At 66.6% G+C, this 55,858-nt stretch carries 52 protein-coding genes and 1 other RNA gene (1 of these 53 cut by a window edge); 24 read left to right on the forward strand and 29 right to left on the reverse strand.

Annotated elements, in window-relative coordinates; genetic code table 11:
• Positions 1–208: 208 nt before the first annotated feature.
• Positions 209–982, reverse strand: a complete 774-nt coding sequence (locus GV832_RS09540) for a PAS domain-containing protein (protein ID WP_168774629.1) — start codon at positions 980–982, stop codon at positions 209–211.
• Positions 983–1,179: 197 nt separating this feature from the next.
• Here GV832_RS09540 and GV832_RS09545 point away from each other — a divergent pair, with 197 nt between their 5' ends.
• From GV832_RS09545 to GV832_RS09555, 3 genes are read left to right on the forward strand one after another with little or no spacing between them, the layout of a single operon-like run.
• Positions 1,180–2,079, forward strand: coding sequence for a YicC/YloC family endoribonuclease (locus GV832_RS09545; RefSeq protein WP_168774630.1), 900 nt, complete (start codon positions 1,180–1,182; stop codon positions 2,077–2,079).
• Positions 2,080–2,081: 2 nt separating this feature from the next.
• Complete coding sequence (gene gmk / locus GV832_RS09550; protein ID WP_168774631.1) at positions 2,082–2,714, forward strand: guanylate kinase; 633 nt, start codon at positions 2,082–2,084, stop codon at positions 2,712–2,714.
• Positions 2,711–3,295: a gamma carbonic anhydrase family protein gene (locus tag GV832_RS09555; RefSeq protein WP_168774632.1), complete on the forward strand. Its 585-nt coding sequence runs from the start codon at positions 2,711–2,713 to the stop codon at positions 3,293–3,295. The genes gmk and GV832_RS09555 overlap by 4 nt, the downstream gene beginning before the upstream one ends.
• A 613-nt stretch (positions 3,296–3,908) precedes the next feature.
• On the opposite strand, the gene GV832_RS09560 is transcribed toward GV832_RS09555, so the two are convergent.
• The 5 genes from GV832_RS09560 to gap (GV832_RS09580) form a co-directional block, all read right to left on the reverse strand.
• Complete coding sequence (locus GV832_RS09560; protein ID WP_168774633.1) at positions 3,909–4,070, reverse strand: hypothetical protein; 162 nt, start codon at positions 4,068–4,070, stop codon at positions 3,909–3,911.
• 54 nt (positions 4,071–4,124) lie between these two features.
• Complete coding sequence (locus GV832_RS09565; RefSeq protein WP_168774634.1) at positions 4,125–4,286, reverse strand: DUF1127 domain-containing protein; 162 nt, start codon at positions 4,284–4,286, stop codon at positions 4,125–4,127.
• A 46-nt stretch (positions 4,287–4,332) separates the two neighbouring features.
• Positions 4,333–4,494 (reverse strand): hypothetical protein, encoded by a 162-nt coding sequence (locus GV832_RS09570; RefSeq protein ID WP_168774635.1) that lies wholly within the window; start codon positions 4,492–4,494, stop codon positions 4,333–4,335.
• Between the two features lie 245 nt (positions 4,495–4,739).
• Positions 4,740–5,741 (reverse strand): type I glyceraldehyde-3-phosphate dehydrogenase, encoded by a 1,002-nt coding sequence (gene gap / locus GV832_RS09575; protein WP_168774636.1) that lies wholly within the window; start codon positions 5,739–5,741, stop codon positions 4,740–4,742.
• Positions 5,742–5,990: 249 nt separating this feature from the next.
• Positions 5,991–6,989 carry a type I glyceraldehyde-3-phosphate dehydrogenase gene (gene gap / locus GV832_RS09580; RefSeq protein ID WP_168774637.1) on the reverse strand — a complete coding sequence of 333 codons (999 nt, stop codon included), beginning with the start codon at positions 6,987–6,989 and terminating at the stop codon, positions 5,991–5,993.
• Positions 6,990–7,163: 174 nt separating this feature from the next.
• Between gap (GV832_RS09580) and GV832_RS09585 the strand changes: the two genes are divergently transcribed.
• Positions 7,164–8,126: a DUF808 domain-containing protein gene (locus GV832_RS09585; RefSeq protein ID WP_168774808.1), complete on the forward strand. Its 963-nt coding sequence runs from the start codon at positions 7,164–7,166 to the stop codon at positions 8,124–8,126.
• A gap of 182 nt (positions 8,127–8,308) precedes the next feature.
• Here the strand turns inward: GV832_RS09585 and tkt are convergent, their stop codons facing one another.
• Complete coding sequence (gene tkt, locus GV832_RS09590) at positions 8,309–10,327, reverse strand: transketolase (protein ID WP_168774638.1); 2,019 nt, start codon at positions 10,325–10,327, stop codon at positions 8,309–8,311.
• A gap of 204 nt (positions 10,328–10,531) precedes the next feature.
• Here tkt and GV832_RS09595 point away from each other — a divergent pair, with 204 nt between their 5' ends.
• The 4 genes from GV832_RS09595 to GV832_RS09610 are packed head-to-tail and all read left to right on the forward strand — an operon-like array spanning position 10,532 to position 12,125.
• The gene (locus tag GV832_RS09595; RefSeq protein ID WP_168774639.1) at positions 10,532–11,029 is read left to right on the forward strand and encodes a hypothetical protein; all 498 of its coding nucleotides are present in this window, start codon (positions 10,532–10,534) and stop codon (positions 11,027–11,029) included.
• Positions 11,022–11,369 (forward strand): cell division protein ZapA, encoded by a 348-nt coding sequence (locus GV832_RS09600; RefSeq protein WP_168774640.1) that lies wholly within the window; start codon positions 11,022–11,024, stop codon positions 11,367–11,369. The genes GV832_RS09595 and GV832_RS09600 overlap by 8 nt, the downstream gene beginning before the upstream one ends.
• The gene (locus GV832_RS09605) at positions 11,366–11,719 is read left to right on the forward strand and encodes a hypothetical protein (protein ID WP_168774641.1); all 354 of its coding nucleotides are present in this window, start codon (positions 11,366–11,368) and stop codon (positions 11,717–11,719) included. Before GV832_RS09600 ends, GV832_RS09605 begins: the two co-directional genes overlap by 4 nt.
• Positions 11,720–11,726: 7 nt before the next feature.
• Complete coding sequence (locus GV832_RS09610; protein WP_168774642.1) at positions 11,727–12,125, forward strand: hypothetical protein; 399 nt, start codon at positions 11,727–11,729, stop codon at positions 12,123–12,125.
• 773 nt (positions 12,126–12,898) lie between these two features.
• Here the strand turns inward: GV832_RS09610 and grxD are convergent.
• From grxD to GV832_RS09640, 6 genes are all read right to left on the reverse strand, one after another.
• Entirely contained in the window at positions 12,899–13,261 is a 363-nt protein-coding gene (grxD, locus tag GV832_RS09615; protein ID WP_168774643.1) for a Grx4 family monothiol glutaredoxin, read from the reverse strand.
• Entirely contained in the window at positions 13,248–13,550 is a 303-nt protein-coding gene (locus GV832_RS09620) for a hypothetical protein (protein ID WP_168774644.1), read from the reverse strand. The genes grxD and GV832_RS09620 overlap by 14 nt, the downstream gene beginning before the upstream one ends.
• Positions 13,550–13,783: a BolA/IbaG family iron-sulfur metabolism protein gene (locus GV832_RS09625; protein WP_168774645.1), complete on the reverse strand. Its 234-nt coding sequence runs from the start codon at positions 13,781–13,783 to the stop codon at positions 13,550–13,552. The genes GV832_RS09620 and GV832_RS09625 overlap by 1 nt, the downstream gene beginning before the upstream one ends.
• 22 nt (positions 13,784–13,805) lie before the next feature.
• Positions 13,806–14,324, reverse strand: coding sequence for a GNAT family N-acetyltransferase (locus GV832_RS09630; protein ID WP_168774646.1), 519 nt, complete (start codon positions 14,322–14,324; stop codon positions 13,806–13,808).
• Positions 14,321–16,480, reverse strand: a complete 2,160-nt coding sequence (gene purL, locus GV832_RS09635) for a phosphoribosylformylglycinamidine synthase subunit PurL (protein WP_168774647.1) — start codon at positions 16,478–16,480, stop codon at positions 14,321–14,323. Before purL ends, GV832_RS09630 begins: the two co-directional genes overlap by 4 nt.
• Before the next feature lie 94 nt (positions 16,481–16,574).
• A complete protein-coding gene (locus tag GV832_RS09640) occupies positions 16,575–17,669 on the reverse strand; it encodes a calcium-binding protein (protein WP_168774648.1) in 1,095 nt (364 codons plus the stop codon).
• A gap of 800 nt (positions 17,670–18,469) precedes the next feature.
• Here GV832_RS09640 and urtA point away from each other — a divergent pair.
• The 6 genes from urtA (at position 18,470) to GV832_RS09670 (ending at position 28,038) form a co-directional block, all read left to right on the forward strand.
• Positions 18,470–19,765, forward strand: coding sequence for an urea ABC transporter substrate-binding protein (gene urtA, locus GV832_RS09645; RefSeq protein WP_168774649.1), 1,296 nt, complete (start codon positions 18,470–18,472; stop codon positions 19,763–19,765).
• A 66-nt stretch (positions 19,766–19,831) separates the two neighbouring features.
• Positions 19,832–21,760 carry an urea ABC transporter permease subunit UrtB gene (gene urtB / locus GV832_RS09650; RefSeq protein ID WP_168774650.1) on the forward strand — a complete coding sequence of 643 codons (1,929 nt, stop codon included), beginning with the start codon at positions 19,832–19,834 and terminating at the stop codon, positions 21,758–21,760.
• 1 nt (position 21,761) lies between these two features.
• Positions 21,762–23,126, forward strand: a complete 1,365-nt coding sequence (gene urtC, locus GV832_RS09655) for an urea ABC transporter permease subunit UrtC (RefSeq protein WP_168774651.1) — start codon at positions 21,762–21,764, stop codon at positions 23,124–23,126.
• Positions 23,123–23,866, forward strand: coding sequence for an urea ABC transporter ATP-binding protein UrtD (gene urtD / locus GV832_RS09660; RefSeq protein WP_168774652.1), 744 nt, complete (start codon positions 23,123–23,125; stop codon positions 23,864–23,866). The genes urtC and urtD overlap by 4 nt, the downstream gene beginning before the upstream one ends.
• Positions 23,863–24,561 carry an urea ABC transporter ATP-binding subunit UrtE gene (gene urtE, locus GV832_RS09665; protein WP_168774653.1) on the forward strand — a complete coding sequence of 233 codons (699 nt, stop codon included), beginning with the start codon at positions 23,863–23,865 and terminating at the stop codon, positions 24,559–24,561. The genes urtD and urtE overlap by 4 nt, the downstream gene beginning before the upstream one ends.
• Positions 24,562–24,678: 117 nt before the next feature.
• Positions 24,679–28,038, forward strand: coding sequence for a Hint domain-containing protein (locus tag GV832_RS09670; protein ID WP_168774654.1), 3,360 nt, complete (start codon positions 24,679–24,681; stop codon positions 28,036–28,038).
• 165 nt (positions 28,039–28,203) lie between these two features.
• Here GV832_RS09670 and GV832_RS09675 read toward each other — a convergent pair whose 3' ends face one another.
• Positions 28,204–29,178, reverse strand: a complete 975-nt coding sequence (locus tag GV832_RS09675) for a Hint domain-containing protein (protein WP_168774655.1) — start codon at positions 29,176–29,178, stop codon at positions 28,204–28,206.
• A gap of 109 nt (positions 29,179–29,287) precedes the next feature.
• On the opposite strand from GV832_RS09675, the gene GV832_RS09680 reads away from it, so the two are divergent.
• A complete protein-coding gene (locus GV832_RS09680; protein WP_168774656.1) occupies positions 29,288–30,064 on the forward strand; it encodes an SDR family oxidoreductase in 777 nt (258 codons plus the stop codon).
• Positions 30,065–30,281: 217 nt separating this feature from the next.
• On the opposite strand, the gene GV832_RS09685 is transcribed toward GV832_RS09680, so the two are convergent.
• From GV832_RS09685 to GV832_RS09695, 3 genes are all read right to left on the reverse strand, one after another.
• Positions 30,282–31,625, reverse strand: coding sequence for a cytochrome P450 (locus GV832_RS09685; protein ID WP_168774657.1), 1,344 nt, complete (start codon positions 31,623–31,625; stop codon positions 30,282–30,284).
• Positions 31,622–32,905 (reverse strand): hypothetical protein, encoded by a 1,284-nt coding sequence (locus GV832_RS09690; RefSeq protein WP_168774658.1) that lies wholly within the window; start codon positions 32,903–32,905, stop codon positions 31,622–31,624. The genes GV832_RS09685 and GV832_RS09690 overlap by 4 nt, the downstream gene beginning before the upstream one ends.
• A 104-nt stretch (positions 32,906–33,009) precedes the next feature.
• A complete protein-coding gene (locus GV832_RS09695) occupies positions 33,010–33,750 on the reverse strand; it encodes a cytochrome c biogenesis CcdA family protein (RefSeq protein ID WP_168774659.1) in 741 nt (246 codons plus the stop codon).
• Between the two features lie 675 nt (positions 33,751–34,425).
• On the opposite strand from GV832_RS09695, the gene GV832_RS09700 reads away from it, so the two are divergent.
• The gene (locus GV832_RS09700) at positions 34,426–34,656 is read left to right on the forward strand and encodes a sulfurtransferase TusA family protein (protein WP_168774660.1); all 231 of its coding nucleotides are present in this window, start codon (positions 34,426–34,428) and stop codon (positions 34,654–34,656) included.
• Between the two features lie 187 nt (positions 34,657–34,843).
• On the opposite strand, the gene GV832_RS09705 is transcribed toward GV832_RS09700, so the two are convergent.
• The 8 genes from GV832_RS09705 to GV832_RS09740 all read right to left on the reverse strand — a co-directional run bounded on the left by GV832_RS09705 (position 34,844) and on the right by GV832_RS09740 (position 43,186).
• A complete protein-coding gene (locus GV832_RS09705) occupies positions 34,844–37,606 on the reverse strand; it encodes an Rne/Rng family ribonuclease (RefSeq protein ID WP_168774661.1) in 2,763 nt (920 codons plus the stop codon).
• A 491-nt stretch (positions 37,607–38,097) separates the two neighbouring features.
• Positions 38,098–38,361, reverse strand: a complete 264-nt coding sequence (locus tag GV832_RS09710) for a ribbon-helix-helix domain-containing protein (RefSeq protein WP_168774662.1) — start codon at positions 38,359–38,361, stop codon at positions 38,098–38,100.
• Positions 38,362–38,466: 105 nt separating this feature from the next.
• Positions 38,467–38,649: a DUF4169 family protein gene (locus GV832_RS09715; RefSeq protein WP_168774663.1), complete on the reverse strand. Its 183-nt coding sequence runs from the start codon at positions 38,647–38,649 to the stop codon at positions 38,467–38,469.
• Positions 38,646–40,037, reverse strand: a complete 1,392-nt coding sequence (gene fumC, locus GV832_RS09720) for a class II fumarate hydratase (protein ID WP_168774664.1) — start codon at positions 40,035–40,037, stop codon at positions 38,646–38,648. The genes GV832_RS09715 and fumC overlap by 4 nt, the downstream gene beginning before the upstream one ends.
• A gap of 270 nt (positions 40,038–40,307) precedes the next feature.
• On the reverse strand, positions 40,308–40,856 hold the full coding sequence (locus GV832_RS09725) for a class I SAM-dependent methyltransferase (RefSeq protein WP_168774665.1): 549 nt from the start codon (positions 40,854–40,856) through the stop codon (positions 40,308–40,310).
• A 1-nt stretch (position 40,857) separates the two neighbouring features.
• Positions 40,858–41,310: an SspB family protein gene (locus GV832_RS09730; RefSeq protein WP_168774666.1), complete on the reverse strand. Its 453-nt coding sequence runs from the start codon at positions 41,308–41,310 to the stop codon at positions 40,858–40,860.
• A gap of 223 nt (positions 41,311–41,533) precedes the next feature.
• Positions 41,534–41,891: a transfer-messenger RNA gene (gene ssrA / locus GV832_RS09735) on the reverse strand.
• Positions 41,892–42,130: 239 nt separating this feature from the next.
• Positions 42,131–43,186 carry an ABC transporter substrate-binding protein gene (locus tag GV832_RS09740; RefSeq protein WP_168774667.1) on the reverse strand — a complete coding sequence of 352 codons (1,056 nt, stop codon included), beginning with the start codon at positions 43,184–43,186 and terminating at the stop codon, positions 42,131–42,133.
• 443 nt (positions 43,187–43,629) lie between these two features.
• Here GV832_RS09740 and GV832_RS09745 point away from each other — a divergent pair, with 443 nt between their 5' ends.
• The 5 genes from GV832_RS09745 (at position 43,630) to GV832_RS09765 (ending at position 49,336) form a co-directional block, all read left to right on the forward strand.
• Positions 43,630–44,847 carry an aminotransferase class V-fold PLP-dependent enzyme gene (locus GV832_RS09745; RefSeq protein WP_168774809.1) on the forward strand — a complete coding sequence of 406 codons (1,218 nt, stop codon included), beginning with the start codon at positions 43,630–43,632 and terminating at the stop codon, positions 44,845–44,847.
• A gap of 322 nt (positions 44,848–45,169) precedes the next feature.
• Entirely contained in the window at positions 45,170–46,579 is a 1,410-nt protein-coding gene (locus GV832_RS09750) for a cryptochrome/photolyase family protein (RefSeq protein WP_168774810.1), read from the forward strand.
• 66 nt (positions 46,580–46,645) lie between these two features.
• Positions 46,646–47,857, forward strand: a complete 1,212-nt coding sequence (locus GV832_RS09755) for an SAM-dependent methyltransferase (protein ID WP_168774668.1) — start codon at positions 46,646–46,648, stop codon at positions 47,855–47,857.
• Entirely contained in the window at positions 47,857–48,300 is a 444-nt protein-coding gene (locus GV832_RS09760) for a TrgA family protein (RefSeq protein WP_168774669.1), read from the forward strand. The genes GV832_RS09755 and GV832_RS09760 overlap by 1 nt, the downstream gene beginning before the upstream one ends.
• Position 48,301: 1 nt before the next feature.
• On the forward strand, positions 48,302–49,336 hold the full coding sequence (locus GV832_RS09765; protein WP_227754339.1) for an NUDIX domain-containing protein: 1,035 nt from the start codon (positions 48,302–48,304) through the stop codon (positions 49,334–49,336).
• Between the two features lie 267 nt (positions 49,337–49,603).
• Here the strand turns inward: GV832_RS09765 and GV832_RS09770 are convergent, their stop codons facing one another.
• The 4 genes from GV832_RS09770 to GV832_RS09785 form a co-directional block, all read right to left on the reverse strand.
• Entirely contained in the window at positions 49,604–50,773 is a 1,170-nt protein-coding gene (locus GV832_RS09770; RefSeq protein ID WP_168774671.1) for a Gfo/Idh/MocA family protein, read from the reverse strand.
• A 151-nt stretch (positions 50,774–50,924) separates the two neighbouring features.
• A complete protein-coding gene (locus GV832_RS09775; protein WP_168774672.1) occupies positions 50,925–51,980 on the reverse strand; it encodes a sugar phosphate isomerase/epimerase family protein in 1,056 nt (351 codons plus the stop codon).
• A gap of 10 nt (positions 51,981–51,990) precedes the next feature.
• Positions 51,991–53,037 (reverse strand): LacI family transcriptional regulator, encoded by a 1,047-nt coding sequence (locus GV832_RS09780; protein WP_168774673.1) that lies wholly within the window; start codon positions 53,035–53,037, stop codon positions 51,991–51,993.
• Between the two features lie 69 nt (positions 53,038–53,106).
• Positions 53,107–53,268 carry a hypothetical protein gene (locus GV832_RS09785; RefSeq protein WP_168774674.1) on the reverse strand — a complete coding sequence of 54 codons (162 nt, stop codon included), beginning with the start codon at positions 53,266–53,268 and terminating at the stop codon, positions 53,107–53,109.
• 115 nt (positions 53,269–53,383) lie between these two features.
• Here GV832_RS09785 and GV832_RS09790 point away from each other — a divergent pair, with 115 nt between their 5' ends.
• From GV832_RS09790 to GV832_RS09800, 3 genes are all read left to right on the forward strand, one after another.
• Positions 53,384–54,610, forward strand: a complete 1,227-nt coding sequence (locus tag GV832_RS09790; RefSeq protein WP_168774675.1) for an ABC transporter substrate-binding protein — start codon at positions 53,384–53,386, stop codon at positions 54,608–54,610.
• Positions 54,611–54,685: 75 nt separating this feature from the next.
• Positions 54,686–55,579: a carbohydrate ABC transporter permease gene (locus GV832_RS09795; RefSeq protein WP_168774676.1), complete on the forward strand. Its 894-nt coding sequence runs from the start codon at positions 54,686–54,688 to the stop codon at positions 55,577–55,579.
• Positions 55,572–55,858, forward strand: partial view of a carbohydrate ABC transporter permease gene (locus tag GV832_RS09800; RefSeq protein WP_354001944.1) — the 5' end (the start) only. Its footprint extends 604 nt past the window's final position; only the first 287 of its 891 coding nucleotides appear in the window; it begins with the start codon at positions 55,572–55,574; the stop codon falls past the right edge of the window. Before GV832_RS09795 ends, GV832_RS09800 begins: the two co-directional genes overlap by 8 nt.

Raw genomic sequence — 55,858 nt, forward strand, 5'->3', positions numbered from 1 at the left:
CCCCCCTCCCCCCCGCTCTCGCCCGAAGGTCATGCCAGCTTGCTGGCTTGGCCTGATGGGCGAAAGGTTCCCGCTTCAGGGTCCAAGAGAAAAGCCACGGGGCTTTGCCCCGTGGCTTTTCTCTTGGAGGAGGCGCGGCGCTTTGCGCCGCTCCTGGGGTTCCGCCAGCCGGAAAGATCCCCGCGACGGCGCTCCTTGGCAGAGGCTTTCAGTCCCGCGAATGCACGAGGCGCAGATAGGGCTTGCCCTTCTCGGCGCGCGGAGGACGGCTCGATGGCGCGCCCACGAAGCTCGCTTGCGGCGGGGCCGCAAAGCCCGGCTGCATCTGGGGCTGCGCGGTCCTCGGCTGCATCGGCGGCAAGTCCGGCAGGCGGCGGTCCAGCGCTTCGTCCGCGCCGACCCTCGGCCCCTCGCGGCGGTCGCCCTGGCCCCGGCGCTCGATCACCTCGCTCATCAGCCCCGAAATCGCGAACCGGCGCGGCGCCCGGCCCACGACGCCATCCAGCGCCAGGCAGCCCAGGGCCAGCTCGGTCTTGCCCGAAGCCGAGGTCAGGGGCAGGATCAGCATCCGGCCCTCCAGCGGAGGCCGCCCGATCGACCGTTCGGCCTCGAGCCACAGTTCCAGCGTGGCAGGCCCCGCAAAGACTCCCTCCAGCGCATCCGACAGCCGGTTGCGGCCCTGGGGTTCATAGAGCGCCGACAAGGGCATGCCGCGCACATCCATCCCCATCACGTCATGCACCATCATCCCGGCAATCCGGAACCGCGCGATGCCCGGCGCGATGCGCTCCAGGAGAAAGGTGTTCTCCAGGGCCCCCGCGATCCCGCGCGGATCGATCCGGTCCCGCGCCGGCAGCGAGCCGCCGACCCGCAGGCCCTCCCAATAAGCCCGAACCTCCGCCAGCATGGCAAAGCGAGGCCCGCCAGGTCCGCCCGAGTTGGTGCCGGTTTTTCCACTCTTGCCCAGAAACGACAATGCCATGTATCACCGCCACGATCTCCCGTGGCTCCCTGACGGTCCAGGACCTTGGCGCTGCGGCCAGATCGAGGAGAGGTTAATCCCGCGGCAACATCTGTTACCGATGCCTTAACATACACGCTTCATGCGAGATTTGGCGTACAATCTCGACAAATGGTAAACTTCTGCAGCCTCTGGTTGCAAGCCCGAAGGAGGCTCCGATGACCGTTTCGATGACTGGTTTTGCCACGGCCAAGGGCCAGGGCGCGGGCCATTCCTGGTCTTGGGAGATGCGGGGGGTGAACGGCAAGGGGCTCGATCTGCGGTTGCGGGTGCCGGAGTGGATCGACGGGCTGGAGCTGGCCTTGCGGGCCGAGCTGACCAAGGCCCTCGGCCGGGGCAATGTCTCCCTGACGCTGAAGGTCTCGCGCGATGGCATGGGCGAGGGGGTGGAGGGGCTGCGGCTGAACCCTGCCGCGCTTTCGGCTGCGCTGGAGGCGCTGCGCCAGGTCGAGGATGCCGCCATGCAGGTCGGCGTGACCCTGGGCCAGGCCACGGCGGCCGATGTGCTGACCTTGCGGGGCGTGCTCGATTCCAGTGCGGCCGAGATCGACACGGGCGCCTTGCGTGCGGCGATCCTGGCCGATCTGCCGGGGCTTCTGGCCGCCTTCCAGGCCATGCGCGCCTCCGAAGGCGCTGCGCTGAATGCCATCCTGGGCGCTGCGCTGGACCGCATCGCGGCTCTCGTTGAAGAGGCCGCCCAGGCCATGGCCCTGCGTGCCGACCAGGCGGGGAGCCGCCTGCGCGAGGCGGTGGCGCGGCTCCTCCAGGCCTCCGAGGGGCTGGACGAGACGCGGATTGCGCAAGAGCTTGCCCTGCTCACCGTCAAGAACGACATCACCGAGGAAATCGACCGCCTGAAGGCCCATGTCGCGGCCGCCCGCGCGCTTCTGGCCGATCCGGGCCAGGTCGGCCGCAAGTTCGACTTCCTGGTGCAAGAGTTCCTGCGCGAGGCCAATACGCTCTGCTCCAAGGCGCAGTCCATCGAGCTGACCCGCATCGGGCTTGACCTCAAGACCGTGATCGACCAAATGCGCGAGCAATCACAGAACGTGGAGTGACCATGCCAAGACGGGGCCTTCTCCTGATCCTTTCCTCGCCCTCGGGGGCGGGGAAGTCGACCCTGTCACGCAAGCTGATGGCCTGGGACCCGAGCTTGCGCTTTTCGGTCTCGGCCACGACAAGGGCGCCGCGCCCGGGCGAAGAGGAGGGGCGGGAGTATTACTTCAAGACCCGCGCTGAATTCGAGGACCTGGTGGCGCGGGACCAGATGCTGGAACATGCCGAGGTTTTCGGCAATCTTTACGGCAGCCCGAGGGGCCCGGTCGAGGCCGCCATGGCCGAGGGCCGCGACACGCTCTTCGACGTCGATTGGCAGGGCGGCCAGCAGATCACCCATGCGATGGGCCGCGACGTGGTCTCGGTCTTCATCCTGCCGCCCTCGATCGCCGACCTGGAGGCGCGCCTGAACGGGCGGGGCCAGGACAGTGCGGAGGTGATCCAGGGGCGCATGGAAAAGGCGCAGTCCGAGATCAGCCATTGGAGCGAGTACAATTATGTGATCGTGAATGATGATCTTGACAGGGCCTTTGACGGTTTGGTCACCATTCTGCGTGCAGAACGTCTGAAACGGGATCGACAGCCGGACCTGGCCGATTTCGTACGAGGCTTGAACCGGGAGTTTGCGGCGCGATGATCTATGACCTGGATGGCGTGGCTCCGGAACTGGGGCTGGGGGCCTGGGTGGCGCCCGGGGCTCATGTCCTGGGCAAGATCCTTTTGGAGGATGAGGTTTCGGTCTGGTTCGGCGCGGTTCTGCGCGGCGACAACGAGATGATCTGGGTGGGGCAGGGCTCCAATATCCAGGAGAATGCGGTCCTGCACACCGATTGGGGCTTTCCCCTTCTGATCGGGCCGAATTGCACGATTGGCCATCGGGCGATGCTGCATGGCTGCTCGGTCGGCGAAGGGAGCCTGATCGGCATGGGGGCCACGGTGTTGAACGGGGCCAAGATCGGCAAGAACTGCCTGATCGGCGCCTGCGCCCTGGTGACCGAGGGGAAAGAGATCCCCGATGGCTCGCTGGTCATGGGCAGCCCCGGTCGCGTGGTGCGGGCCCTGAGCGAGGAAGAGATCGCGCGCCTGTTGAAATCGGCGGAAAACTACCGCGACAATGCCAAGCGCTTCCTGGTGGGCCTGAAAGAGATCAAGCCCGAGATGCAGAAGAAACCCTCCCGCCCGCGCGCCAAGGTGACCAAGATCAAGCTGGCGGGCTGAGGGGGGAGAGGGGGGCCGCCGACTGCGCTTGGCCCCGCCGACTGCACCGTCGCTTCGGCCCGCGGCAGCCTTGTCCTGCCGGCTGCGTGTCGCTTTTGGGCGGCCCACGTGGCTCTGCCGACTGAAAGGTCGCCTTGTATCCGGCTGCCTGGCTCTGCCGACTGGGAGCCCTATTCGCCTGACCTCGCGGCTCTGCCGAATGCGAGGTCGCGTTCGATTTAAGCGTCCTGCCCTGCCGACTGTGGGGCGCAGCCCGCTTGGCCGGTCGCCGCTGCCGACTGAGAGGTCCCTTGGCTTCCGGCCGCGAATTCCCGCCGACTGCGAGAGGCGCTCCTGCCGGCCCCTCTGCCTTGCCCCTCTGCCGGGCTCCCTTTCGACCTGGCCGGATGCGCCCTGCCGACTGCACCTTTTCGCTCACCATGCACCCATGGCCCCGCCGACTGCCAGGACAGCGCGGCGTCGCGCGATCCTGTCCGCCCAAGCAGGTCCTGCAGTCGGCGGAGCGCCGTGTCCGGCGCGCAGGCTGCGGGGGCAGTCGGCAGGGCCCTCTTCCCCCCCATCCCATGCAAAAGGCCCCCGGAGGGGGCCTTTGTCGTGGTTCGAGCCGGTCAGCTCAGCCGTAGATCATCTGGCGGGCGATCTGGTCGGCATCGCTGGCATTGATCCCGATGTCCAGCTGGTCGCGCCAGCTGAGGCCCGCGATCTCGTCGCGGATGCGGCGGTATTCGGCGCGGCGGTGGGCTTCCTGTTCGACACGGGCAAGGAACTTCTTCATCTTCATCTCCATTTCATCGGGGCAGCGCGCGGTCGCGCCGCCGGGTGCGGGGTCTCAGCCCCAGACGGCCTGACGCGCGATCTTGGCGGCGTCTTCGGGATAGATCCCCAGGTCCAGCGCCTCGGCGCGGGAGAGGTTGGCGATCTCGTTGCGGGTGCGGACATAAAGCGCGCGCTTGGCGGCATAGTCACGATAGGCGGCAAACAGGGTCTTCATCACATCACTCCTTGCAAGCTGGAACCTGTCCAGCGCGGGGCCATCCTCAGCCCCAGACAGCCTCGCGGGCGATACGGTCGGCATCCTCGGGGAAGAGGCCAAGGTCGATGGCGACAGAGCGCGGCAGCATGGCGATCTCGTCGCGGGTCTTGCGGTAGAGGGCGAATTTCACGGCCTCGGCGCGGTAGCGGGCGATCAGGTGCTTCATGGTGTCGGTCCTTGTCCAGCGGGGCTTTCCATCCCCGTGACCCGAATATGGACCTTTCCGGCACCCAAACAACCGCCATTGCTGCGGTGCGGCGTTGCGCTGAGTGCATAGCTAACGCAAAATTAACCTAGCTCCTGCCCAAATTCAGACCAAAGCCCCCAAGGATCGGGTCAAAACCCGGGCAAAATGCGAAAAGGCGCCCGAAGGCGCCTTTTCATTAAAATTCAACGGGTTCGACTCGGGGCTCAGATCAGCTTGCCCATGGCCACGGCCGTGTCCGACATGCGGTTCGAGAAGCCCCATTCGTTGTCATACCAGGAGAGGACCGAGACAAAGGTCCCGTCCATCACCTTGGTCTGATCCATGTGGAAGACCGAGGAATGGCTGTCATGGTTGAAGTCCATCGAGACATTCTTGTCGTTGGTATAGCCGAGGATCCCCTTCAGCGGGCCATCGGCGGCCGCCTTGATGGCCGCGTTGATCTCTTCGACGGTCGTCGCGCGCTTGGCGATGAACTTCAGATCGACGACCGAGACATTCGGCGTCGGCACGCGCATCGCGAAACCGTCGAGCTTGCCCTTCAGCTCGGGCAGGACCAGGCCCACGGCCTTGGCGGCCCCGGTCGAGGTCGGGATCATGTTCAGGGCCGCCGCGCGGGCGCGGTAGAGGTCCTTGTGCATCGTGTCCAAGGTCGGCTGGTCGCCGGTGTAAGAGTGGATGGTCGTCATCATCCCCTTCTCGATCCCGATGACGTCGTTCAGCACCTTGGCGAAGGGCGAGAGGCAGTTCGTCGTGCAAGAAGCGTTCGAGACGACGATGTCATCCTTGGTCAGCGTGTGGTGGTTCACGCCGTAGACGATGGTCTTGTCCGCGCCATCGCCGGGGGCCGAGATCAGCACGCGCTTGGAGCCGTTCTCCAGGTGCGCCTGGACCTTTTCCTTGCTGGTGAAGATGCCGGTGCATTCCATGACGATATCGACATCGCCCCAGGGCAGCTCGGCCGGGTTCTTGATCGCGGTGACGCGGATCGGGCCACGGCCCACGTCGATCCAGTCGGCTCCCGTGGTGACAACCCCGGGGAAGCGGCCATGGACGCTGTCGAAGCGCATCAGGTGGGCATTGGTTTCCACCGGGCCCAGATCGTTGATCGCGATGACCTCGATATCGGTGCGGCCCGATTCGATGATGGCGCGCAGGACGTTGCGACCGATGCGGCCGAACCCGTTGATGGCGACTTTGACGGACATGGTGCCTCCTTGGGACATGGCGCGACTCAGGGCGCCGGAAAGATAGCGCTAACATCGCCAGTTTGCGCCGGATTTCAACTGCAAATGGTCGTTTGCACCTAATGACGCCAGAAAGTCATATAGAGCGCAAGGTCCATCACCTTGCGTGCCAGAAAAAGAAAGGCTGCGCCCTGATTGAGCGCAGCGTCCAGGAGGAAAAGGCCAAGGATGATCCCGGCGATGATCAGATGTCCGCGTATGGCCGCCTCCCTAGTGGAGGAGCCGCCCCATCACGCCGGCCACATCGGCCATACGGCAGGAAAAGCCCCATTCGTTGTCATACCAGGCCAGGACCCGGACCATGCGGCCCACGACCTTGGTCTGGTCAGGGGCGAAGATAGACGAATAGGGCGTGTGGTTGAAGTCGATAGAGACCTTGGGCTCGGGGTCATAGGACATGACCATGCCCATGTAACCCTGCGCCGCCTCGCGCACGATCTCGTTGACCTCCGCCACGGTCACCGATTTCCCCGCCCGGAAGGTCAGATCGACCGCCGAGACATTGGGCGTGGGCACCCGGATCGAGGAGCCGTCGAGCCGCCCCGCGAGCTCCGGCAGGACCTCGCCGATGGCCTTGCCCGCGCCGGTGGAGGTCGGGATCATCGCCATGGCCGCCGCCCGCGCCCGGTAGAGGTCCTTGTGGCGGCGGTCGAGCGTCGGCTGATCGCCGGTGTAAGAGTGGATCGTGGTCATGATCCCCTCTTCAATCCCAATCGTGTCGTTCAGCACTTTGGCCAGAGGCGCCAGGCAATTCGTCGTGCAGGAGGCGTTGGAGACGACGTGGTGAGCATCGGTCAAGGCGCGGTGATTGACCCCGTAAACCACCGTCATATCCGCCCGTTTGGCCGGCGCCGAGACCAGGACCCGCTTCGCGCCGCGACCCAGGTGGACCGCCGCCTTCTCGCGCTCGTTGAACTTGCCGGTGCATTCGAGGACCACGTCGCAGCCCTCCCAATCCAGCTCTTCGGGGTTATAGGTCGACATGACCCGCATCGGACCTCGGCCCAGGTCCAGCGTATTGCCCTCCGTGCGGATCACGCCCGGGAAGCGGCCATGGATGGAATCATAGCGCAGAAGATGGGCATTGGTCTCGATCGGCCCCGTGGCGTTGATCGCCACGACCTGGACGTCGTTCCTGCCCGACTCCGCGATATGGGCCAGGGTGCAACGTCCAATGCGGCCGAAGCCGTTGATTCCGATGGTGATCATGGGGCTCTCCTGCTTTGCGCCTGACTTGCCGCATAGCGGCGAAGTCCCGCGATGAAAAGATGGAATCACAAGGAAATTCAATTTGTTAGCGGTAACTGTGCATGTTTTCGCTAACAGCGAGGCAGTTGATTTCTGCGGTGCAGCCTTTATCAAGACGAAAACGAAAGGGACATGATGAGCGGGCTTCTGGCACTTCTGGACGATGTGGCGGCGATTGCCAAAGTGGCGGCGGCCTCGGTGGACGATATCGCGGGGGCGGCGGCCAAGGCCGGGGCCAAGGCGGCGGGCGTCGTGATCGACGATGCGGCGGTGACGCCGAAATATGTCCATGGTTTCGAGGCCAAGCGGGAACTGCCGATCATCGGCCGCATCGCCATGGGATCGCTGAAGAACAAGCTTCTGTTCCTTCTGCCCGGGCTTCTCGCGCTGAACGCCTTCGCGCCCTGGGCCATCACGCCGCTTCTGATGCTGGGTGGCGCCTATCTCTGCTTCGAGGGCGCCGAGAAGGTCTTCCACGCCCTCGCCCCCCATGCCGAGGCCCATGTCGAGGCGGATTTCGACACCGCCGACCCCGCCCATCTGGAGGAGGAAAAGGTCGCCGGCGCGATCAAGACCGACTTCATCCTCTCGGCCGAGATCATGACGATTGCGCTGGCCGCGATCCCGGAAAGCAACTTCTGGACCGAGGCCGTGACGCTCGCCGTCGTGGGCACGCTGATCACCGTGGCGGTCTATGGCGCCGTGGCCCTGATCGTGAAGATGGATGACATCGGCCTGCACCTGGCCGCCACCGCCCGCACCGGCCTTGGCCGGGCCTTCGGGCGCGGGCTGGTCGCGGGGATGCCGGGGCTCATGGCCTTCCTCTCCACCGTGGGGACGGCGGCGATGCTCTGGGTTGGCGGCTCCATCGTGCTGCATGGGCTGGAGGTCACCCATCTCTGGGCCGCGCCCTATGAGGTGATCCACCATTGGGCCGAGGCCGCCGCCCATGTCCTGCCGCTTGGCGGCTTCACCGCCTGGGCCGTCACCGCCTTCTGCGACGGCGTGATCGGCCTCGCGCTCGGCCTCGCGCTGATCCCCCTCGCCACCCGGGTCATCGCCCCGATCTACGCCCGGCTCTCGCCCAAGAAGGCCTGATCCCAAACGAAAAGGGGCGCCCCAAAAGCGCCCCTCGTTTCATCTGTTCAGAAATATCCACGGGGTTTCCAAAGGGGAGCGTGCTCCCCTTTGGGCAGGGGGGTGCGGGGGGGCGGCAGCCCCCCCGCCTCCTCCTTGGGGTTTCACCGGCATTCCATGCCGGTGAAACCCCAAGGACCCGCTCAGATCAGCGACTTGGCCAGGGCCACGGTGTCTTCCGCCGTGATCCCGAACTCTTTATACAGCCGGTCGATCGGGGCCGAGGCGCCGAAGCTCTTCATGCCGACGAAGCCCGCCTTGGCCTCGCGCCCGCCCTGGCCCAGGAGCCAGCGGTCCCAGCCCTGGCGCACGCCCGCCTCGATGGCGATGCGCACCGAACCGGGCGGCAGGATGCGCTTGCGGTAGGCCTCGTCCTGGGCCGCGAAAAGCTCCATCGAAGGCATGGAGACGACGCGGGTGCCGATCCCTTCGGCCTCCAGCGTGGCCTTGGCCTTCATGGCGATCTCGACCTCGGACCCCGTGGCCATCAGGATGACCTGGCGCTTCCCCTCGGCCTCGGCCAGGACATAGGCCCCCTTGGCCACCTTGTTGACCGCCCCGGCATCCGTCCGCAGCGTCGGCAGGTTCTGACGGCTCAGCGCCAGGACCGAAGGCGTGGACTTCTGGCTCAGCGCAATCTGCCAGGCCTCTGCCGTCTCGACCAGGTCGCAGGGGCGGAAGACCAGGGTGTTGGGCGTCGACCGCGAAATCGCCAGGTGCTCCACCGGCTGGTGGGTCGGGCCGTCTTCGCCCAGACCGATGGAATCATGGGTCATCACATAGACGACCGGGACCCCCATCAGAGCCGACAGACGCATCGAGGGCCGGGCATAGTCGGTGAAGCACATGAAGGTGCCGCCATAGGGCCGCACGCCGCCATGCAAGGCCATGCCGTTCATCGCCGCCGCCATCCCATGCTCGCGGATGCCGTAATAGACATAACGGCCCTTGCGATCCTCGGGCGAGAAGACCCCCAGGTCCGGCGTCTTGGTGTTGTTCGACCCGGTCAGGTCGGCCGAGCCGCCGATGGTCTCGAAGACCACCGGGTTGACGGCGGTCAGGACCTTTTCGCTGGCCGAGCGGGTGGCGATCTTGGCCTTGGCTTCGACGGCCGCCTTCTTCACGCCCAGGATGGCACGCGCCAGGGCCCGTTCATCCACCGCACCCGAGAAGAGACGCGCGACCAGTTTCTGCCGGGCAGCAGGCATGGCGGCGAGATTGGCCTCCCAGGCAGCACGGGCCTCGGCGCCACGGACCCCGAAGGCCTCCCACTGCGCCTTGATGGCCGCCGGGATCTCGAAGGGGCCGCCGGTCCAGCCATAGGCGGCCTTGGTGTCGGCGATCAGCTTCGCATCGGTCAGCGCCCCGTGACCCTTGGACGTGTCCTGCGCCGAAGAGCCCAGGGCGATATGCGTCTTGCAGGCGATCAGCTGCGGCTTGTCGCTCTTCTTCGCGGCCGTGATGGCGCGGTCGATATCCTCGGGGTCATGGCCGTCGCATTCGAAGACCGCCCAGCCCGAAGCCAGGAAGCGCATCTTCTGGTCGGTGACATCGGCAATCGAGACCTTGCCGTCGATGGTGATGCCGTTGTCATCCCAGAAGACCGTCAGGTTCGAGAGCTGCTGCTTGCCTGCCAGGGCAATCGCCTCCTGGCTGACGCCCTCCATCAGGCAGCCATCCCCCGCGATGACCCAGGTGCGGTGGTTCATCACCTTGGCACCCAGGCGGGCGCGCAGGTTCGCCTCGGCAATGGCAAAGCCCACCGAATTGGCGATGCCCTGGCCCAGCGGCCCGGTCGTCGTCTCGATCCCGCCGGCATGGCCGAACTCGGGGTGACCCGCCGTCCGCATGCCCCATTGCCGGAAGCCCTTGATCTGGTCCAGCGTGATATCCTCGTAGCCGGTCAGGTAGAGCAGGCTGTAGATCAGCATCGACCCATGGCCGGCCGAGAGGATGAACCGGTCGCGGTCGGGCCAGTTCGGCGCCTTGGGGTCGAAGCGCAGGTGCTTTTCGAAGAGGACCGTGGCCACGTCGGCCATGCCCATCGGCATGCCGGAATGGCCCGAATTGGCGGCGGCCACGGCATCCAGCGTCAGGGTGCGGATGGCAGCGGCGCGCATCCAGTGGTCGGGATGACGGGTGCGGAGGGTCTGAATGTCCACGTCCTGATCCTTTATTGGTGAGGTTCGCCGAGGTGCATAGCAGCCCTGTCCCAAGTTGCAAGAAGGCGGCGGCCTATCCTGCCGCTTCACTGCCCCAAATTGCGCAAACCGGGACGGAATTCCCGCTTGACGCCGCCCCGCCCCCTCCGCACTCTGGCCGAAAGGCGCATGGAGTTTGGCCATGCGCCCGGAAGTGAGGCGAAAATGAGCGATTGGTCACAGGTGGAACAGCGCATCCGCGCGGCTTTGGGGCGGATCGATGCCGGGATCGACCGTTTGCCCATCGGTGGCCCCTCTGCCGCCCAGGTCGAAGAGATCGCCCATCTGCAAGCGCTTCTGGATGCCGAACGCAAGGCACGCACCGAGGCCGAGGCCCAGCTGGCCGATTTCCACGAGGCGGTCGAGACGGCCAATGCCGAACGCGCCGAAGCCTCGGGCGACGAGCGGCTCCTGCGCCAGATCGATGCGCAGAGCCTGGACAACCAGCGCCTGCGCGCCTCGGTCGCGGCCCTGCGGGAAGAGGTCCGCCGCCTGTCCGAGGCCCTGGCCGAGGGGACGCCCGATCCCGCCCTGATCAACCATGCCATGGCGGCCGAGCTGGAAAGCCTGCGCGCCCAAAGGGCCAGCGAGACGACCGAGATGGCCGATATCCTCTCGGAGCTCGACCGCATCGTCACCGCCGAGGAGGCCGCCCATGCCTGATGTCGAAATCTCGATCGGCGAGCGCAAGTTCTTCGTCACCTGCCGGGCGGGGGAGGAGCATTTCCTGACCACCGCCGCCGCCATGCTGGATGCCGAGGCCCAACCGATCCAGGCCCAGCTTGGCCGCCTGCCCGAGGCGCGGATGCTCTTGATGGCAGGGCTGATGCTGGCCGACCGGACGGCGAGCCTTGAAGAGGAATTGGCCCAGGCCAAGGCGCGGCTGGCCGAGCTGGAAGCCGGCGCCGCGCCCGCCCATCAAGACGCCGTCCCGGAAGAATTGGAGCAACTGGCCGCCAGTGCCGAGGCCCTGGCCGGTCGCATCGAGGAGCTTGTGGCATGAAGACCTTTGGTTTGACATTGGCGACCCCCGTCCTGGCCCTGCTTCTGGCGGGCTGCGTGGCCCCCGAAGAGACGGCAAAGCCCGCGCCTGCGCTGCCGGGCAAGGTGGTGAAATACACCTGTGCCACGGGCGGCAAGCTCTCGGTCGATTACGGCGAGGGCAAGATCACGCTGGCCGGCCCCGAGACGCTGATCCAGGAAGAGGGCAAGCAACGCTGGTCCTGGCCCTCGGACGGCACGCATCACGTCTGGGAGCTGGACGGCGCGGGGCTTGGCACGCTGTCGCTGAGTGCGGCGGGGACCGAAACCGTGCAGAAGTCGGGCTGCAAGGCCGACGCCGTTGCGGGCTAAGGCCCTGATGGCGCTTGGGCTGGCGGCGCTGCCGGTCGCTGGCCTGGCAGAGGGCGTGACCTCCTGGGAATGCCGGGGGGATTACGACATCAAGACGCATTTTTCCATCTGCTGCGGGGATGCCTTGTCGTTGATGTTGACCGCAAGCCCCTATCCGCATGACGCGCTCTATTTTGCCGCTGGTGAAGCTGCGGACCCAAGGCAGGACAGTGTCTGGGAGAGCCTGTATCACGACGATCCCGACGGGTTCTATCCCAAGCTGCGCTGGGAAACCAAGCGCGGCAAGGGGAGCCTGACTGCCATCGATGCCCAGGGTGCAAAGCCGAAAGTCGTGGCCGAGGGCTGCCGCCCCACCAAGGGGGCATCCGCGGGCCAGGCCAGCACCGAAGGCGGCATCGCCCCCTGAGGCGCAGGCGGCAGGGCGCTGTGCCTCGCGCGGCGCGCGGCGCTGAACCCTGGGCGAGGAGCGGCACGCGCAGGATTTCACAGCCTTGGGATATTGGGGCTGGCGCGAAAAGGGGGGCCGCCCTGTGGCCCACCTTGGAAGGAGGCCAGCCCTCGACGCGCCTTTGCAGCGGCACGCCCGGAGGGTTTCACACCCTCCGGACCTCCCGTGGGATATTTGCGCAGTGTGAAAGGGGAAGAGGCTTTGAGCCTTGCCGCCTTTTTCCCTGTGAGGCGCGGTTGCAGGCTTTCGGGCGCGGGGCGGGTGGTGATCCCGGAGGGTTTCACACCCTCCGGACCTCCCGTGGGATATTTGGGCCAAGGTGAAAGGGGGAAGAGGGTTTGAGCCTTGCCGCCTTTCGCCCTGCGCGGCGCGGTGCCAGGCTTTTGAACGCCGGACAGGCGGTGCCCCCGGAGGGTTTCACACCCTCCGGACCTCCCGTGTAGTATTTGGGCCAAGGTGAAAAGCCGGCAGGTCGCGTGGGCTGGCCTGGATGGCACAAGGCGCGCGAGGGGGGAAGGTTTGAAGGGGCGGGCTGGTCCTTCGGGGCCGGTCGTATGCCGGTCTCTTGCCGCGAAAGCAAGCGGACTGCGGCAGTGACCTTGGGCTGCCTGGCCCGACTCTCTCCCCCGGGAGCCTTGCCGCAGGACCCGTCCTCCACGCGCGCGCTGGCCCCGCAGTCGGCAGGGCCACCGGGGGCGTGGCCGCGCCCCGGTGCAGTCGGCGGGGCTGGCTCAGCCCTGGTTGGCTTCGCGGATCTTGTCGGCGGCGGCCTTGTCGAAGCTCACGCCCTTGGCCTCGAAAAGCTGGTCCAGCTCGCCCGAGAGCGTCATCTCGGTCACGATATCGCAGCCGCCGACGAACTCGCCCTTGACGTAAAGCTGCGGGATCGTGGGCCAGTCGGAGAAGTCCTTGATCCCCTGGCGGATTTCCGCATCGGCCAGGACGTTCACATCGGCATAGTCCAGGCCGAGGTAATTCAGGATCCCCGCCACGCGCGAGGAGAACCCGCATTGCGGCATCATCTTGGTGCCCTTCATGAAAAGCACGACGTCGTTTTTCTCGACGGTATCCTTGATCGTATCAAGCGCGGTCATCTGTCTTGTCCTCCAGCGGCCGGTCGGGCGGCGGTGTCATGTGGGATATATGGGGGGATTCGAGGTCGGTGCCAAGATGGGATGCGATCCGGGCCTCGGCCTTGGCATGGGGGCGGGAGAGGGCTTCGACTGCGGCCTTGTGCGCCGGGTCCGGGCGGCGGAAGGGACCCTTGAAGAGCGCGAGCCAGTCCCAGATCGCGCCGATGACCCCGAGGAAGCCCACCACCCATTTCAGGATGGGCCAGAGCTTGACTGCCCAGGTGGAGGCCGCGTGCAGGGCCTCGAACATCAGGGCGCCCGTGTCGTCAACCCCAGGGCATGGAGCGCACCCGCAGGCCCGTCCATCTTGCCCTTCAGCGCTGCATAGACCGCACGCTGCTGGTTCACCCGGCTCATGCCCTCGAAGGAGGCGTCCACGACCTCGGCCTGGAAATGCTGGCCGTCGTCGCCCTGGACCTTGATCTGGGCCTGGGGAAAGCTCTCGCGGATCAGGGCCTCGATCTCGGCGGCGGTGATGGGCATGGGTCTCTCCTTTTCGGGGAACTTAGTAAGCGGGGTTCAGGGGCGCAAGAGGCGCATCCGTCAGAGGCGGGAGGGCCTGCCATTCGGCGCGCAGCATGCCGTAAAGCATCAGGTCGACGTTGCGCCCCAGCGCGGGGCGATACCAGTGGCTCCTCATCCGGCCCTCGAAGGTGAAGCCGGCCTTGAGGTAGCTGGCCTGGGCGCGGGGGTTTTCCGAGGAGGCATCCAGCCAGAGCCGTGCCGCCTTGAGGTCACGGAAGGCGAAGTCGACCATCGCGCGGAGGAAGGCCTGACCCTCGCCGCGCCCCGTCTGAGCCAGGGCGAGGCGGCGCAGCTCGACGGCGCCCGAGGGCTCTCCGATGCCGCAGTAAAGCGCGAAACCCTGTTGGTCGCCCCAGATCAAGAGCCGATGGGCCGAGGTCGCGAGATGGGCGGCCAGCTCGTCCTCGTCGTCGTCACTGATGAAGGGCGCATAATCCGGCCGCCCTGCGAGCGACCGGATGAAGGCGAAGTCCGCGGGCGTCGCTGGCCTCAGCCTCACGCCACGGCCTGGGCAAAGGCGCCACGATACAGCGCCGAGAGCTCGGCCAGGGCCGCGGTTTCGTCGCCCAGCGTCACGCTGTCACCGCCAAAGCTGCCGACATCGGCCAGGGCCACGCCCGCCGCCTCGGCTGCGGCTTTCAGCGCGGGCAGGGCATCGGGCGCCACGGAGACGAGGTAGCGCGCCTGGTCCTCGCCAAAGAGCGTCGCCACATCGGCCATGACCAGGGTCAGGCCCAGACCCGCGCCCTCGGCCATTTCGAAGGCCGCAAGACCCAGGCCGCCATCGGAGAGGTCCGTGCAGGCGTGGAACGCCGCGCCATGGGCCCGGATGAAGTCGCCGTTGCGCTTTTCGGCCACCAGGTCGACGGGGGGCGGATCGCCGGCCTCGATGCCAAAGGCCTCTGCCAGGAGGGCGCTTTGGCCGAGATGGCCGAGCGTGCGGCCGATGACCACGGCGCGGTCGCCCGTCTGCGGCAACCCGCCGATCAAGGTTGCGGCATCGGCCAAAAGCCCCACGGCGCCGATGGTCGGCGTGGGCAGGATGCCCTTGCCGTCGGTCTCGTTATAGAGCGACACGTTGCCCGAGACGATGGGCATGTCCAAGGCGATGCAGGCCGCACCGATCCCTTTCAACGCGCCCACGAGCTGCCCCATGATCTCGGGCTTTTCCGGGTTGCCGAAGTTCAGGTTGTCGGTCGTGGCGAGCGGCAGCGCCCCAACGGCGGTCAGGTTGCGATAGGCTTCCGCCACCGCCTGCTTGCCACCCTCAAACGGGTTGGCCTTGACGTAGCGCGGGGTCACGTCGGAGGTGAAGGCCAGGGCCTTCTTCGTGCCATGCACCCGCACCACGCCCGCGCCGAGGCCGGGCTTGCGGATCGTGTCGGCCAGAACCTGGGCGTCGTATTGCTCATAGACCCAGGCCTTCTGCGCATAAGACGGGCTGGAAAGCAGCGACCGAAGCGCCTCCAGCGCGCCGATGCGGGGCAGGGGGGGCAGGGGCTCAGGCCGGGGGCTTTCCACCCAGGGCCGGTCGTATTCCGGGGCCGAGGAGGAGAGTTTCGACAAGGGCAGGTCGGCCTTGATCTCGTTGCCATGCATGATCAGGAAGCGGTCCTCGGCGATGGTCTCGCCCACGATGGCGAAATCGAGGTCCCATTTGACGAAGATCGCCCGGGCGACATCCTCGAGCTCGGGCTTGAGGACCATGAGCATCCGCTCCTGGGATTCGGACAGCATCATCTCATAGGCCGTCATATTGGCCTCGCGCTGGGGAACCTGGTCCAGCTGCAGCTTGATGCCAAGACCGCCCTTGTCGCCCATCTCGACCGCCGAGCAGGTCAGGCCCGCAGCCCCCATGTCCTGGATCGAGATGACCGCGCCGCTTGCCATCAGCTCGAGACAGGCTTCCAGGAGGCGCTTTTCGGTGAAGGGGTCGCCGACCTGGACGGTGGGGCGCTTTTCCTCGATCGTCTCGTCGAATTCGGCCGAGGCCATGGTGGCGCCGCCCACCCCGTCGCGCCCCGTCTTGGCGCCGAGATAGACCACGGGCATGCCCACGCCCGAGGCCACCGAGTAGAAGATCTTGTCGGCGTCAGCCAGGCCCGCCGCGAAAGCATTCACCAGGCAATTGCCGTTATAGGAGCGGTGAAAGCGCACCTCTCCCCCCACGGTCGGCACGCCGAAAGCGTTGCCGTAACCGCCCACGCCTTCAACCACGCCCTTGACCAGTTGCTTGGTCTTGGGATGCGACGGCTCGCCGAAGCTCAGCGCGTTCATCGCGGCGATGGGACGCGCGCCCATGGTGAAGACGTCGCGCAGGATGCCGCCAACCCCGGTCGCCGCCCCCTGGTAGGGCTCGATATAGGAGGGGTGGTTGTGGCTCTCCATCTTGAAGATCACCGCCTGGCCGTCGCCGATATCGACCACGCCCGCATTCTCACCCGGGCCGCAGATCACCTGGGGGCCGGTCGTAGGCAGGGTGCGCAGCCATTTCTTCGACGACTTGTAGGAACAATGCTCGTTCCACATGGCCGAGAAGATGCCCAGTTCCGTGAAAGTCGGCTCGCGGCCGATGATGCCCAAGAGGCGCTCCCATTCGTCCGGCTTCAGCCCGTGGGAGGCTACGATTTCGGGGGTGATGACGGGGTCGGTCATGGGCGTCTCCCTAAAGCGGCTTTGCCTTGGCCTTTAGGGCAAGGGGCGGGAAAGGGGAAGGCCGGGAAGGGGGCGGGGGCGCAAAAATTGCGCCTTAGCCGAAGTCCGAGAGGGCAAGCGCCCCGACCCCCAGGAAAGTGACCGCCCAGTCGGCCTGCCCGTCGCCGTCCCGGTCGCCTTCGATCCTGTTGGCATCGGCGATCCGAACCTCTCCGGCCTGGCCGGAAAAGCCGGTGACGAGGTGCAGTTCCCTGCCCAGGCGGATGAGGTCCTCTCCCTGGTGGAAATCGCGGACCCTGTCCTCGCCAGAGCTTCGCTGGGTGAAGAGAAACAGGTCCGCCCCCGCCCCGCCCGACAGCGTGTCGCTGCCCCAGCCGCCTTCGATCGTGTCATTGCCCTCGCCGCCGTTCAGCCAGTCCCGCCCGCCGCCGCCCGACAGGTCGTCCTGGCCGTCGCCGCCCCGGAGCGTGTCCTGGCCCATGCCGCCGAAAAGATGGTCATGGCCGCCTCTGCCAGAGGAAACGAGGTCATCCCCCTCGTCACCGGACAAAAGCGAAAATCCGTCGCCCCAAGAGCGCAGGACATCATTGTCCGTGCCGCCAAAGAGCCAGTCCCCGCCGCCGCCGCCAGCCAGGGTGTCGCACCCCTCGTCGCCCCACATGTACGAATAGGAACGCCCGCCCAGGATCAGGTCGTCGCCCGAACTGGCAAAGAGCATGTCGGCCCGCCCCTGTCCGACCTCGCGGTAAATGTCATCCCCACCGGACAGCAGGACCCAGCCCATCTGCCCCGCATTCGTCACCTCGACGCGCTCCGAGCCAAGATCGGCATCGCCCATGATGCCGGTGTTGACGACAATCACCGTGCCCCCCAGCCAGACTTCGCCCGAAATCGTCCCCTCGTTGCGGAAGTCGACCTGGCCGCCATGGACCGTGATCCCTGCCGAGATCGTCCCGACATTGGTCAGCAAGATCTCGTCGCCCATCAAGGCAATGCCGGGTTGCCAGGAGCGACCCTCTGTCAGGATTTGCCCGAGGTTGGTCATGACAATGCGCTCGGCCTCGATATCGACCAGGCTGTGGTCCGTCGGGCAGGTCAAGAGCCCGGTACTCTCGACCGTCACAAGCGCGCCGTTGGACAGGATGGAGAGGTCGCCCGAGGCGTCGATTGTCTGCGACGCCTCGGCCATAGGGGCGATCCGACCCTGATTTTGAAACCACGTCTTGAGATCGTCGATCCGGGTCATTTTCGGCCTTCCCTGGCAAAACACCCGCCACAGAGACCCGATTCGGCTGAAATTGAGGTTAAGCCGCCTTCACCATGGCGCCGATTCCCGCCCTGCCGCCTTCACCCCCCGCCCGGTTTTTGCGCCGGGGGCCCGTTCGACTGCCCCTTTCTGCCGCATCGCAGCGAAAGGCGAAAAAAAGGCCGAGCTTTCGCTCGGCCAAGTCCAACAGGGAGGTATGAGGTGGTAAGAGAAACTCGATTACCGCCTCACGGGCACAGATAGGCGCAGGCGCGTTCGGTCGCAATGGCTGAAGCGGCTTTTGTGCGTCAATGCCGTTATGCGGTAAGCGCATGGCTCCTCCGGTCTCGTTCCCGAGCCGTCGCGCTTCCCCCCTCTTGCCCCGAAGCTTCCCCTTCCGCCATGTCGCCAAAGGTCGCAGCCCGCCCATTCCCGGCATCCGGACGGCGGTTTCCGACATCGTCGCCCAAGGATTGTGCAGATGCAGAAAGTGCGAGCCCAAAAAAACGGCACTCCCGGCCGAATTGCACAAAGTCGCAAAATCGCGATGGGGCTTTCGTTGCAGGCGCGCGGGGTTTGACGCCTTCTTGACCCATCCCGGGCCACGACCCGGGGTGTCGGCGGCAGGGGCTCGTTTTGCAGGCTCGCCCCCACCGCCTTGGTGCAACACTGGCTGCCGGCCCAATATGGGCGGTTCTGTCCCGCATGGGAAGACCGTAGGGCAGCCCTGACGGGGGATTCCCATGAAACTTTCTCGCCGCATGCTTCTGGCCGGAGGCGCAGCCGCCCTCTCGGCCCCGCTGACCGCCCGCCTGGCCTTTGCCCAGGAAGAGACGATCAAGGTCGGCATCCTGCACTCGCTGTCGGGCACGATGGCGATTTCCGAGACCACGCTGAAAGACACGATGCTGATGCTGATCGAGGCGCAGAACGCCAAGGGCGGCCTTCTGGGCAAGAAGCTCGAGGCCGTCGTCGTCGACCCGGCCTCGGACTGGCCGCTCTTCGCCGAAAAGGCGCGCGAGCTTCTGACCGTCGACAAGGTCGCCGCCATGTTCGGCTGCTGGACCTCCGTGTCGCGCAAGTCGGTCCTGCCGGTGGTCGAAGAGCTGAACGGCCTCTTGTTCTATCCGGTCCAGTATGAGGGCGAGGAATCGTCCAAGAACGTGATCTACACCGGTGCCGCGCCGAACCAGCAGGCGATCCCGGCCACCGATTACTTCCTGAACGAGCTCGGCATCCAGAAGTTCGCCCTGCTCGGCACCGACTATGTCTATCCGCGCACCACGAACAACATCCTGGAAGCTTACCTCAAGTCCAAGGGCATCCCGGCTGAGGATATCTTCGTCAACTACACCCCCTTCGGCCATTCCGACTGGGCCAAGATCGTGGCCGACGTCGTGGCCTTGGGCGCCGATGGCAAGAAGGTCGGCGTCATCTCGACGATCAACGGCGACGCCAATATCGGCTTCTACAAGGAACTGGCGGCGGCCGGCGTCACCGCCGACAAGCTGCCCGTCGTGGCCTTCTCGGTCGGTGAAGAGGAACTCTCGGGCCTCGACACCTCGAACCTGGTCGGTCACCTGGCCGCCTGGAACTACTTCCAGACCGCCGAAGCGCCCGACAATGCCAAGTTCATCGCGGACTGGAAGGCCTTCATCAAGGACGACAAGCGCGTCACCAACGACCCGATGGAAGCCCATTACATCGGCTTCAACATGTGGGTGAATGCGGTGACGGCGGCGGGCACGACCGATGTCGACCCGGTGCTGGATGCGCTGGTCGGTCAGAAGTTCCCGAACCTGACCGGCGGCATGGCCGAGCTTCTGCCCAACCACCACCTGACCAAGCCCGTGCTGATCGGCGAGATCCGTGCGGATGGCCAGTTCGACATCATCTCCCAGACCGAGCCGGTCGCGGGCGATGCCTGGACCGACTTCCTGCCCGAATCGGCGGTGCTGGAATCGGATTGGAAGGACCTGAAGTGCGGCATGTACAACAAGGACACCAAGACCTGCGTCCAGTTGAAGTCGAACTACTGATCTGACGGGGCTCTTTTGCCCCAAGGGGGGCGCCCATCCGGCGCCCCCAACTCTTCCGGAGGTCCCATGCGCGCCCTGATCCTGGCCTTTCTGGCCCTTCTCCTGGCATGTCCGGTGCAGGCCGACACGGTCGCCCAGATCGTCGCCGCCCAATCCGCCGCCATCGAGAAACCCTCGCGCCAGACCATCGGCCCGGTGATTTCGTCCCTGGCCGCCAGCGGAGACCCGATGGCCGCGCAGGTGCTGGAGGCCTGGGGCGACAAACGCCTGGGGCAAAGGAAATCCGACAAGGCCTTCTTCATCCTGGCCCCCGATTCAGCGGGTTATGCCCTGACCGACCTCTCTGGCGCCGCCGCAGGCACAGCCGCGAAAGCCGAGATCACCGAGTTGAAACCCAATGCCGGCGTGCGGGGCCTGATCGCCGCCGCCCTTGTGCAGTTCACCCTCTCTGACCCCGACCCCGTGAAACGCGCCGCCGCGCTGAATTCCATCGCCCAGGACCCGAACCCGGAAAGCCTGGAGCCGCTGCGCGCCGCGATCGAGACCGAGACCGACCCGGCGCTCAAGGCCCAGAAACTCCGCCTGGAACGCCTTTTGACCATCCGCTTCGACCCGACCCCCGAGGCGCGGATCCTCGCCATCCAAAGCTTCGGCTCCGACAGTGGCATCGACCTGCGCGCCGCCCTCTCGCCCCTCGTCGCCACGACGCGGCAAGTGGCCGAGACGCCCTCGGGCAACATCGCCCGCAGCCTGCGCCCCGGCCGCGACATTTCCGAGACCGAGGCCTATGACCTCCTGGTCGCAGCCAACCTCGCCCCCGCCCGCCTGACCATCGAGGCGCAGAAAAAGGCCCTCGCCGCCCATATCGTCGATGGCAAGGTCGGCGGCATTTCCCTGGCTGAGCTTTCTGACCAAAAGGCCCGCGACCTGGCCTATACCGCGCTGGAAACCTCCGGTGCCGTCCCCGCCGCCGCCACCGCCGACGAGGTCACGGCGGCCGTTGCCAAATACCAGGTCTTCGAGACCTATGCCGAGCCCGATCCGCAGGTGACCGCAGCCGCGCTGGAGGCGCTAGGCGGCATCGACCGCTCCGTCGGCCTGATGACCACGGCGGACCTCGCCATGGACGGCGTGAGCCTCGCCGCGATCTATTTCCTCGCCGCCATTGGCCTCGCCATCACCTTCGGCGTCATGCGCGTCATCAACATGGCCCACGGCGAGTTCATCACCATGGGCGCCTATACCGGCTTCGTCGTCCAGACCCTGGTCCCCGACAAGACCCTGTCGCTGGTCCTGGCCTTCCCGCTTGCCTTCGTCATCACCTTCGCCGCAGGCGTCGCGATGGAGCGCCTGGTGATCCGCCACCTCTACAAGCGCCCGCTGGAGACGCTGCTTGCGACCTTCGGCATCTCCATCGCCCTGCAACAGGTCTTCAAGAACATCTTCGGCACGCAAGCAAGGCCCCTGACCTCGCCCGACTGGCTGGGCGGCGCCCTGGTCTTCAACGACGTGGTCTCGATCAGCTATATCCGCCTCGCCATCATCGCGCTCGCCGCGATCTTCCTCATGGTCTTCCTCTATATCATGAAGCGCACGCGTCTGGGGCTAGAGGTCCGCGCCGTGACGCAGAACCCGACCATGGCGGCCTCCATGGGGATCAACCCCGACCGGATCAACATGCTGACCTTTGGCCTGGGCAGTGGCATCGCGGGCATCGCGGGCGTCTCCATCGGCCTTTACGCCAAGGTCACCTCCGAGCTTGGCGCCGATTACATCGTCCAGAGCTTCATGACCGTGGTCGTCGGCGGCGTCGGCAACATCTTCGGAGCCCTCGCCGGCGCCGGCATGATCGGCGGGTTGCAAAAGGCCATCGAGTTCCTGAACCCCTCGAACACGCTCGCCGCCCAAACCTACATGATCCTCTTCATCATCCTCTTCATCCAGGTCCGCCCGCGCGGCATCATCGCGCTCAAGGGCCGGGCGGCAGGAGACTGACATGACCCTCCCCCTCACCGAAACCCCGACCCCGGCCACGCAAGCCCCGGCCCCCCTTTCATCTTTTCAAAAATATCCCGGGGGTCCGGGGGCAGAGCCCCCGGCGGGGTCCGGGGCAGAGCCCCGGGGCTCCGCCGCCCTCGCGCCGCGTTCCTTCCTGGCCAAGAACCCATCCGTCTTCTGGTTCCTCCTGGCGCTCGCCGTCCTGACCGCCGTGGTCACGATCCTCTCGCCCGCGCTGGGGATGGGGGCGATGTCGACCTCCTTCGTCAAGACGCTGGGCAAGACGCTTTGCCTGTGCATCGCGGCGCTGGCCATGGATGTCGTCTGGGGCTACACGGGCATCCTCTCCCTCGGCCACATGGCCTTCTTCGGCCTCGGCGGCTATATGATCGGCCAGTGGCTGATGTATGCCCGCACCGAGGAGATCGTCGTCGCGGCCCTCGCCTCCGACCCGATCCCCCCCACCGCAATCGAGATCGCCCAGGGCGTCACGACCCAGATCTTCGGCGTCGTGGGCTCCTCCGACCTGCCGCTGGTCTGGAGCTTTGCCCATTCGCTTCCCCTGCAACTGATGCTGGTCGTCCTCGTGCCGGGCGTGCTGGCGGGGATCTTCGGCTGGCTGGCCTTCCGGAGCCGCGTGACCGGGGTCTATCTCTCGATCCTGACCCAGGCCATGACGCTGGCGCTCTCGCTCTACCTCTTCCAGAACGACTCTGGCCTTCGCGGCAACAACGGGCTTTCGGGCCTGCAGAACCTGCCGGGGCTGGCCGAGACCTCGCAGGACGACCTCTCGATCTGGTTCTTCTGGGCCTCGGCCCTGGGCCTGGCCCTGGCCTATCTCCTCTGCGCCTGGGCCACCTCCGGCAAATTCGGCTCGGTCCTGCGCGCCATCCGTGACGACGAGGCGCGGGTGCGCTTCCTGGGCTACCCGGTCGAGGGCTTCAAGCTCTTCGTCTTCACTGCCACGGCGGTCCTCTGCGGCCTGGCCGGAGCGCTTTACTACCCGCAAGCCGGCATCATCAACCCGGCCGAACTCGCCCCCATCGCGTCCATTTACCTCGCCGTCTGGGTGGCCATCGGCGGTCGTGGCAAGCTTTACGGCGCGGTGATCGGCGCGGCCCTGGTCTCGCTTCTCTCCACCTGGTTCACAGGGGGCCGCGCGCCGCAGGTCCCGCTGGGGTTCTACACCATCGATTGGGTGGACTGGTGGCAGGTGCTTCTGGGCCTGGCCTTCGTCTGCGTGACGCTTTTCGCCCCCAAGGGTATCGGCGGCATCTTCGACCGCATTGCACCCCCTGACCGCAAGGGCGCCCCCCTTGGCCCTGATGACGGCGCCCTGATGGAAAAGGAGGCCCGGGAATGAGCGCTTTGCTGGAGGTTTCCGGCGTCTCCGTTTCGTTTGACGGGTTCCGGGCGATCAACAACCTCTCCTTTTCCATCGGCCCGACCGAGCTGCGCGCCATCATCGGCCCGAATGGCGCGGGCAAGACGACCTTCATGGACATCGTCACCGGCAAGACAAGGCCCGACTCCGGCACCGTCACCTGGGGCGAGAAGGGGATATCGCTCCTGAAACTCTCGGAGGCAGAGATCGCCCGCGCGGGCGTGGGCCGCAAGTTCCAGCGCCCCACGGTCTTCGAGGATCAGACGGTGGCCGAGAACCTGACGCTGGCGCTCAAATCCCCGCGCGGGCCGCTCGCCGCGCTCTGGTTCCACCTGACCGGCGCCGGGCGGCAAAGGGTCGAGGAGCTGGCGGCCAAGGTGGGCCTGACCGATCACCTCTCCCGCAAGGCCGGAGAGCTGGCGCATGGGCAAAAGCAATGGCTGGAGATCGCCATGCTTCTGGCCCAGGAACCGAAGCTCCTTTTGGTCGACGAACCCGCCGCGGGCATGACGCTCGCGGAACGCGAGCTGACCACCGCCATGCTGGTGGACCTTGCGAAATCCCATGCCGTCGTCGTGGTCGAACATGACATGGACTTCGTCCGCCGCTTGAACTGCCGGGTGACCGTCCTGCACGAAGGCTCGGTCCTGGCCGAGGGCTCCTTGGACCATGTCACCGCCGACCCCCAAGTCATCGAAGTTTACCTCGGGAGGGGATGATGCTGCAAACCAAGGGACTGACCCTGCATTACGGCGGCGCCCGCATCCTGCATGGCATCGACTTTGCCGCCAAGCCCGGCGAGGTCACAGTGATCATGGGGACGAATGGGGTGGGCAAGACCTCGTTCCTGAAGGCGCTGGCTGGCACCCATGCGCGGTCGGGCGGGGATGTGATCCTTGGGGGCGAGACCTTGGGTCGGCTGAAGCCGCAAGAGATGGCCGCGCGCGGCGTGGCCGTCGTGCCGCAGGGACGGATGATCTTTCCGCTTCTGACCGTGAAAGAGAACCTCGAGACGGCTTACGCCACTCTCCCGAAGTCCGAACACCGCATCCCGGATGAAATCTATGACCTCTTCCCCGTCCTGCGCGACATGACGCGTCGGCGCGGCGGAGACCTTTCCGGCGGTCAGCAGCAGCAACTGGCCATCGCGCGGGCCATGCTGATGAAGCCCAAGGTTCTCCTTTTGGATGAACCCACCGAGGGCATCCAGCCCAATATCATCCAGCAGATCGGCCGCGTGATCACCTACCTCAAGCAAAAGGGCGATATCGCCGTCGTCCTGGTCGAGCAGTATTTCGACTTCGCCTATGGGCTGGCCGATCAGTTCTATGTCTTCCGTCGCGGCCAGGTCGCCATGCAGGGCGCGCGCGGCGAGATCACCGAAGCAGCGCTCCGCGCCGAGGTTTCGGTCTGATTACCGTCGCAAAACCATAGACTTTGCCGAAAAAGTTAACCATTATGGCGGTAATCAGAAGACGCAGGACCGGGGCAAAAGACCCTGGCCGGCACCAGGCACGAGCAGGCACATCAATTGGTCACGCTGACGGGCGGGTCGGGGAACGATACCCTGACCGGAGGCACGGGCGCCGATTCCCTTGTGGGGAATGCTGGCAATGACTCGCTTTATGGCGGGTCGGGCAACGATACGCTCTCGGGCGGTTCGGGGGCTGATGGGCTTTACGGCAGCACGGGCACCGACCTGGCCAGCTATGCGACCTCGGGCGCCGGGGTCTCGGTCAACCTGACCACCGGGCTAGGCGCGGGCGGGGATGCGGCGGGCGATACGCTCAGCGGCATCGAACAGGTCATCGGGTCGGATTTCGACGACACGCTGACCGGCAGCGCGGCGGCCGACAGCCTTTACGGCGGCGCGGGCAATGACCTGATGGCCGGGCGCGGCGGGTCGGACCTCTTGTCGGGCGGCACGGGCGCCGACACGCTGGATTACAGCGCCTCGACCGGTGCGGTGACGGTGAACCTGGCGACCAATGCCGTCTCGGGCGGGGATGCTTCGGGGGACACGGTCTCGGGCTTCGAGGCGGTTTTCGGCGGCAGTTCGACCGACAACCTGACCGGAGACACCGGCGATAACACGCTTTCGGGCCTGGCCGGGGCGGATACGCTGTTCGGCGGGGCGGGCAGCGACCGGCTTTTCGGCGGCGATGCCAATGACAGCCTGGTGGGCGGCGCCGGGGCCGACCTGATCGACGGCGGAGCGGGCACGGATACGGCCGATTACAGCGCCTCTGGCGCGGCGGTCACGGTCGACCTTGGCCTCGGCACGGGGCTCGGCGGAGACGCTGCGGGCGATACGCTGACCGGGGTCGAGGTCCTGATCGGCTCGGGCCTCGACGACAGCCTGCGCGGCGGAGCGGGGGCCGAGACGCTGAACGGCGGGCTGGGCAACGACACGATCGGGGGCGGAGCGGGGGCCGACAGCCTGGTGGGCGGCGGCGGGCTGGATACGCTCGACTATGCGACTTCAGCCGCCGGGGTGACAGTGAACCTCGGCGCCGGGACGGTGACCGGGGGCGATGCCACCGGCGACACGATTTCGGGCTTTGAGAATGTCATCGGCTCGGGCAATGGAGACCTTCTGACCGGGGATGGGGTGGCGAACCTCTTCCTGGGCCAGGGCGGGGCGGACAGTCTTTACGGCGCGGCCGGGTCCGACAGCCTTTACGGCGGCGATGGCAATGACCTGGTCCAGGGCGGCAGCGGTGCCGACCTTCTGGACGGCGGGCTGGGCACGGACCGGCTGGATTACGCGACCTCGACCGCCGCCGTGACGGTCAACCTGGCCACCGGCGCCACGGGCGGAGACGCGGCCGGCGACACGATCAGCGGCTTCGAGGCGGTCACGGGCGGCAGCGGCAACGACAGCCTGACGGGCGATGCGGGCGCCAATAGCCTGACCGGGGGCGGCGGCAACGACACGCTGGCGGGCGGCGCGGGGTCTGACCTGATCGAGGGCGGCACGGGCACCGACACGGCCGATTACAGCGCCTCTGGCGCCGGGGTCGCGGTCACCCTGGGCGGCACGGGTTCGGGCGGGGATGCCTCGGGCGACACGCTGACGGGCATCGAGAACCTGACGGGCTCAGGTCTCGCCGATACGCTGACGGGCGACGGGGCGGCCAACCAGCTGACGGGCGGGCAGGGCAATGACCTTCTGTCCGGCGGCGCGGGGGCCGACAGCCTTTACGGCGGCGATGGCAATGACACCCTGGCGGGGGGCACCAGCGGCGACCTTTTGCAGGGCGGCGCGGGCTTCGACGTCTTGGACTATTCCGCAGCCACGGGCGCGGTGACGGTGGACCTGGCCGGAAACTCCGCCTCGGGCAGCGATGCGGGCGGCGACACGATCAGCGGCTTCGAGGCGGTGATCGGCGGCCTGGGCTCGGACACGCTTTATGGCGACAATGCCGCCAATGCCTTTTACGGCGGAGCGGGGGCGGATTACATCGCCTCGGGCAATGGCGATGACACGCTGGCGGGGGGCTTGGGGGCCGATACGCTTTATGGCGGCGCCCAGATGGACTACCTGGACTATTCGGCGTCAAATGCCGGGGTCTATGTCAACCTCGACACCTGGGTTGCGCTTTACGGTCATGCCCAGGGCGATGTCCTCTCGGGCGTCGATGGCATCTTCGGCTCGGCCTATAACGATACGCTGATCGGCTTCAACCAGTTCGGCCTGGTCGATGACGTCTATACCAACGTGTTTTACGGCGGCGCTGGCAATGACAGCATCGACGGCCTGGCGGGCAACGACAGCCTCTATGGCGGCAATGATGCCGATACGGTGCTGGGCGGCGCGGGGGATGACACGGTCTCGGGCGATGCCGGGGCGGACAGCGTCCATGGCGGCGACGGCAACGACCTGGTCACGGGCGGAGAGGGCAATGACGCGGCCTTTGGCGGCGCCGGGGTCGATCAGCTTTACGGCGGCGAGGGCGCGGACACGCTGTATGGCGGGGCCAATGCCGACCTCCTGGAGGGCGGTGACGGCGATGACACGCTCTATGGCGGCGATGGCAACGACCTGGTGCAGGGCGGCGCGGGCGATGACGTCCTCTGGGGCGATGCCGGGGCGGATACTTTCGTCGGCGGCGATGGGTCGGACACGATCCATGGCGGGGCAGGCGATGTCATCGACGGCGAGGAAAGCGGCGGGGACAACGATGTCCTGGACCTGACCGGCCAGGCGCCCTTCGTCATTCACCGCGACCCGAACAATCCCGAGAACGGGACGGTCGATTTCCTGAACGCCCAGGGCCAGGTGACGGGTCAGCTGACCTTTTCCAATATCGAGACCATCGTCATGTGCTTTACCCCCGGCACGCGGATTGCGACGCCGCGCGGGCCGGTGCCGGTGCAGAAGCTGCGTGTGGGTGACCTGGTCCTGACCCGCGACCATGGGGCTCAACCGATCCGCTGGATCGGCAAGAAGCAGGTGACGGGGGCGCAGATGGCGGCGGACCCGGGGCTTCGGCCCGTGCGGATCGGGGCGGGGGCGCTGGGGCAGGGGCTGCCCTTGCGCGGCATGGATGTCTCGCGCCAGCACCGCATGCTGATGGGCGCCGCGCGGGAGGCGCTGATGTTCGGCACGGCGGAAGTCCTGGTCCGCGCCTGCCACCTCTTGCACCTGCCCGGCGTGCGGGACGTGGCGCGGGAAAGCATCACCTATATCCACCTTCTCTTCGACCGCCACGAACTCGTCATGGCAGAGGGCGCCTGGTCGGAGAGCTTCCAGCCCGGCGAGCGGACCCTGGGGGGGATGGAGGAAGAGATGCGCGCGGAGCTGTACAAGCTCTTCCCGAGCCTGGAGTTCGAAGGGGCGCGGTTGACCTTGAAAGCGCATGAGGCGCGGCTGGTTCTGGCGGAGTAGCGGGGTCCCGCAGACACAAAAGGCATGAAATGCCTTTGGTTTCTGCGGGAGGAGGCGGGGGGGCTGCCGCCCCCCCGCACCCCCCTGCCTCAAGGGGGGCTTGCCCCCCTTGAGAAACCCCCTGACTGCGATGCGGGAAGTTGGGCGCCGGTTTGCCCGCCGGCGTCAGGCCCTGCGCTTCGGGACGCGTCCGACCGCTTCCAGGAAGTCGCGGCCGGCCTCGGAGCCGAAATGCGGGCTTTGGCTCAGGCCGGGGAAGCGGGCTTTCATCTCGGCGGCGATCTCGGGCGGCAGGCGGCTTACCGTGGCCTCGTTGACGAGGAGGCTCTCGGAGGGCACGCCCTCGGCATAGATGATCTCGTGCTGGTCGAAGACCAGGGAGAAATAGTCGACGAAGCCGCCCTCGCGCAGGTAAACCGCCTCGCCGTCGATCAGGTCGCGGGCGGGGACCAGGAGCTCGGAGGTCGTCATCCCGGCCACCCGCTCGCGCTGGTAGAGAAAGACCCGGTGGTGCTGCGAGACGACGAGGTCGCCCTCGTTGCCGAGCGTGCCCTTGGAGATCACAACGGGCGCCGTCGCCCCCACGGCGCGCAGATGCGCCCTTCCGATCCAGCGCACCGGCTGGCGGCCATGGTCGCGGGTCAGGATATCGAGACCCGGGACGATCTGCTCGATGGCGCGCTGGCTGCCATCGGACAGCGTGATCATCGTGCCGCGCGCGAAGGAGAGGCAGAGGAGATCGGCGAGCGCCAGGTTCTCGGGCGGCTCCTCGACCGCGAGAAGCGTGTAATCCACCCCCGTGCCGATCGGCGAAAGCGGCAGGACGGCGGCCTCGGTTCCGAGGTCGATCAGGAGAAGCTCGACCCGGTCGCCATCGGGCGCCATGAGCGTGTAGCGCGCGACAAGCCGCACCGGCGTGCCGGGGGCGCCGATGCCAGAGCCCGCGCCCACCTCTTGCCGCCCGGCCTCGGGGCGGGTGAGCACAAGCCGCAGGGGTTCGGCCTGGGTGTGCAGGACATAGACATCGCCCTCGCAGACCTCGTCCGGGCCCATGAGCCCGTCACCCTGGTTCGCGCCGTTCGAGACATAGATGTCCTCGGCGGCGAAGACCTGGGCGATATGGCCGGGGGAAGAGGGCATGGGAACACCGGGGATAGGGGCTTCAGGGCTAGCAATCCCACGCGGAAAGGTCAACAAAGGGACGGGTTTGCGGCAGGATCGCGGCAAGTGGAAACAATGGAGGATGGCGATGGATCTGGGCATCCGGGGCAAGCGGGCCTTGGTGACGGCGGGGTCCAAGGGGCTCGGCCGGGGCTGCGCCGAGGCTTTGGCGGCGGCGGGGGTCGACCTGGTGATCAACGCGCGCGGCGCCGAGGCCCTGGAGGCCACGGCGCGGGACCTGGCCGGGCTGGGGGTGCGGGTGACGGCCGTGGTGGCCGATATCACGACCGAGGTCGGGCGGCAGAAGGTGCTGCAGGTCGCGGGGGAGGTCGATATCCTGGTGACCAATGCCGGGGGGCCTCCGCCCGGGTCCTGGGAGAACTGGGGGCGGGAGGATTACCTTTCCGCCATCGAGGCCAATATGCTCACGCCGATCCTCTTGATGAAGGCGGTGCTGCCGGGGATGATGGCGCGGGGCTGGGGGCGGGTGGTGAACATCACCAGTCAATCGGTCAAGGCGCCGATTGCTTCGCTGGGCCTGTCGAACGCCGCGCGCACCGGGCTCACGGGCTTTGTCGCCGGCACCTCGCGCCAGGTGGCGCCCCATGGCGTGACGATCAACAACCTGCTGCCCGGCATCCATGACACCGACCGGGCGCTGTCCCTGGATGGTGGCGTGGTCAAGGCGCGGGGGATCACCATGGAAGAGGCGCGGGCCGAGCGGATGGCGACGATCCCCGCGCGGCGCTACGGCACGGCCTCGGAGTTTGGGGCCATGTGCGCGTTTCTGTGCAGTCAGCAGGCGGGATTCATCGTCGGGCAGAATATCCTCCTGGATGGCGGGGCGACTTTGGCGACCTTGTGAGGTCCGGGAGGTTTTGCAGGCATGGCATGCCCGCGAAACCTCCCGGAGGAAGCGGGGGGCTTTCGCCCCCCGCACCCCCCAACCAAAGGGGAGCACGCTCCCCTTTGGAAACCCCGTGGATGTTTGGGGACCAGTGAAGGAGGGCGGGCCTTGGGGTGGTAGCCTGGGCCAGGATCGCGCGCTGGGCTGTTCCCGCGCAGGCGGGAACCTCCTTCGTTCAGCGGCGGGTGAGGTGGAGGCGGATGCCGTCCTTGGCGCGGACGGTCAGATGGGCCACGGGGACGGGGATTTGGCCCTCCACGGGGGCGAAATGGAAGGCGCGGGTCATCAGGGCGAGGAGCAGGGGGCCCTCGACCATGGCGAAACCTGCCCCGGTGCAGACGCGGGGGCCCGCCGAGAAGGGCAGCCAGGCGTCACGGGCGCAGGCGCGGTTTTCTTCGCGCGACCAGCGGTCGGGGTCGAAGGCATCGGGATCGGGCCAGATCCGGTCGTGGCGATGCAGGTGCCAGGGGGAGAGGACGATCTGTGAGCCCTTGGGCGCCTGGCGGTCGCGGAGCGTCTCGGGCCTGGTCGTCTCGCGCACCATCATGGGGACGGGCGGGTAAAGCCTGAGCGCCTCGCGGAAGACGTCGCGGGTGAACTTCAGCCGGGAGAGGGCGGCGAAATCGGGGGCCTCGGGCAGGGAGGCGGCTTCGAGCGCCACGCGGTCCTGGATCTCGGGATGGGTGGCCAGGAGGTAAAGCGACCAGGCCAGGGCCGAGGCGGAGGTCTCGTGCCCCGCCAGGAAGAAGATCGCCACCTGGTCGACCATTTCCCCGGTCGTAAAGCGCTCTCCGGTCAGGGGATCGGCCGTCGTCATGATCTTGGTGGCCAGGTCCTGGGGGGCCTCGCCCGTGGCGATCTGGGCTGCGCGGGCCGCGGTCAGCTCGGTGATGAGCGCCCTGATGCGGCGGGCGGCGGCCAGGGTCGCGGGGCGGTGCAGGCGGGGAAACCAGCGCGGCAGGGGCAGGAAGGCCGCCAGGTTCAGGATCGGCTGGCTGCGTTGATAGGCGCGGAACTCGGTGAAGGTGGCGCTCGCGATCCGGTCCTCGATGGGGATTGAAAACAGCGTGCGGAAGATCACATCGGCGGCGGCGTGGGAGGTGTGCTCTTCGATCTCGGTCTCGCCGGGCGCAAGCCGGGCCACGGCGGCCTGGCCTGCGGCCCACATCGCCGGGAAGGTCTCGCGGATGCGGCCGCCCTCGAAGGCCGGGTCGATGATGCGGCGCTGGCGCTTCCAGGCCTCGCCGTTCGTCAGGAAGACGGAGTTGCCGAGAAGCGGGCGCAGCCCCTCGGCAATGCGCATGGACTTGGGGAAGTCGTCGGGGCGCTCGGTCAGGACGCGGGCGATCAGCGCGGGGTCGTTGACCATGTAGCTGCGGAAGAAGGGCGTGCGGAACTCGGCCATCCAGGCGTGATAGAGGCGGGCGGGCTGGGCCGAGAGGATATCGCGGCGGAAGAGCTGCAAATAGCGCAGAAGCGAGACGCGGTCGGGGCGCGAAGGGGGCTTGGGCGGGATCATGTCGAGCGCCAGCCGGAAAGTGGCGTCTCGATCCGGGATTTCGAGGCGGCGCGGCCCTGGTAGCGCTGGCCAAGCGTCAGGGGGCCCGCGGTGATCTGGAAGTAATCGTAGTCGCCCGGCCGGTCAAAGGCGCAGAGATATTGGAAATGCAGGCGGAAGAAGCGCCAGCGCAGCGCGCGCCATTTTTCGGGCGAGAGGGTCTGGGTGAAGGCGGCCGAGATCACCAGGGGCCAGCGCTTGTCCCGTGGTGCGACCCCTGTGACGCTGACCGGATCACAAAGCGCAAAGGCGCAGCCGTCGCCGGGGGCCGTGACATCGACCCAGGTGATGCGGTCCTGGGCAGACAGGAAGGCGAGGTCGCCCCGCAGCCTTTGCGCCCGGGGCAGGAAAGAGACCATGGGCACGACCTGGCCCAGCGTCAGGAGAGAGAGGGCGGGGGTCTGGGGGATGCCCTGGCGCAGGAGGTCCGAGAGGATCGAGACCGCGAGATGCGCGCCCGAGGAATGGCCGACGACGAGGACCTCGTCGCAGTCGGCCAGGCTTTCGCGCAGGCGTTGGGCAAAGGCCGTGATCCGGGTCTCCAGCCCGGGCGGATTGGCGCCAAGGCTCTGGGCGGAATAGGCGTAGTCATGCATCAGGTACCAGGCATAGATCTTGTGATCCCTGGCGCGGAAGAACGTGAGCGTGATGAAGGTCACGGCCGCGACGATGGCGAGATGCAGCGCCGGGGCGGCCCAATGGGTTTCGACCGGGGGGATATTGTCCATGGCCAGGACCTCGACAAGGCCCCGCACCCGGTTTGCCGCCCAGAAAACCCCTTTCGCCGCGAGAAACCCGAGGCCGAGAGAGACGGCCAGTTGCAAGAGAAGCACGCCGATCGGATAGAGGGCGGCGATCATCGGCCCCTTGCGCAGCCGCATCAGCCGGAAGAGCGCGCCCGACAGGATATAGGCCCCGGCGGTGCGGACCAGTTGCAGATAGGTCCCGACTATCCCGGTCTTCATCGAGCTGCTGACGATGTCGGACCAGACGAGGACCTCGACCTCGGCCTCGACGGGGGGCTGGTCGGGCATCCGGGCCTGGACGCGCCAGCCATAGGGCCCGCCGCCGCCGCGCGGCTGGAGGGCGAGGGAATAGCCCGAGATCTCGGCCTGGGCCTTGCCCTCGGTGCGGTAGAGCTCGCGGTAGCGGCGGGGGGGGATCGGGTCATAGCCCGGGATATAGAAGACCTTCCGCCGAAAGGCGGGCTGAGGTGTTGCAGGGGGGGCATGCTCGGTCATCGCCGCCATTCTCGCCGGGGAATGTGGAAATTCAAGGGCATTGGCTTGCGTCCAGCCCGGCGCCAGGCGGTTTCGCCGAGAATTTCCGGCGCGACGTGGGGGGCTTAACCCAGGGCGCCAAGCGCGGGCAGGGTTTCAAGGAGCCAGTAGGAGAATTGGCTGAAGCCGCCGGTCAGCATCATCAGGCCGATGGTCCACAGCAGAAGGCCCATGAGGCGCTCGATCGCCTCCATGTGGCGCTTGAAGAAGGCCAGCGTCCCGCCGAGTTGGGGCAGGAAGGCCGCAACCAGGAGGAAGGGGATGCCAAGGCCAAGCGCATAGACGGCCAGGAGCACCGTGCCGCGGGCGACATTGCCCTCCTGGGCTGCGATGGTCAGGATGGCGCCGAGCTGCGGGCCGATGCAGGGCGTCCAGCCGAAGGCGAAGGCCAGGCCCAGGATATAGGCGCCGAAGGCCGAGCCGCCCTGGTCGCCCGCCTCGATCCGCAGGTCTCGCATCAGGAAGGGCAGGCGCAGGATGCCGAGGAAATGCAGGCCGAAGCCCATGACGACAAGCGCCGAGAGCGTGGCAAAGACCTGGCCATTGCCAAGGAAGAAGGCGCCGAAGGCCGAGGTGGCGGCTCCCATCAGGAGGAAGACGGTCGAGAGGCCGAGGACGAAGAAGAGCGCGGCCGGAAGGGCGGAGCGCTGTTTGCCGATCTCCTTGACCGAGATGCCGGACATATAGGCGAGATAGGGGGGGACGATGGGCAGGACGCAGGGCGAAAGGAAGGAGAGCACGCCGGCCGCAAGGGCTGCGAAGGCGGCGGGCACAAGACTGGCGTCCAGGAGATTGATGTCGAACATGGGCTGTGTTTAGCGGGTTTTCCGGAGGAGGTCACGGGGGGGAAGAGAGCGGACGCGGGATCGTGAAGGCGCGAAGCTCGGGCCTTTGGGACGTGGCCCTGCCGACTGCACGGTCTGCGCGGGGATGGCGTCCTGGGGCTCTGCCGACTTTGGGGGATGGCCTTGCCGACTGCACGGTCTGCGCGGGGATGGCGTCCTGGGGCCCTGCCGACTTTGAGGGGATGACCCTGCCGACTGCACGGTCTGCATGGGGATGGCGACCTGGGCCCTGCCGACTTTGGGGGATGGCTCTGACGACTGCACGGTCTGCATGGGGATGGCGACCTGGGGCTCTGCCGACTTTGGAGGGCATGGTCAGCGACGGGCCCTCGCGCTGCTGCGACGGGCGGCAGGATGGAAAGGAAGCGGTGGCATGGGGCGGGCCCTCCCGTCCTGGAGGTATTGCCCGACGCCTGGGTGGCCTGCGCTGACGGCCCGGGGATCGGAGCGGAGCCTGGCCAAGGGGCAACGGCTGGAAAGCGACGATGGGCGACAGGGAACGGAGGCGCGGGCGGGCGCTGCTCCGGCCCGGGTGCGGATGGCCTGGAGGCCAGGGGACACGCGCCTGCGCCGGGGCGGCATGTCTGGGCTTGCCTTTGTCCCCGGGGGCAGGGCAAGAAGCGCCAGGGGGACGCCATGGATTGGGACGAAGTTGCCGACTGCGAAGGGCTCTTGTGCCCGCTGCCCGTCTTGCGGGCCCGCAAGCGGCTGATGACCATGGCGGCGGGCCAGGTCCTTTGCGTCAGGGCCACGGATGCCATGGCGCGCATCGACCTCCCGCATTTCTGCGCCGGGGCCGGGCATGACTACCTCGAGGCCCGAGACGCGGGTCCGGTCACCCTTCACCTCATCCGCCGGGGCGCCTGAGCGGAGGGGAACCGTTCCGCAAGCGCAACAGGGCAGTCGGCGGGACCTTGGGCGGGAAACTGGCGCGGCGGTGCAGTCGGCGGGACCTTGGGCGGGAAACTGGCGCGGCGGTGCAGTCGGCGGGGCAGGCCGATGCGCCTTGCCCAAAGGAAAAGGCCCGGGACGCTTTGCCCGGGCCTTTTGTCACTCAGCGGCCCAGTGACCACCAGCCCTTGCGCTTGGGCTTGTTCGGATCCTCGGGCTCGGGCTTGTCCTCGGGGTCGGCCACCAGGGCTGCCTCGGGCGCGGGTTGCAGGCCGGGATCGGCGGGGAAGCTTGGCGCCTCCACCGGCGGCGGAGCCACCTCGACCGAAGCAGGCGCGGCCTCTGCCACAGGCCCTGCGACGGCCTCTGCCACTGCCTCTGCGGCGGGCTTCTTGGCGCGCGACCGCGTGGCGGGCTTGCGCGCGGGCTTGGCCGCAGCTTCCGCCTCGGGAGCCAGTGTTTCCGGGGTCACGACTTCGGCAGCGGGCTCGGGAGCCGCTTCGACCGCCGGGGCTTCGGCAGCACTGGCCGCAGGCTTCTTGGCGCGCGACGCAGAGGTCCGGGTCCGCTTCTTGGGCGCCTCGGGCTCTGCGCTTGGCTGCGGGGCTTCGGCCACGACTTCGGCCAGGGCTTCGGCAGGCGCCGCGTCGGAGGTGGCCTCTTCGGTCCCCTCGTCGGCTGTCCCCTCGTCGTCACCCTCGTCGCCGCCGGCCTCGTCACCCGAAGCCTCGTCACCCGCCTGGGCCGAAGACCCCGCGCCCGAAGGCTTCTTCTTGCGACGACGACGGCGCTTCTTCTTGGCCCCGCCCGAACCGGATGCAGCCTCGGCCGTGGTCTCGGAGGTCTCGACCTCGGTCGCTTCTTCCTCGGCCTCGTCCTCGATCTCTTCGAGGGCCAGGTCCAGTTCTTCTTCCTCGACCGCGGCCCCCATCAGGCTGGCATTGCCCGACACGACCGGCGCCTCCGGCACAAACCGCGTCGCGGTCTTGAACTTTTCGATGGTGAAATCGGGGGCGATCATATGGGGATCGGCCTCGATCCGCACGGCCATGCCGTAGCGGGCCTCGATCAGGGCCAGGTGCTCGCGCTTCTGGTTGAAGAGGAAGTTGACGATGCCGATGGGGGCACGCAGCAGAACTTCTTTCGACCGCTTGCGCGTGCCCTCTTCTTCCAGGGCGCGCAGGACCTGCAAGCCGATGGAGTCGTCAGAGCGGATCAGGCCCGTGCCATGGCAATGGGCGCAGGGCTGGGTCGTCGATTCCAGCATGCCCGGACGCAGACGCTGACGCGACATCTCCAGAAGGCCAAAGCCCGAGATGCGGCCCACCTGGATTCGGGCGCGGTCGGTCTTCAGCTTGTCCTTCAGGCGCTTTTCAACCGAAAGGTTGTTGCGGCGCTCTTCCATGTCGATGAAGTCGATGACGATCAGACCGGCCAGGTCGCGCAGGCGCAGCTGGCGGGCGATCTCTTCGGCGGCCTCGAGGTTGGTCTTGAGCGCGGTCTCCTCGATGGAGCCCTCTTTCGTCGCGCGGCCCGAGTTCACGTCGATGGCGACCAGCGCCTCGGTGACGCCGATGACGATATAGCCGCCCGATTTCAGCTGCACGGTCGGGTTGAACATGCCACCCAGGTAGCCTTCGACCTGGTAGCGGGCGAAGAGCGGCGTCGCGTCGTGATAGGGCTGCACCACGCGGGACTGCGCGGGCATGATCATCTTCATGAAGTCCTTGGCGGTGCGGTAGCCCGCCTCGCCTTCGACCAGGATCTCGTCGATCTCGCGGGAATAGAGGTCGCGGATCGTGCGCTTGATCAGGTCGCCTTCCTCGTAGATCTTGGCCGGAGCAATCGACTTCAGCGTCAGCTCGCGGATCTCTTCCCAAAGCCGCATGAGGTATTCGTAATCGCGCTTGATCTCGGGCTTGGTGCGCTTGGCGCCAGCGGTCCGGATGATCAGGCCCGCGCCTTCCGGCACCTCCAGCTCTCCGGCGATTTCCTTCAGCTTCTTGCGGTCGGCCGCCATGGTGATCTTGCGCGAGATGCCACCACCGCGCGCGGTGTTGGGCATCAGGACGCAGTAACGGCCGGCGAGCGACAGATAGGTGGTCAGCGCGGCGCCCTTGTTGCCACGCTCTTCCTTGACGACCTGGACCAGCATGATCTGCCGGACCTTGATCACTTCCTGGATTTTATAGCGCCGGGCGCGCGGCTTGCGCGGGGCCGAGATTTCCTCCTGGACATCTTCCTCGGCGATGGATTCGATCTCGTCGTCGGTGTCGGCGGCGTGGTCGATGGCGCGGAAACGGGGCGCGTCGTCGTGATGGGTATGGGTGTTGTCATGGGCGTGGTCGTGGGGCTCTTCGTCCTCGCCCAGGTCGACCACATCCATCGAACCGATCTCGGCGGGGGCCGCGACGGGGGCGGAAGTGACGGGAGCCACAGCCTCGGCAGGAGCCTCGGGTGCCGCTTCCGGGACGGCCTCGGCGGGCAGGTCTTCCGAGATCACCGCATCCTGGGATTCGACCGGGGCGGGCTTGGGGCCACGATGGCGCGAGCGACCATCGCCGCGTTCGGAACGTCCCTCCGAGCGCCCCTCGGAACGGCTGTCGCGGCGGTTCTCTTCCTCTTCCTCGGCGCGGGCAAGGGCGCGCTCTTCCTCGATCAGCGCCTTACGGTCGGCGACGGGGATCTGGTAGTAGTCGGGATGGATTTCGGCGAAGGCCAGAAAGCCATGCCGGTTGCCACCGTAATCGACGAAGGCCGCCTGGAGCGAGGGTTCGACCCGGGTCACCTTGGCGAGGTAGATATTCCCGGCAAGCTGGCGCTTGTTTACCGTCTCGAAGTCGAATTCTTCGACCTTGTTTCCGTCCACCACGACGACGCGAGTCTCCTCGGCGTGGGTGGCATCGATAAGCATCTTCTTTGACATGTTTTTCCAATGCGCCGGTCTGGCGGGCTGTCTTGCGGCAGCGTTTCAGAGAGGCGGCTTGTTCGGGCGAGAGGTCGCGCATGGGAGATGGGGGCCGCGCCTTGCGGGCTGCCCTCGATCCGATCCCATTGTGCCGCGCGTCTCATCGCGTTTCTCTTTCGGGCCTCTGGCCCATTTATACACCCGGGAAATCAAGGACTTGCCGGGCAACTCTCCGGTCTTGCGACCGATCCGACCACCTGCCGTTTCGACGCCGTTCAAGGCGCCCGAGCGGGCTGGCAGAGAATTTCTCCGCAGGCAGGCCTGCGTGGATGAACCCTAGCGGGAAAAAAGCGCGAATGACAATGGGTGATTTGCGACAGGGGCCGGGATGGAAACAATCGGGGGCGGGCCGACTGCGACCTTGGCCCTGCCGACTGCACCCCGGGCGCGCAGGTTCCCCGCCGGTGCCCTGCCGACTGCGGGGGCGTTCTGCCGACTGCGGGGGCCGCTCAGCCCGGGTCGCGCCCAAGGGCCGCAAGCCGGTCCTGCAGGTGACGCAGCACGCTCAGCCGGATCGCGGTCGCCAGCCCCTGGTCGCTCCCCGCCCGCTGGGCATCGACCTCGGCCGCAAGCGCGTTGATCGCCAGGCCCCGGTCGCGCGCCATCTGGAGGAAGGCCTGCCAGAAGGCGGGCTCGAGCGAGACGGAAGTCCGGTGGCCATGCAGCGTCAGGCTGTGCTTCTGAGGGCGTCCGGTGGGCGTCTTTCGGTCCATGCCTTTGTCCGGGGAGAGTTGCGCCATGGGCCTGTCCTGCCATGCGACGGCTGGCTTGCCAAGCCCGTCTTGGGGCGCAGGTCTCAGGGGCCCGGTCTAGGGGCTTCAGGTCTCGTCGCGCTTCTTGCCGTCGAGTTCGGCCCTGGCGCGGGCGAGATCCGCCTCTTCACGCGCCTTCTGCCCCTTGGTGCGGCCGAATTTCACCGCGTTTTCATCGGCCTTGGCCTTGGAGGCGGCCCGGGCCGCCTCCTTGCGTCTTTGTCTGAGGTTGATGACCTCTCCGGTCACTTGGGGCCGACCATGTCCTCGGGCCGCACGATGCGGTCGAAGGTCTCGCCATCGACGAAGCCAAGCGCGATGGCCTCTTCGCGGAGCGTCGTGCCGTTCTTGTGCGCGGTCTTGGCGACCTTGGTGGCATTGTCGTAGCCGATGGTGGGGGCGAGCGCGGTGACCAGCATCAGGCTCTCCTTCATCAGCTTTTCGATACGGGGAATGTTCGCTTGCGTCCCCACGACCATGTTGTCGGTGAAGGAGCTTGCCGCATCGCCCAGAAGCTGGATCGATTGCAGGACATTGTAGGACATCATCGGGTTGTAGACATTCAACTCGAAATGACCCTGGGAGCCCGCAAAGCCCACCGCCGCGTCATTGCCCATGACATGGGCGCAGACCATGGTCAGGGCCTCGGCCTGGGTCGGGTTGACCTTGCCGGGCATGATGGAACTGCCGGGCTCGTTTTCCGGCAGGATCAGCTCACCCAGGCCGGAACGGGGGCCGGAGCCCAGAAGCCGCAGGTCATTGGCGATCTTGAACAGGGCCGCCGCCACGGTCTTGAGCGCGCCCGAGAACATGACCATGGCGTCATGGGCGGCGAGCGCCTCGAACTTGTTCGGAGCCGTCACGAAGGGCAGGCCGGTGATCTCGGCAATCGCCGCCGCAACGCGGGCATCGAAGCCGAGCTTGGTGTTCAGCCCCGTGCCCACCGCCGTGCCACCCTGGGCCAGCTCGTAGATATCGGGCAGGCACATCTTGACCCGCGCGATCCCCTTGTCGACCTGGGTCGCATAGCCCGAGAACTCCTGCCCCAGCGTCAGGGGCGTCGCGTCCTGCGTATGGGTCCGGCCGATCTTGATGATGTCCTTGAATTCATGGGACTTCGCCCAGAGCGCCTTGGAGAGCTTCTCGAGCCCCGGGATCAGCACATCCCGCGTATGGGTCCCGATGGCCACATGCATGGCGGTGGGGAAGGTGTCGTTCGAGGATTGCCCCATGTTCACATGGTCATTCGGGTGGACGGGCTTCTTCGAGCCCATCACCCCGCCCAGCATCTCGATGGCGCGGTTCGAGATCACCTCGTTGGCGTTCATGTTGGATTGCGTGCCCGACCCCGTCTGCCAGACCACCAGCGGGAAGTTGTCATCGAAGCGGCCCGCGATGACTTCACTGGCCGCTGCCACGATGGCATCGCCGAGCGTCTTGTCCAGGTCGCCCTGCGCCATGTTGACCTGCGCACAGGCCTTCTTGATCACGCCAAGCGCGCGGATGATCGGGACCGGCTGACGCTCCCAGCCGATCGGGAAATTGATGATCGAGCGCTGCGTCTGCGCCCCCCAGTATTTGTCGGACGGAACCTCCAGCGGGCCAAAGCTGTCGGTCTCGGTGCGCGTCGCGGTCATGGTGCAGGCTCCCCTATGGATGACCGCCTTCTACCGCCGCAGCGCGGAAATTTCAATCGGCATACTGTCGCATACCGTAGCCGAAGGGGGGCCTTCCGCCCCCCTTTCACCCCCCGAGGATATTTGAGCCAAATTGAAAGACAAGGCGCGGTCTCGCCTTCAACTTGGCGAAAAGATCCCTGCCGGAGGCACCGCGCCTGAAAGGCGCCCGAGCCGGTTGGGGCGTAAGCCCCAGAGGCGAGAAAAAGGCTTGCGGCGCAGCCGCTCCGCTTACTTGCGACGGAAGGTATGGACGCGGGCCGGGGGCAGGTTCAGCGCCACGTAACCGGTCTGGGTCCAGGTCAGGTTCAAAGCCTCGATATCGGAATCGGTCAGGGCCGGGCGCGGGCCGTAGGTGAATTGGACATAGATCCCGTCGGGCCTCAGGATTTTGAAGGCCGCGGCCACGATCTCGCGGCGCAAGGCCTCGGGCATGGACAGGAGCGGCAGGCCTGATATGACCGCGCCGACATCGCGCTCGTTTGCGACCGAGGTCTGGGCAGGCGCGTGATGCACGCTCACGCCAGGAAACTTCGCGCGCAGATGGGTCACGAAATCCGGGTTCATCTCGTAAAGCGCCAAGTCCTCGGGCGCCACGCCCGCATTCAGGATGCCCTTGGTCAAGCGCCCGGTGCCCGGTCCGAACTCCACCACGCGGCCCGTCCGGGGGCCAAGGTCCCGCGCCATGGCCTTGGCCAGAAAGCGCGACGAGGGCGCGATTGCGGAAATTTCGATGGGTTTGGAAACGAGTTGGCGAAAGAACAGCAGGGTCTCGGACATGTCAGCTCTTTCGGAAACGGTCTAGTCGCACCACCTGGGCATCTTGCGGAGGCGTCGGATCGGGTTCGGGATCGTCGTCTTCTTCCTCGTCGTCATCCTCGGCATGGGATTCGAAGCGCAGGCCGAATTCCACCGAAGGATCGACGAAGGTCCGCATCGCGTCGAAGGGGATGGCCATGCGCACCGGCGTGTCGCCGAAATTCAGCGTGATGGCAAAGCCCTCGGCATTGACCTGAAGGTCGTCGAACCAGTGCTGCAAGACGATGGTCATCTCGCCCGGATAGCGCGAGCGCAGCCAGTCGGGCAGGTCGACGCCCTCGGCATTGGTGTCGAAGGTGATGTAGAAATGATGCGATCCCGGCAGGCCATCGCGGGCCACGCCTTCCAGAACGGTCTGGATCAGGCCACGCATGGCCTGGTGCATCAAGTTCCCGTAGTCGATCGACTTTGCCATGGGCTCCCCCGGTCCTTCTGCCCCAACATAGGCGATAGCGCCGGGAAGGGAAGCCCGGATCGGCGGAGATTTGCGCTTGCGGCGGCGCATGCTGCGGTTGCGAGAGGGGCGGTGGAGGCTGCGTCTTGCAGGCGCATGGCGGGGGGCGGACGTGCCGGAGTCTGCGGCCGGGGCTCCGCAGAGCTGCGTTTTGCCGAAGCCTTGGGGCGCGCGGGGGTGGAGAGGTGCCGGATTCTGTTGCCAGGCTCCGGCGGGCCCCGCCTTAAGCGGCTAAGCCTAAGGACTTAGGTTCGGCGACTCGAGCTGCTTACGCAGCCAGAGCCATTGCCGGAGCACGGTTGTCATTGGCAACTGTACATTTGGACCGATAACGGTGGTACCTCACCGAGCGAAAGCTGGCCTCTTTGAACGTCCGTCGATCCTGTTTCGACCCCATTGCCCGCCAATGAACGGGAGTTTGGTGGAGTCGCCGGGTACCGCCCCCGGGTCCGAGCCGTCTATTACAGGTGCGTTTATCGCCATAGTCCGGGTTGCCCCGGGCAAGGGAAGATATAGGCCCGGGGCGGGCGGGGTGCAAGGGCTGCTCTGACCGGCCCGGGGCGGGGCCCTGCCGATTGGACCCGCGCGCCTTCGGCCTGCCCCTGGCTCCGCCGACTGAGGGTTCAGGGCGCGTGGCCGCCCGGGCCTGGGCCCCAGTCGGCGGGTCTGCGGGTCGGGGGCTGGCGCGCGGGGGCAGTCGGCAGGGCCCCCGGGGCAGGGGTGGCCACGAAAAAGGCCCCGGGCGCATCGCCCGGGGCCTCTCCTCGTCATGTCCAGGCGATCAGAAGCCCGACTTGATCTGTTCGAACTCCTTGACCATCCGGTCGCGCAGGCTCGGGTCGATCGGGGTCTGGGTCAGATAGGTGCCGGGCAGCGGATCGGCATAGCCCGCCGCCAGCTCCTCGGGGGCAATGGTCGCCATGCCCGCGGTCTGGGTCGTGGCATAGCCCACCAGCGTCAGAAGCGCCTTGGCGGTCTGGTCGTCGAGCCAGCCGTTCAGGAAGTCATAGGCCTTGTCTTCCTTGCCCGGCCCGTCCTTCAGGTTCACGAAACCGCAGAAGAACTTCGACGCGCCCTCTTTCGGCTGGCGGTTGAAGCCCACGGTGAAGCCTTCGGACTGCAGGATCGCCACGGCGTCATTCCACGACCAGGCGATCTGCACCTCGCCGCTGGCCATCAGCTGCGAAAGCTGCGAGGGGTCGGACCAATAGGCCACCACGTTCGGATGGACCGTGCGCAGCCAGTCGGCCGCCGCCTTGAACTGTTCGTCCGACACCGCGGACCAGTCCGAAACGCCGGTGGCCAGAAGCGCCAGGGCCCAGACGTCATCGGCATTGTCGGGCAGCGAGATGCGGCCCTGGTACTTGGGATCGGCGAAGATCTGCAGCGAGGCCACGTCTTCGGCCGGCACATCGGCCGTGTTATAGGCCACGGCCGTATAGGCGTAATCGGTGGGCATGTACCACAGGCCCGCGTCATCCTTGAAGATCGGCGAATTCAGGAAGGACGGGTCGATCTTGTCGTAATTGGTGATCTTCGACGTGTCCCAGGGCTCGATCAATCCCGCGTCGCGGTATTTCTGCACCATCTGGGCGCAGGGATGCGCCACATCGACCTTGAAGCCCGAGGTCAGCTTCTGGAAGGCCTCGTCGTCATCGGCGAAGATCGAGAAGGTGGGGCTGTCGCCATGCTTGTCGACATAGGTCTGGAACAGGGACGGGTCCTCGAAGCTGGACCAGTCGAAGACCGTCAGCTCGCCATCGGCGGCCAGGGCGCTGGACGCCACCAGGCTCAAGGCCAGGGCCGTTCCGGAAGTCAGGGTGAAGAGGCGCGACATGTATTCTCCTTCTGTCAGTCGTTCTGGACCCTTTGAACGGGCCTTCGGATTTGTCGCCCAAGGCCGGGGCCAGGGCGGTTGCGCAAAGGGCAAAACGAATGGCAGCACGGGGCCGGATGGGCAATGCGGTGAAGATTGCGTCTCGTTTGGCGTTTCGCAAGGGACCTTTTCCGTGAAGTGCAGGATCGGCGACGTTTTTTCAGGCAAAACCCCTGCACCCGCCGCGAAAGGCGGCGCGGGGGGCGCGCGGCGGGACGGCATGCCCGCGATCCATGGGCTGCGCCTGACTGCTTGCGGGGCGCCGGCGGGGCGGCTAGCCTTGGCCGCGATGCCCTCTGCTTCGGGGCTCTTCCGCAAGGCGCAGCCTCGCGGATCGGCGGGAAGACCCGCCCCCCCATCCGGGCGCTACGCCCTTTCCCATGGAGTGATCCTTGACCCTGGATATGTCCTTCGTCCGCAGCCAGTTCCCGGCCTTCTCGAGCCCCCTGATGGGCGGCCATGCCTTTTTCGAGAATGCGGGCGGCTCTTTCCCCTGCAAGCCCGTCGTGGACCGGCTGCACCGCTTCTACACCGACCGCAAGGTCCAGCCCTATGCGCCCTATGCCGGGGCGCAGGAGGGCGGCGCCGAGATGGACGAGGCCCGCGCCCGGCTCTCGGCGCTGATGGGATGCGCCTATGAGGAGCTGAGCTTCGGCCCCTCGACCACGGCCAATACCTATACTTTGGCCAATGCCGTGCGGATCTGGCTGCGCGACCAGGGGGCGGCCATCGTGGTGACGAACCAGGACCACGAGGCCAATTCGGGGCCCTGGCGGCGGCTGGAGGCCGAAGGCATCGAGGTCCGCGAGTGGAAGATCGACCCGGCCACCGGGCACCTGGACCTGGAGCGTCTGCGGCCCCTCCTCGCCGATGGCAAGGTCAAGCTTTTGGCCTTTCCGCATTGCTCCAACGTCGTGGCCGAGATCAACCCGGTCGCCGAGATCTGCGCCCTGGCCCGTGAGCACGGGGTGCGGACCGTCGTGGACGGGGTGAGCTATGCGCCCCATGGATTGCCGGATTTCCCGGGCCTCGGGGCGGATGTCTACTTGTTCTCGGCCTACAAGACCTATGGGCCGCACCAGGGGATCATGATGATCCGCGCCGATTTCGGGGCGGAACTGCCAGCGCAGGGGCATTATTTCAACGCGGGCAGCCTCTACAAGCGCTTCACCCCGGCGGGTCCGGATCATGCGCAGATCGCGGCCTCGGCGGGGATGGCGGATTATATCGACGCGCTCTGGGCCCATCACGGCGGCGGAGAGGCCGCGCCGGTGGAGCGCAACCGCTTCGTTCATGACCTGATGCGGGCCCAGGAAGTGGCGGTGATCCAGCCGCTTCTGGATTACCTCGGCACCCGCAACGATGTGCGGCTTCTGGGGCCGAAGGCGGCCGGAGCGCGGGCGCCCACCGTGGCCGTGGCGCTGGACCGTGCGGCGGAACCCGTCTCGGTGGCGCTCGGCGCCGAGGGCATCGCCTGCTGGGCCGGGGATTTCTACGCCGTGCGGCCCCTGCAGGCCATGGGCATCGACCTGGACAAGGGGGTCCTGCGCATGTCGGCCACCCATTACACCAGCGCGGAGGATGTTTCGCGGTTGATCGGGGCCCTGGACAGGTTGCTCTGAAAGGGCCGGGTCCCGGCCTGCGGGCTGGCGCCCTTGTCCATGGACCCGGGGGGTGCGGGGGGGGTTCGCCCCCCGCACCCCCCGCAATCGGGGGACTGCCGTCCCCCGAGCCCCCAGCCCAAAGGGCAGCACGCTCCCCTTTGGAAACCCCGTGGATATTTGGGGACCAATGAAAGGGGGGCCGCCGCAGCGGGGCGGAGCAGGGGTGATGCGCTGCGGGCGCGGAATGTCTTGAGCTGCGGCGTCGAGGGGCTTGGCGGCTCCTGGGGGGCGGTTTATCGCTCCGCCGACTGATCCGGGGCAGGGGGGCTGACGTATACCCATAATGACGAACGCGCCGCTTCTGCTTTGGTTTCGCCGTGACCTGCGGGTCACTGATCTGCCCATGCTCTCCGAGGCCCTTGCCACGGGACGGCCTGTGATGCCGGTCTTCATCCTGGATCCCGAGACCGAATCCATCGGCGCCGCTGCCCTTTGGCGGCTGGGGCTGGGGGTGGAGGCCTTTGCCGCGACGCTGGAGCGGATGGGGAGCCGCCTGATCCTGCGGCGGGGGCCCGCGCTGGACGTGCTGGAGCGGCTGATCGCCGAGACCGGGGCGGCGGGGGTCTTCTGGAGCCGGTCCTACGACCCCGCGACCCGGCCAAGGGACGAGGCGGTCAAGGCGGGTCTGAAGGCGCGCGGGCTTCTGGCGCAGTCCTTCCCGGGCTTCCTGCTGCATGAACCCTGGGAGATCGAGACCGGGCAGGGCGGCTTCTTCAAGGTCTATACGCCCTTCTGGCGTGTCGCCTCCAAGCGGCCTGTCCCCCCGAGCCTGGCTGCTCCGGCGTTTCTGCCGGAGCCTCCTGCCTGGCCCCAAAGCGACCGGCTTCAGGATTGGAACCTCGGCGCCCGGATGCGTCGGGGGGCTGCCGTCATGGCGCCGCATCAGCGGGTCGGAGAGGCCAAGGCCCTGGCCCGGCTGGAGGAGTTCATCGGCCAAAGGATCGGCGCCTATGGCGAGGCGCGCGACATGATGGCGGAGGATGCGACCTCTGGCCTGTCCGAGAACCTGACCTATGGCGAGATTTCCCCCCGCAGGATCTGGCATGCGGGCTACCGTGCCTTGGAGGAAGGCCAGGCGGGGGCCGAGCAATTCCTGAAAGAGCTCGTCTGGCGCGAATTCGCCTGGGCGCTTCTGCACCACACGCCCCATATTGCCCAGTCCAACTGGAAGCCCGATTGGGACGGCTTTCCTTGGGGCATGGAGAGCGACAAGGCCGAAGCCTGGCGGCGCGGCATGACCGGCGAGCCCGTGATCGACGCCGCCATGCGCCAGCTTTACGTCACGGGCAAGATGCACAACCGGGCGCGGATGCTGGTGGGGTCTTACCTCACCAAGCACCTGATGACCCATTGGAAGATCGGGCTCGACTGGTTCGCCGACACGCTGACCGACTGGGACCCGGCCGCCAATGCCATGGGCTGGCAATGGGTTGCGGGATCGGGCCCCGATGCCGCGCCCTATTTCCGCATCTTCAACCCCGCGACCCAGGCCGAGAAATTCGACCCCGCCAAGACCTATCGCCGCCGCTGGCTGGCCGAGTTCTCCCGCGACCCGCTCGCGCTCTCCTACTTCGACGCCGTGCCGAAATCCTGGGCACTCGACCCCGCAAGGCCCTATCCGCGCCCCATCGTCAGCCTCGAGGCCGGGCGCGCACTTGCCCTTGCGTCCTATGCGCAACGAAAGGCTTGAGTGCGACCGCCTCTTTCGCCAAACCTGTATCAAGCGGCCCAAGCATAAGGGCCGCATGGGAGTGACATGACCATCCTGACTTCGACCAAGGGGCAAAAGAACCTGCCCCGCTATTTCGGCCCCGCCTTCGCCACGATCCAGCGGCTGGAGCGCGGAAGGCTGGATTTCCGCCTGCCCGATGGCCGCACCTTCCGCGCCGAGGGCAAGAAGCCCGGGCCCGCCGCCCTGGTCGATGTGGTCAACCCGGAAATCTTCGCCCGCATGATCCGCGAGGGCGACCTGGGCTTTTGCGAGGCCTACCTGGATGGCTGGTGGACGACGCCGGACCTCTTGACCTTCCTCGACCTGATGCAAGAGGGCAACGAGGCGGTCTATGACGGCTTTCCCGGCATGGGACTGGTGCGCGCGTTGGAGCGTTTCCGCTTCTGGCTACAATCGAACTCCAAGGGCCAGGCGAAGAAGAATATCTCCTATCACTACGACCTGGGAAATGACTTCTACGGGCTGTGGCTGGATGAGAGCATGACCTATTCCAGCGCCCTGTATCACACGGGCCAGGAGAGCCTGGAGAAGGCGCAAGAGCAGAAATATGCCTCGATGGTTGATCTGATGGGGGCGAAACCCGGCGATCACGTGCTGGAGATCGGCTGCGGCTGGGGGGGCTTTGCCGAATATGCGGCGCTGCATCGCGGGCTTCAGGTCACCTGCCTGACGATCAGCGAAGAGCAGCACAAATACGCGGTCGAGCGCATGGCCCGCCTTGGCCTCTCGGACAAGGTGACGATCAAGCTGCAGGATTATCGCGACGAAACAGGGGTTTACGACGGCATCGCCAGCATCGAGATGTTCGAGGCCGTGGGCGAGAAATACTGGCCCACCTATTTCGACACGGTCTTGAACCGGCTTCGCCCCGGGGCGCGGGCGACCTTGCAGATCATCACCATCGCCGATCACCGCTGGGAGACCTATCGCTCCACGGTCGATTTCATCCAGAAATACATCTTCCCCGGCGGCATGCTGCCCTCTCCATCCGTCCTGCGGCGCGAGGTGGAGAAGGCGGGGCTCAAGGTCCTGGGCTCCATCGAATTCGGGAAAAGCTACAGCCAGACCCTGCGGCGCTGGCACGAGAGTTTCAACGCCCGCTGGCACGAGGTCCAGGCCCTGGGCTTCGACGACCGCTTCCGCCGGATGTGGAATTTCTACCTTTGCTCTTGCGCGGGGTCTTTCGAGGGTGGCAATTGTGATGTGACGCAGATCACGATCGCAAGGCCCGCCTGATGCCGACTTTCGCCAAGCTCACCGCCGCTGTTCTCTTTGCCTTCGTCGGCTGGTGGGCGGCCGTGACCTATAATGCGCATCTGCCCGACAATGTCAGCTTGCCGAAGCTGCCCTATTCGATGGCGGCGCTCGGGGCGGCGCTGGGCTGGTGGTCGCTGGGGCCGTCCTCGGGCAAGGGCTATCGCGACACGATTGCCTATGGCTTGCGGACCTCGGTGCTGATCGGCTTCCTCGCCATGTTTGGCGTGGCCTTCCTTCTGATGCTGCGGAAATCGACCAACCAGATGTACCGCGCCGATCCTTTCGCGGCGGTGCTGGATGTGCCCGACCTGATGTATCAATACGGGCGCTACATGCTGAACCAGGATGTGCTGATGGTCCTGGCGGCAGGCGGGATCATCGGGGGGATCCTCGTGGAATATGCCGCGCGGAACTGGAAATAGCATGATCCTGGCTGGACTTGCGGCCGAGCCCGCGCTGTGGCGCCTGGCGGCCCCGGGGGCAGAGGGACGAAGTCTCGAGGTCGAGGGGCTGCGGCTTGTCACCTCCTCGCGCGGGCCCTGGCCCGTGGCGGTGCCCGGGCCTGGCCAGGTTCAGGCCCTGGCGCTCGACCCCGGCGCGGAGGCCCCGGCGCTGGAGCATCTCTTGACCGGCCTGGGCTTCCGGCGCGCGGGAGAGGTCTGGATTGGCACGGGCGAGGCCCCCGCCCAGCCCCTCGCGCCCGGGGTGCTGGAGGTGGTCCTGGCCACGGCCGAAGATATCCTCTCCCTGCAGGGCAGGGCGGAAGCGACAGAAATCGCCAAGCGCCTCGGGCCGATGCTGGTCCGCGCCGCCTCGCGTCTGAGGGCCGAGGCGGGGGCGGCTCCGGCCCGCCTGCGCCTGGCCGATGGCCGGGTGACCCGGGCCGACTGGCGCCTGCCTTACGCGCATTTCTTCTCGATGGAAGAACACGACATCGCCTGGCAGCGCTTTGACGGGACGATGAGCGGCACGGTGACGCGGGCGGCCTTCGTCTCGGGCGATGCGGTGACGGTGCTGCCCTATGACCCGATCCGCGACCGGGTCCTGGTGATCGAGCAGTTCCGCGCCGGCCCCCTGGTGCGCGGCGACCGGCGGCTCTGGCAGATCGAGGCCATCGCGGGCCGCGTCGATCCTTTCGAGACGCCGGAAGAGGCCGCGCGGCGCGAGGCGGTCGAAGAGGCGGGGCTGACGCTGTCTGACCTGCGCTTCGTGGCGCGCTACTATCCCTCTCCGGGGGCAGTGAGCGAGTATATCTATACCTATGTCGCGCTGACCGACCTGCCCGATGGCGCGGCCGGGGTCTTTGGCCTTGAGGAAGAGGCCGAGGATATCCGCGGCCATCTTCTGGGCTTCGACGCCTTCATGGAACTGGTGGCGAGCGGCGAGATCGACAATGCCCCGCTGCTTCTGACCGCGCTGTGGCTGCAACGCGAACGCTTGCGGCTGCGGGGATCCTGAGGAGCGCCTGCGGCGCAAGATGATATCTCGCCTCTGGGGCTGACGCCCCAACCGGCTCGGGCGTGCCTCCGGTGGGGATATTTGGGTAAAGGTGAAAGAGAGTATCTGAGTCAGTCTCTGAATGCGGCCCGTCGCCCTATCGGTGCAAGGCGGCCGCCTTTCGTCTTTCACATTTGCCCAAATATCCCGGGGGAGGTCTGGAGGGGCCCCGTGGGTCCCTCCTGGCAGGGGAGCGCGAGGGGGCGGCAGCCCTCTCGCATGCACCGCTCACAAAGCGAGCTTCGTCCAGGCGCCGTTCCGCTTGGAGGACCGCACGCAGGCATCGACGAAGGCCACGCCTTCCAGCCCCTCTTTCAGCCCGGGGAAGGTGACCGCCGCATCCAGGGCGGAGCCGTCGCGGCGCGCGATGATGGCGCGGGCGGCCTCGGCATAGATATTGGCGAAACCTTCCAGGTAGCCCTCCGGATGGCCCGAGGGGATGCGGGTGACCCGCCCCGCCGCCTCGCCCGAACCCGGGCCGCCGCGAGTCAGCCGATACTTCGGAGCGCCGAGGGGAGAGACCCAGAGGTAGTTCGGGTTCTCCTGCTCCCATTCGATGCCCGCCTTGGTGCCATAGATCCGCAGCCGCAGCCCGTTCTCCTGGCCGGAGGCCACCTGGGAGCACCAGAGCATCCCCCGCGCGCCACCCTCATAGCGCATCAGCACATGGCCATTGTCATCGACGCGCCGCCCGGGGACAAAGGCCTGCAGATCGGCGGCGAGGCTTTCCAAGGTCAATCCGCTCACGAAATTCGCCAGGTTGAAGGCATGGGTCCCGATGTCGCCGGTCGAGCCGCCCGCGCCGGAGCGCGCCGGATCGGTGCGCCAATCGGCCTGCTTCTGGCCCGAGTTCTCCAAGGGCTCGGCCAGCCAGTCCTGGATGTATTCCACGTTCACCAGCCGGATATCCCCCAAGGCGCCGCTGGCCACCAGCTCCTTGGCCTGGCGGATCATCGGATAGCCGGTGTAGTTGTGGGTCAGCGCAAAGACCACGCCCGAGGCCTCCGCCGCCTTGGCCAGGCGCTTGGCCTCGGGCAGGGTGGCGGTCAGGGGCTTGTCGCAGATGACATGGATGCCGCGCTTCAGGAACTCCAGCGCCACCGGGGCATGCATGTGGTTGGGCGTCACGATGGCGACCGCCTCGATCCCGTCCTTGCGCCGCGCCTCGCGGGCCGCCATCTCGGCGAAGGACCCATAGGACCGCGCCACCCCAAGATCGGCCGCCGAAGCCGCCGATTTCTCGGGATCGGAGGAAAACGCCCCCGCGACCAGCTCATACTGGTCATCGAGCCGCGCCGCGATCCGGTGCACCGCCCCGATAAAGGCGCCACGACCGCCGCCCACCATCCCCAACCGAATGCGCGGAGCCCGCGCCACATGTGCCGCCGTAATGGCCATGATCTACCCTTTCATTGGTCCCAAAATATCCACGGAGGAGGTCCGGAGGAGGGGCGTGCCCCTCCTCCGGGCGGGGGTGCGGGGGCGGCAGCCCCCGCTTCCTCCCGTCGGTTTCAAAGGCACTTCATGCCTCTGAAACCGACGGGACCCCTCAGCTCAGCCCCAACATCTTCCGGTTCGCCGCCCGGTCCGTGCCTGCATCGGCGAAGTCGTCAAAGGCCTTCTCGGTCACCCGGATGATATGCGCCTTGACGAAATCCGCCCCCTCGCGGGCGCCATCCTCGGGATGCTTCAGGCAGCATTCCCATTCCACGACCGCCCAACCCGAAAAGTCATACTGCGTCAGCTTCGAGAAGATCCCCGCGAAATCCACCTGGCCATCGCCCAGGGACCGGAAGCGCCCCGCGCGGTTGACCCAGGACTGGAAGCCGCCATAGACCCCCTGCCGCCCGGTCGGGTTCAGCTCGGCATCCTTGACGTGGAACATCTTGATCCGCTCGTGGTAGATGTCGATATGGTCAAGGTAATCAAGATGTTGCAGGACATAGTGCGAGGGGTCATAGAGCATGTTGCAGCGCTTGTGACCCTTCACCCGCTCCAGGAACATCTCGAAGCTGATCCCGTCGTGCAGGTCCTCGCCCGGGTGGATCTCGAAACACAGGTCCACGCCGCAGTCCTCGGCATGGTCGAAGATCGGCAGCCAGCGCCGGGCCAGTTCGTCGAAAGCCTCTTCGACCAGGCCCGCCGGGCGCTGCGGCCAGGGATAGAGATAGGGCCAGGCCAGGGCGCCGGAAAAACTCGCCTGCGCCGTCAGGCCGAGGTTCTTCGAGGCGCTCAGCGCCTTTTTCACCTGGTCCACGGCCCAGGCCTGGCGCGCCGCCGGGTTCCCCCGCACGGCAGGCGCGGCAAAGCCGTCAAAGGCCGTGTCATAGGCGGGATGGACCGCCACCAACTGCCCCTGGAGATGGGTCGAAAGCTCGGTCACCTCGATGCCACTGGCCGCCGCGATTCCCTTGAACTCGTCGCAGTATCCCTTTGAGGTTGCGGCCTTTTCCAGGTCGAAAAGCCGCCCGTCCCAAGAGGGCACCTGCACGCCCTGGTAACCGCAATCGGCCGCCCACTTGGTGATCGACTCCCAGCTGTTGAACGGCGCCGCGTCGCCTGCGAATTGCGCCAGGAACAGCGCCGGTCCCTTGATCGTCTTCATGTCGTCCTCCTCATGCCTCGGGACGCAGGAACCCTGCCGGCGTCTCCAATCCCTGGCTCTCTTCCGGCGCCCGCCGTTCGATCGCCGCCATCACCGCCCGGGCCAGGAAGGACCCGGCCCGCGTCACATCTTCGGGCATCACCAGGATCTCGCGCCGGAAGCGATGGAGAAAGCGGAAAGCCTCCTTCGCCGCCAGGTCGTAGTCCCGTCCGATCTCGCGCCCGGCGATCTCGCCGGCCGAGACAGTTGCCATGGCCGAGGTCGTCGAGCCGCAGACGACGCCGTCGATCCGGGGCTCGCGCTTCAGCCGCGCGGCCAGGGCCGCCTCGATCTGGGCGGCCGGGCTGTCCGATGTCACTTCATCCGTCACTTCGAAGACCACGCCGCGCGCCGCCGCCTCTTCGGCAAAGCCCGTGATCATGTGGCCCGCATAGCAATGGCTGCGGGGCGGGGGCACCAGGAGCAGCCGCTTGCGCCCGCGCGAAAAGAGCTCGGCCGCAGCCAGCCGCCCGAAAGCCTCGTTGTCGAAGTCGAAATAGGGGTGTTCCAGCCCCATGTCGGTGCGACCATGGGTGGCAAAGGGGAACTGGTGCTCGGCCAGGTAGCGCACGCGCGGATCATCGGGCTTGGTCTGGTTCAGGATCACGCCATCGGCCGACCCGGTCTCGACCACGTAGCGAATCGGGTCCATCGGGTCCTGGTCGGCGAAGAAGGGCATGACCACCAGGTGATAGGCCGTGCCGCGCAGCTCGTTGGCGATGGAATAGAGAAGCCGCGAGGTGTGGTTCATCACATCGGCCTCGGGCGAGAGCACGAGCGCGATCACATTGGTCTTGCCGGTCCGAAGGCGCACGCCCGCACGGTTGGGCCGATAGCCCAGCCGCGCCGCCGCCGCGCGCACCCGCTTTTTCGTCTCTTCGCCGATGTCGGGCGCATCCTTCAGCGCGCGGCTGACGGTGGCCACGGCCAGGCCGGTCTCGGCGGCGATGGTCTTCAGCGTCGGGCGCTCCGAATCAGTCAGGGGCAGCGAAGGTGGCAGGGCAGGGGCGCTTGCCATGGTCAAAGCCCCCTGATTCGCGGAACGGACCCGCCCTGGCCCCGCGTCCCGAGGCTCGGGGCCCCGCGGTCAGCCATGCTGCGCCGCCCATGCTGCACCGCGGCGGCGGCTGCCAAAGCCATTGCCGTCCAAGGCGTCGAGCCCATTGTTGCAGCGCAGAATGTCGCTTTGTCTTGCATGGTTGCGGGCGGGTTCCGGAAGAGAGACCGGCCAGTCTGACCGGATGATCAAGCCTTGATGAAGGCCCCGAAAAACTCTGGCTGCAAGCGAAAAGATTGTTTGACGCAAAAATCTAAATCGTTTTAGGATCAGCCTATAACGATTTAGAAACTGGGGAGGAGACCCAATGAAGACTTTCAAAATCGCCGCTCTCTTGGCCACCGTGGCCTTGCCGGGCGCCGCTTTCGCCACCGAGCTCGAAGTCACCCACTGGTGGACCTCGGGCGGTGAATCCGCCGCCGTGGCCGAACTGGCCAAGGCCTTCGACGCGAGCGGAGACAAGTGGGTCGACGGCGCCATCGCTGGCGGCGGCGACACCGCCCGCCCCGTGATGATCTCGCGCATCACCGGCGGCGACCCGATGGGCGCCACCCAGTTCAACCATGGTCAGCAGGCGCTGGAACTGGTGCAGGCTGGCCTGATGCTCGACCTGACCGACGTGGCCGAAGCCAACAACTGGAAGGGCGTCATCAATCCGCCGAGCCTGCTGGACAGCTGCACCGTGGACGGCAAGGTCTATTGCGCGCCGCTGAACATCCACTCGCCCGAGTGGCTGTGGCTGAACAACAAGGTCTATACCGACCTGGGCCTCGCCGTTCCGACCAACTGGAACGAGTTCGTCGCCACCGCTCCGCAGGTCGAAGCCGCTGGCAAGATCCCGCTGGCTCTGGGCCGTCAGCCCTGGCAGTCGAACCTGGCTTTCGGCGCCCTGACCATCGGCGTCGGCGGTCTGGACCTCTGGAAGTCGATCAACATCGACAAGAACATGGATGCGGCCGCTGGCCCGGACATGCTCAAGGTCTTCCAGGCTGCCGCTGATGCGCGCAAGCTGGCGGCCAAGTCGACCGTCCAGGACTGGAACCAGGCCACCAACATGGTGATCACCGGCGAAGCCGCTGGCCAGATCATGGGTGACTGGGCTCAGGGCGAGTTCCAGGTCGCTGGCAAGGTCGCCGGCACCGACTACACCTGCCTGCCGGGCATGGGCCTGAACGCCTATATCTCGACCGGTGGTGACGCCTTCTACTTCCCGAAACTGGCCGATCCCGAGAAGGAAGCCGCGCAGAAGCGTCTGGCCGCCCTCCTCGTCTCGCCGGAAGTGCAAGTGGCCTTCAACCTGAAGAAGGGCTCCTTGCCGATCCGTGGCGACATCGACATGTCGACCGCCAACGACTGCATGAAGAAGGGTCTGGAAATCCTGGCCGGTGGCAACATCGTCCCCGCTGGTGACCAGGTCTGGTCGCCGGACGTGCAGACCCAGCTGGGCGACATGCAGGGCCAGTTCTGGTCCACCGACATGTCCCCGGAAGACGCCCAGGCCCGCTATGTCGAGATCCTGAAGTCCGGTCTCTGATCCCTGCCTGAAGCGAGGGGCCGCCCTGACACCGGGGCGGCCCCTTTGCCACACATAAACGACAAAGGGGGGGATATGTCAGGACAAGCCAAACCGGTGCGCCTGTTGCGCAACCTGAATGCCAAGATCGCCGCCGTTCCGATGATCCTGACCACGCTGGTGGTCTTCGTTGGCGGCACCATCTGGACGGTGGTCTATTCGTTCACGGATTCCAAGCTTCTGCCGCGTCTGCGCTGGGTCGGGCTCGATCAATACGAGCGGCTCTGGTCGACCGACCTGTGGAACATGGCGATCAACAACCTCCTGTTCTTCGGCGTGATGTCGATGACCTTCACCATCTCGATCGGCTTCCTTCTGGCCGTGCTGATGGATCAGAAGATCCGCTTCGAGGACACGTTCCGCACCATCATGCTTTACCCCTTTGCCCTCTCGTTCATCGTGACGGGCCTGGTCTGGCAATGGATCCTCGACCCCGGCATGGGCCTGCAAGAGGTCGTGCGCCGCATGGGGTGGGAGACTTTCTCCTTCGACCCGCTGCATGACGCCGACACCGTGCTTTACGGCCTGCTCATTGCCGGGCTCTGGCAGGGCACGGGCTTCACCATGTGCCTGATGCTGGCCGGTCTGCGCGGCATCGATGACGACATCTGGAAGGCCGCCCGCGTCGACGGCATCCCGCGCTGGAAGACCTACCTTTTCGTCGTCGTCCCGATGATGCGCCCGGTCTTCATCACGACCCTGGTGCTCGTCGCCGCCGGCATCATCAAGCTTTATGACCTGGTCGTCGCCCAAACCAACGGCAACCCGGGCAACGCGAGCCAGATGCCCGCCATGTATGTCTACCGCTACATGTTCACGGCGCAGAACCTGGGCCAGGGCTTCGCGGCCTCGACCATGATGCTGCTTTCGGTCCTGATCGTCCTGATCCCCTGGGCCTATCTCGAATTCGGAGGCAAGAAGCGTGGCTGACCTGTCAAACCCGCGTGGCACGCGCCCGAAGAGCCGCTTCACGCTCAACAACATCGTGCTTTACGGCATCCTTGGCCTGATGAGCATCTACTACCTTCTGCCGCTTTACGTCATGGTCATGACCAGCCTCAAGGACATGGCCGAGATCCGCATGGGCAATATCTTTGCCCCGCCGGTCGAGGTGACCTTCCACCCCTGGGTCAAGGCCTGGGCCGAGGCCTGCACGGGGCTGAACTGCGACGGGCTCTCGCGCGGCTTCTGGAACTCGGTGATGATCAC

Source organism: Stagnihabitans tardus, from assembly GCF_009925085.1.
Lineage (GTDB): Bacteria > Pseudomonadota > Alphaproteobacteria > Rhodobacterales > Rhodobacteraceae > Stagnihabitans > Stagnihabitans tardus.

Excerpts from the sequence above, each read along its gene's own strand:
- GV832_RS09540 (WP_168774629.1), bottom strand. The coding sequence starts at position 982 with ATGGCATTGTCGTTTCTGGGCAAGAGTGGAAAAACCGGCACCAACTCG.
- GV832_RS09545 (WP_168774630.1), top strand. The coding sequence starts at position 1,180 with ATGACCGTTTCGATGACTGGTTTTGCCACGGCCAAGGGCCAGGGCGCG.
- gmk (WP_168774631.1), top strand. The coding sequence starts at position 2,082 with ATGCCAAGACGGGGCCTTCTCCTGATCCTTTCCTCGCCCTCGGGGGCG.
- GV832_RS09555 (WP_168774632.1), top strand. The coding sequence starts at position 2,711 with ATGATCTATGACCTGGATGGCGTGGCTCCGGAACTGGGGCTGGGGGCC.
- GV832_RS09560 (WP_168774633.1), bottom strand. The coding sequence starts at position 4,070 with ATGAAGAAGTTCCTTGCCCGTGTCGAACAGGAAGCCCACCGCCGCGCC.
- GV832_RS09565 (WP_168774634.1), bottom strand. The coding sequence starts at position 4,286 with ATGAAGACCCTGTTTGCCGCCTATCGTGACTATGCCGCCAAGCGCGCG.
- GV832_RS09570 (WP_168774635.1), bottom strand. The coding sequence starts at position 4,494 with ATGAAGCACCTGATCGCCCGCTACCGCGCCGAGGCCGTGAAATTCGCC.
- gap (WP_168774636.1), bottom strand. The coding sequence starts at position 5,741 with ATGTCCGTCAAAGTCGCCATCAACGGGTTCGGCCGCATCGGTCGCAAC.
- gap (WP_168774637.1), bottom strand. The coding sequence starts at position 6,989 with ATGATCACCATCGGAATCAACGGCTTCGGCCGCATTGGACGTTGCACC.
- GV832_RS09585 (WP_168774808.1), top strand. The coding sequence starts at position 7,164 with ATGAGCGGGCTTCTGGCACTTCTGGACGATGTGGCGGCGATTGCCAAA.
- GV832_RS09595 (WP_168774639.1), top strand. The coding sequence starts at position 10,532 with ATGAGCGATTGGTCACAGGTGGAACAGCGCATCCGCGCGGCTTTGGGG.
- GV832_RS09600 (WP_168774640.1), top strand. The coding sequence starts at position 11,022 with ATGCCTGATGTCGAAATCTCGATCGGCGAGCGCAAGTTCTTCGTCACC.
- GV832_RS09605 (WP_168774641.1), top strand. The coding sequence starts at position 11,366 with ATGAAGACCTTTGGTTTGACATTGGCGACCCCCGTCCTGGCCCTGCTT.
- GV832_RS09610 (WP_168774642.1), top strand. The coding sequence starts at position 11,727 with ATGGCGCTTGGGCTGGCGGCGCTGCCGGTCGCTGGCCTGGCAGAGGGC.
- grxD (WP_168774643.1), bottom strand. The coding sequence starts at position 13,261 with ATGACCGCGCTTGATACGATCAAGGATACCGTCGAGAAAAACGACGTC.
- GV832_RS09620 (WP_168774644.1), bottom strand. The coding sequence starts at position 13,550 with ATGTTCGAGGCCCTGCACGCGGCCTCCACCTGGGCAGTCAAGCTCTGG.
- GV832_RS09625 (WP_168774645.1), bottom strand. The coding sequence starts at position 13,783 with ATGCCCATCACCGCCGCCGAGATCGAGGCCCTGATCCGCGAGAGCTTT.
- purL (WP_168774647.1), bottom strand. The coding sequence starts at position 16,480 with ATGACCGACCCCGTCATCACCCCCGAAATCGTAGCCTCCCACGGGCTG.
- GV832_RS09640 (WP_168774648.1), bottom strand. The coding sequence starts at position 17,669 with ATGGCCGAGGCGTCGCAGACAATCGACGCCTCGGGCGACCTCTCCATC.
- urtA (WP_168774649.1), top strand. The coding sequence starts at position 18,470 with ATGAAACTTTCTCGCCGCATGCTTCTGGCCGGAGGCGCAGCCGCCCTC.
- urtB (WP_168774650.1), top strand. The coding sequence starts at position 19,832 with ATGCGCGCCCTGATCCTGGCCTTTCTGGCCCTTCTCCTGGCATGTCCG.
- urtC (WP_168774651.1), top strand. The coding sequence starts at position 21,762 with ATGACCCTCCCCCTCACCGAAACCCCGACCCCGGCCACGCAAGCCCCG.
- urtD (WP_168774652.1), top strand. The coding sequence starts at position 23,123 with ATGAGCGCTTTGCTGGAGGTTTCCGGCGTCTCCGTTTCGTTTGACGGG.
- urtE (WP_168774653.1), top strand. The coding sequence starts at position 23,863 with ATGATGCTGCAAACCAAGGGACTGACCCTGCATTACGGCGGCGCCCGC.
- GV832_RS09675 (WP_168774655.1), bottom strand. The coding sequence starts at position 29,178 with ATGCCCTCTTCCCCCGGCCATATCGCCCAGGTCTTCGCCGCCGAGGAC.
- GV832_RS09680 (WP_168774656.1), top strand. The coding sequence starts at position 29,288 with ATGGATCTGGGCATCCGGGGCAAGCGGGCCTTGGTGACGGCGGGGTCC.
- GV832_RS09685 (WP_168774657.1), bottom strand. The coding sequence starts at position 31,625 with ATGATCCCGCCCAAGCCCCCTTCGCGCCCCGACCGCGTCTCGCTTCTG.
- GV832_RS09690 (WP_168774658.1), bottom strand. The coding sequence starts at position 32,905 with ATGACCGAGCATGCCCCCCCTGCAACACCTCAGCCCGCCTTTCGGCGG.
- GV832_RS09695 (WP_168774659.1), bottom strand. The coding sequence starts at position 33,750 with ATGTTCGACATCAATCTCCTGGACGCCAGTCTTGTGCCCGCCGCCTTC.
- GV832_RS09700 (WP_168774660.1), top strand. The coding sequence starts at position 34,426 with ATGGATTGGGACGAAGTTGCCGACTGCGAAGGGCTCTTGTGCCCGCTG.
- GV832_RS09705 (WP_168774661.1), bottom strand. The coding sequence starts at position 37,606 with ATGTCAAAGAAGATGCTTATCGATGCCACCCACGCCGAGGAGACTCGC.
- GV832_RS09710 (WP_168774662.1), bottom strand. The coding sequence starts at position 38,361 with ATGGACCGAAAGACGCCCACCGGACGCCCTCAGAAGCACAGCCTGACG.
- fumC (WP_168774664.1), bottom strand. The coding sequence starts at position 40,037 with ATGACCGCGACGCGCACCGAGACCGACAGCTTTGGCCCGCTGGAGGTT.
- GV832_RS09725 (WP_168774665.1), bottom strand. The coding sequence starts at position 40,856 with ATGTCCGAGACCCTGCTGTTCTTTCGCCAACTCGTTTCCAAACCCATC.
- GV832_RS09730 (WP_168774666.1), bottom strand. The coding sequence starts at position 41,310 with ATGGCAAAGTCGATCGACTACGGGAACTTGATGCACCAGGCCATGCGT.
- GV832_RS09740 (WP_168774667.1), bottom strand. The coding sequence starts at position 43,186 with ATGTCGCGCCTCTTCACCCTGACTTCCGGAACGGCCCTGGCCTTGAGC.
- GV832_RS09745 (WP_168774809.1), top strand. The coding sequence starts at position 43,630 with ATGTCCTTCGTCCGCAGCCAGTTCCCGGCCTTCTCGAGCCCCCTGATG.
- GV832_RS09755 (WP_168774668.1), top strand. The coding sequence starts at position 46,646 with ATGACCATCCTGACTTCGACCAAGGGGCAAAAGAACCTGCCCCGCTAT.
- GV832_RS09760 (WP_168774669.1), top strand. The coding sequence starts at position 47,857 with ATGCCGACTTTCGCCAAGCTCACCGCCGCTGTTCTCTTTGCCTTCGTC.
- GV832_RS09765 (WP_227754339.1), top strand. The coding sequence starts at position 48,302 with ATGATCCTGGCTGGACTTGCGGCCGAGCCCGCGCTGTGGCGCCTGGCG.
- GV832_RS09770 (WP_168774671.1), bottom strand. The coding sequence starts at position 50,773 with ATGGCCATTACGGCGGCACATGTGGCGCGGGCTCCGCGCATTCGGTTG.
- GV832_RS09775 (WP_168774672.1), bottom strand. The coding sequence starts at position 51,980 with ATGAAGACGATCAAGGGACCGGCGCTGTTCCTGGCGCAATTCGCAGGC.
- GV832_RS09780 (WP_168774673.1), bottom strand. The coding sequence starts at position 53,037 with ATGGCAAGCGCCCCTGCCCTGCCACCTTCGCTGCCCCTGACTGATTCG.
- GV832_RS09790 (WP_168774675.1), top strand. The coding sequence starts at position 53,384 with ATGAAGACTTTCAAAATCGCCGCTCTCTTGGCCACCGTGGCCTTGCCG.
- GV832_RS09795 (WP_168774676.1), top strand. The coding sequence starts at position 54,686 with ATGTCAGGACAAGCCAAACCGGTGCGCCTGTTGCGCAACCTGAATGCC.